55 protein-coding genes (1 of these 55 running past the window's edge) are annotated in these 55,958 nt (G+C 71.4%); 28 read left to right on the forward strand and 27 right to left on the reverse strand.

All coding sequences use genetic code 11. From position 1 onward, the window contains the following. Positions 1 to 64: 64 nt before the first annotated feature. From DEJ30_RS13610 to DEJ30_RS13620, 3 genes are all read left to right on the forward strand, one after another. On the forward strand, positions 65 to 1,471 hold the full coding sequence (locus tag DEJ30_RS13610) for an APC family permease (RefSeq protein WP_110862261.1): 1,407 nt from the start codon (positions 65 to 67) through the stop codon (positions 1,469 to 1,471). Further along, positions 1,468 to 2,397, forward strand: coding sequence for an acetamidase/formamidase family protein (locus tag DEJ30_RS13615; RefSeq protein WP_110862262.1), 930 nt, complete (start codon positions 1,468 to 1,470; stop codon positions 2,395 to 2,397). Before DEJ30_RS13610 ends, DEJ30_RS13615 begins: the two co-directional genes overlap by 4 nt. Before the next feature lie 79 nt (positions 2,398 to 2,476). Beyond that, the gene (locus DEJ30_RS13620) at positions 2,477 to 3,244 is read left to right on the forward strand and encodes an SGNH/GDSL hydrolase family protein (RefSeq protein ID WP_258369953.1); all 768 of its coding nucleotides are present in this window, start codon (positions 2,477 to 2,479) and stop codon (positions 3,242 to 3,244) included. Between the two features lie 6 nt (positions 3,245 to 3,250). On the opposite strand, the gene DEJ30_RS13625 is transcribed toward DEJ30_RS13620, so the two are convergent. From DEJ30_RS13625 to DEJ30_RS13635, 3 genes are all read right to left on the reverse strand, one after another. After that, positions 3,251 to 3,742 carry a GNAT family N-acetyltransferase gene (locus DEJ30_RS13625; RefSeq protein ID WP_110862263.1) on the reverse strand — a complete coding sequence of 164 codons (492 nt, stop codon included), beginning with the start codon at positions 3,740 to 3,742 and terminating at the stop codon, positions 3,251 to 3,253. A 4-nt stretch (positions 3,743 to 3,746) separates the two neighbouring features. Continuing rightward, positions 3,747 to 5,150, reverse strand: coding sequence for an LLM class flavin-dependent oxidoreductase (locus DEJ30_RS13630; RefSeq protein ID WP_220032959.1), 1,404 nt, complete (start codon positions 5,148 to 5,150; stop codon positions 3,747 to 3,749). Between the two features lie 137 nt (positions 5,151 to 5,287). Next, complete coding sequence (locus tag DEJ30_RS13635) at positions 5,288 to 5,656, reverse strand: VOC family protein (RefSeq protein ID WP_110862264.1); 369 nt, start codon at positions 5,654 to 5,656, stop codon at positions 5,288 to 5,290. 65 nt (positions 5,657 to 5,721) lie between these two features. Here DEJ30_RS13635 and DEJ30_RS13640 point away from each other — a divergent pair, with 65 nt between their 5' ends. Beyond that, a complete protein-coding gene (locus tag DEJ30_RS13640; protein ID WP_110862265.1) occupies positions 5,722 to 6,174 on the forward strand; it encodes a MarR family winged helix-turn-helix transcriptional regulator in 453 nt (150 codons plus the stop codon). Here the strand turns inward: DEJ30_RS13640 and DEJ30_RS13645 are convergent. Next, positions 6,162 to 6,731 carry a uridine kinase gene (locus DEJ30_RS13645; protein WP_110862266.1) on the reverse strand — a complete coding sequence of 190 codons (570 nt, stop codon included), beginning with the start codon at positions 6,729 to 6,731 and terminating at the stop codon, positions 6,162 to 6,164. The genes DEJ30_RS13640 and DEJ30_RS13645 overlap by 13 nt on opposite strands. Positions 6,732 to 6,784: 53 nt before the next feature. Here DEJ30_RS13645 and DEJ30_RS13650 point away from each other — a divergent pair, with 53 nt between their 5' ends. Next, complete coding sequence (locus DEJ30_RS13650; RefSeq protein ID WP_110862267.1) at positions 6,785 to 7,240, forward strand: GNAT family N-acetyltransferase; 456 nt, start codon at positions 6,785 to 6,787, stop codon at positions 7,238 to 7,240. On the opposite strand, the gene DEJ30_RS13655 is transcribed toward DEJ30_RS13650, so the two are convergent. Further along, complete coding sequence (locus DEJ30_RS13655; protein ID WP_146238592.1) at positions 7,194 to 7,454, reverse strand: hypothetical protein; 261 nt, start codon at positions 7,452 to 7,454, stop codon at positions 7,194 to 7,196. The genes DEJ30_RS13650 and DEJ30_RS13655 overlap by 47 nt on opposite strands. Positions 7,455 to 7,478: 24 nt before the next feature. Between DEJ30_RS13655 and DEJ30_RS17900 the strand changes: the two genes are divergently transcribed. Beyond that, positions 7,479 to 7,685, forward strand: coding sequence for a hypothetical protein (locus DEJ30_RS17900; protein WP_146238593.1), 207 nt, complete (start codon positions 7,479 to 7,481; stop codon positions 7,683 to 7,685). A gap of 3 nt (positions 7,686 to 7,688) precedes the next feature. Here the strand turns inward: DEJ30_RS17900 and DEJ30_RS13660 are convergent, their stop codons facing one another. Beyond that, the gene (locus tag DEJ30_RS13660) at positions 7,689 to 8,165 is read right to left on the reverse strand and encodes a GNAT family N-acetyltransferase (RefSeq protein WP_110862343.1); all 477 of its coding nucleotides are present in this window, start codon (positions 8,163 to 8,165) and stop codon (positions 7,689 to 7,691) included. A gap of 99 nt (positions 8,166 to 8,264) precedes the next feature. Between DEJ30_RS13660 and DEJ30_RS17905 the strand changes: the two genes are divergently transcribed. Then, positions 8,265 to 8,975 carry a hypothetical protein gene (locus DEJ30_RS17905; protein WP_146238594.1) on the forward strand — a complete coding sequence of 237 codons (711 nt, stop codon included), beginning with the start codon at positions 8,265 to 8,267 and terminating at the stop codon, positions 8,973 to 8,975. 84 nt (positions 8,976 to 9,059) lie between these two features. On the opposite strand, the gene sufU is transcribed toward DEJ30_RS17905, so the two are convergent. The 6 genes from sufU to DEJ30_RS13700 form a co-directional block, all read right to left on the reverse strand. Continuing rightward, positions 9,060 to 9,509: a Fe-S cluster assembly sulfur transfer protein SufU gene (gene sufU, locus DEJ30_RS13675; RefSeq protein WP_071405057.1), complete on the reverse strand. Its 450-nt coding sequence runs from the start codon at positions 9,507 to 9,509 to the stop codon at positions 9,060 to 9,062. Continuing rightward, entirely contained in the window at positions 9,506 to 10,798 is a 1,293-nt protein-coding gene (locus tag DEJ30_RS13680; RefSeq protein ID WP_110862271.1) for an aminotransferase class V-fold PLP-dependent enzyme, read from the reverse strand. Before DEJ30_RS13680 ends, sufU begins: the two co-directional genes overlap by 4 nt. 135 nt (positions 10,799 to 10,933) lie before the next feature. After that, positions 10,934 to 11,146, reverse strand: coding sequence for an antitoxin (locus DEJ30_RS13685; RefSeq protein WP_110862272.1), 213 nt, complete (start codon positions 11,144 to 11,146; stop codon positions 10,934 to 10,936). Positions 11,147 to 11,241: 95 nt separating this feature from the next. Then, the gene (locus tag DEJ30_RS13690; protein WP_110862273.1) at positions 11,242 to 12,525 is read right to left on the reverse strand and encodes a chloride channel protein; all 1,284 of its coding nucleotides are present in this window, start codon (positions 12,523 to 12,525) and stop codon (positions 11,242 to 11,244) included. Positions 12,526 to 12,625: 100 nt separating this feature from the next. Next, complete coding sequence (locus tag DEJ30_RS13695) at positions 12,626 to 14,737, reverse strand: alpha-galactosidase (protein ID WP_110862274.1); 2,112 nt, start codon at positions 14,735 to 14,737, stop codon at positions 12,626 to 12,628. 96 nt (positions 14,738 to 14,833) lie between these two features. Continuing rightward, the gene (locus tag DEJ30_RS13700) at positions 14,834 to 15,817 is read right to left on the reverse strand and encodes a magnesium and cobalt transport protein CorA (RefSeq protein WP_110862275.1); all 984 of its coding nucleotides are present in this window, start codon (positions 15,815 to 15,817) and stop codon (positions 14,834 to 14,836) included. Between the two features lie 153 nt (positions 15,818 to 15,970). Between DEJ30_RS13700 and DEJ30_RS13705 the strand changes: the two genes are divergently transcribed. Then, complete coding sequence (locus tag DEJ30_RS13705) at positions 15,971 to 16,780, forward strand: tryptophan-rich sensory protein (protein ID WP_110862276.1); 810 nt, start codon at positions 15,971 to 15,973, stop codon at positions 16,778 to 16,780. Between the two features lie 119 nt (positions 16,781 to 16,899). Here DEJ30_RS13705 and ald read toward each other — a convergent pair whose 3' ends face one another. The 3 genes from ald to DEJ30_RS13720 form a co-directional block, all read right to left on the reverse strand. Further along, positions 16,900 to 18,009, reverse strand: a complete 1,110-nt coding sequence (gene ald / locus DEJ30_RS13710) for an alanine dehydrogenase (RefSeq protein WP_110862344.1) — start codon at positions 18,007 to 18,009, stop codon at positions 16,900 to 16,902. 141 nt (positions 18,010 to 18,150) lie between these two features. Next, positions 18,151 to 19,110 carry an AraC family transcriptional regulator gene (locus tag DEJ30_RS13715; protein WP_110862277.1) on the reverse strand — a complete coding sequence of 320 codons (960 nt, stop codon included), beginning with the start codon at positions 19,108 to 19,110 and terminating at the stop codon, positions 18,151 to 18,153. 48 nt (positions 19,111 to 19,158) lie between these two features. Continuing rightward, a complete protein-coding gene (locus DEJ30_RS13720) occupies positions 19,159 to 20,121 on the reverse strand; it encodes a sugar-binding transcriptional regulator (RefSeq protein ID WP_027466231.1) in 963 nt (320 codons plus the stop codon). Between the two features lie 192 nt (positions 20,122 to 20,313). Here DEJ30_RS13720 and DEJ30_RS13725 point away from each other — a divergent pair, with 192 nt between their 5' ends. Next, positions 20,314 to 22,062: a glycerol-3-phosphate dehydrogenase/oxidase gene (locus tag DEJ30_RS13725; RefSeq protein WP_110862279.1), complete on the forward strand. Its 1,749-nt coding sequence runs from the start codon at positions 20,314 to 20,316 to the stop codon at positions 22,060 to 22,062. Between the two features lie 112 nt (positions 22,063 to 22,174). On the opposite strand, the gene DEJ30_RS13730 is transcribed toward DEJ30_RS13725, so the two are convergent. Both DEJ30_RS13730 and ykgO read right to left on the reverse strand, forming a co-directional pair. After that, positions 22,175 to 22,831 (reverse strand): histidine phosphatase family protein, encoded by a 657-nt coding sequence (locus DEJ30_RS13730; RefSeq protein WP_110862280.1) that lies wholly within the window; start codon positions 22,829 to 22,831, stop codon positions 22,175 to 22,177. A gap of 28 nt (positions 22,832 to 22,859) precedes the next feature. After that, positions 22,860 to 22,982, reverse strand: coding sequence for a type B 50S ribosomal protein L36 (gene ykgO / locus DEJ30_RS13735; protein ID WP_071247691.1), 123 nt, complete (start codon positions 22,980 to 22,982; stop codon positions 22,860 to 22,862). Between the two features lie 45 nt (positions 22,983 to 23,027). Between ykgO and DEJ30_RS13740 the strand changes: the two genes are divergently transcribed. Then, complete coding sequence (locus tag DEJ30_RS13740) at positions 23,028 to 24,056, forward strand: GTP-binding protein (protein ID WP_110862281.1); 1,029 nt, start codon at positions 23,028 to 23,030, stop codon at positions 24,054 to 24,056. Positions 24,057 to 24,213: 157 nt separating this feature from the next. Further along, positions 24,214 to 24,738 carry a DinB family protein gene (locus tag DEJ30_RS13745; RefSeq protein ID WP_110862282.1) on the forward strand — a complete coding sequence of 175 codons (525 nt, stop codon included), beginning with the start codon at positions 24,214 to 24,216 and terminating at the stop codon, positions 24,736 to 24,738. 342 nt (positions 24,739 to 25,080) lie between these two features. Here DEJ30_RS13745 and DEJ30_RS13750 read toward each other — a convergent pair whose 3' ends face one another. After that, complete coding sequence (locus DEJ30_RS13750) at positions 25,081 to 26,043, reverse strand: sugar-binding transcriptional regulator (protein ID WP_110862283.1); 963 nt, start codon at positions 26,041 to 26,043, stop codon at positions 25,081 to 25,083. A gap of 115 nt (positions 26,044 to 26,158) precedes the next feature. Between DEJ30_RS13750 and DEJ30_RS13755 the strand changes: the two genes are divergently transcribed. From DEJ30_RS13755 to DEJ30_RS13770, 4 genes are all read left to right on the forward strand, one after another. After that, positions 26,159 to 26,641 carry a ribose-5-phosphate isomerase gene (locus tag DEJ30_RS13755; protein WP_110862284.1) on the forward strand — a complete coding sequence of 161 codons (483 nt, stop codon included), beginning with the start codon at positions 26,159 to 26,161 and terminating at the stop codon, positions 26,639 to 26,641. 80 nt (positions 26,642 to 26,721) lie between these two features. Then, positions 26,722 to 27,798, forward strand: a complete 1,077-nt coding sequence (locus tag DEJ30_RS13760; protein WP_146238595.1) for an outer membrane lipoprotein carrier protein LolA — start codon at positions 26,722 to 26,724, stop codon at positions 27,796 to 27,798. Then, positions 27,795 to 28,772, forward strand: coding sequence for an ABC transporter ATP-binding protein (locus DEJ30_RS13765; protein WP_110862286.1), 978 nt, complete (start codon positions 27,795 to 27,797; stop codon positions 28,770 to 28,772). The genes DEJ30_RS13760 and DEJ30_RS13765 overlap by 4 nt, the downstream gene beginning before the upstream one ends. Beyond that, a complete protein-coding gene (locus DEJ30_RS13770; protein ID WP_110862287.1) occupies positions 28,759 to 29,619 on the forward strand; it encodes an ABC transporter permease in 861 nt (286 codons plus the stop codon). The genes DEJ30_RS13765 and DEJ30_RS13770 overlap by 14 nt, the downstream gene beginning before the upstream one ends. 52 nt (positions 29,620 to 29,671) lie before the next feature. Here DEJ30_RS13770 and DEJ30_RS13775 read toward each other — a convergent pair whose 3' ends face one another. From DEJ30_RS13775 to DEJ30_RS13790, 4 genes are all read right to left on the reverse strand, one after another. Next, complete coding sequence (locus DEJ30_RS13775; protein ID WP_051596869.1) at positions 29,672 to 30,733, reverse strand: NADP-dependent oxidoreductase; 1,062 nt, start codon at positions 30,731 to 30,733, stop codon at positions 29,672 to 29,674. Positions 30,734 to 30,910: 177 nt separating this feature from the next. Continuing rightward, the gene (locus tag DEJ30_RS13780; protein WP_110862288.1) at positions 30,911 to 31,843 is read right to left on the reverse strand and encodes a metallophosphoesterase; all 933 of its coding nucleotides are present in this window, start codon (positions 31,841 to 31,843) and stop codon (positions 30,911 to 30,913) included. 25 nt (positions 31,844 to 31,868) lie between these two features. Further along, positions 31,869 to 32,210 carry an L-rhamnose mutarotase gene (locus tag DEJ30_RS13785; RefSeq protein WP_110862289.1) on the reverse strand — a complete coding sequence of 114 codons (342 nt, stop codon included), beginning with the start codon at positions 32,208 to 32,210 and terminating at the stop codon, positions 31,869 to 31,871. Further along, entirely contained in the window at positions 32,207 to 33,562 is a 1,356-nt protein-coding gene (locus DEJ30_RS13790) for an MFS transporter (protein ID WP_220032960.1), read from the reverse strand. The genes DEJ30_RS13785 and DEJ30_RS13790 overlap by 4 nt, the downstream gene beginning before the upstream one ends. A 247-nt stretch (positions 33,563 to 33,809) precedes the next feature. Here DEJ30_RS13790 and DEJ30_RS13795 point away from each other — a divergent pair, with 247 nt between their 5' ends. The 11 genes from DEJ30_RS13795 (at position 33,810) to DEJ30_RS13845 (ending at position 49,469) form a co-directional block, all read left to right on the forward strand. Continuing rightward, positions 33,810 to 34,820 carry a LacI family DNA-binding transcriptional regulator gene (locus DEJ30_RS13795; RefSeq protein WP_110862290.1) on the forward strand — a complete coding sequence of 337 codons (1,011 nt, stop codon included), beginning with the start codon at positions 33,810 to 33,812 and terminating at the stop codon, positions 34,818 to 34,820. Positions 34,821 to 34,863: 43 nt separating this feature from the next. Then, the gene (locus DEJ30_RS13800) at positions 34,864 to 35,970 is read left to right on the forward strand and encodes a LacI family DNA-binding transcriptional regulator (protein ID WP_110862291.1); all 1,107 of its coding nucleotides are present in this window, start codon (positions 34,864 to 34,866) and stop codon (positions 35,968 to 35,970) included. A 406-nt stretch (positions 35,971 to 36,376) separates the two neighbouring features. Then, entirely contained in the window at positions 36,377 to 37,696 is a 1,320-nt protein-coding gene (locus DEJ30_RS13805; protein ID WP_110862292.1) for an ABC transporter substrate-binding protein, read from the forward strand. A 5-nt stretch (positions 37,697 to 37,701) separates the two neighbouring features. Beyond that, positions 37,702 to 38,634: a carbohydrate ABC transporter permease gene (locus DEJ30_RS13810; RefSeq protein WP_232536511.1), complete on the forward strand. Its 933-nt coding sequence runs from the start codon at positions 37,702 to 37,704 to the stop codon at positions 38,632 to 38,634. 101 nt (positions 38,635 to 38,735) lie between these two features. After that, positions 38,736 to 39,542, forward strand: coding sequence for a carbohydrate ABC transporter permease (locus tag DEJ30_RS13815; protein WP_258366682.1), 807 nt, complete (start codon positions 38,736 to 38,738; stop codon positions 39,540 to 39,542). A gap of 118 nt (positions 39,543 to 39,660) precedes the next feature. Further along, positions 39,661 to 41,979 carry a family 78 glycoside hydrolase catalytic domain gene (locus DEJ30_RS13820; protein ID WP_110862294.1) on the forward strand — a complete coding sequence of 773 codons (2,319 nt, stop codon included), beginning with the start codon at positions 39,661 to 39,663 and terminating at the stop codon, positions 41,977 to 41,979. Positions 41,980 to 42,147: 168 nt separating this feature from the next. Continuing rightward, the gene (gene rhaI / locus DEJ30_RS13825) at positions 42,148 to 43,320 is read left to right on the forward strand and encodes an L-rhamnose isomerase (RefSeq protein ID WP_110862295.1); all 1,173 of its coding nucleotides are present in this window, start codon (positions 42,148 to 42,150) and stop codon (positions 43,318 to 43,320) included. Positions 43,321 to 43,360: 40 nt separating this feature from the next. Then, on the forward strand, positions 43,361 to 45,409 hold the full coding sequence (locus DEJ30_RS13830; protein ID WP_110862296.1) for a bifunctional aldolase/short-chain dehydrogenase: 2,049 nt from the start codon (positions 43,361 to 43,363) through the stop codon (positions 45,407 to 45,409). Positions 45,410 to 45,429: 20 nt separating this feature from the next. Further along, a complete protein-coding gene (locus DEJ30_RS13835; protein ID WP_110862297.1) occupies positions 45,430 to 46,917 on the forward strand; it encodes a rhamnulokinase family protein in 1,488 nt (495 codons plus the stop codon). Next, complete coding sequence (locus tag DEJ30_RS13840; protein WP_181420143.1) at positions 46,914 to 48,239, forward strand: alpha-hydroxy acid oxidase; 1,326 nt, start codon at positions 46,914 to 46,916, stop codon at positions 48,237 to 48,239. Before DEJ30_RS13835 ends, DEJ30_RS13840 begins: the two co-directional genes overlap by 4 nt. A 291-nt stretch (positions 48,240 to 48,530) precedes the next feature. After that, a complete protein-coding gene (locus DEJ30_RS13845; protein ID WP_110862298.1) occupies positions 48,531 to 49,469 on the forward strand; it encodes a glycoside hydrolase family 16 protein in 939 nt (312 codons plus the stop codon). A 115-nt stretch (positions 49,470 to 49,584) separates the two neighbouring features. Here DEJ30_RS13845 and DEJ30_RS13850 read toward each other — a convergent pair whose 3' ends face one another. Next, entirely contained in the window at positions 49,585 to 49,947 is a 363-nt protein-coding gene (locus DEJ30_RS13850) for a hypothetical protein (protein WP_110862299.1), read from the reverse strand. 271 nt (positions 49,948 to 50,218) lie between these two features. On the opposite strand from DEJ30_RS13850, the gene DEJ30_RS13855 reads away from it, so the two are divergent. Together DEJ30_RS13855 and DEJ30_RS13860 are read left to right on the forward strand one after the other, a co-directional pair. Beyond that, positions 50,219 to 51,760 carry an MFS transporter gene (locus DEJ30_RS13855; RefSeq protein ID WP_309146773.1) on the forward strand — a complete coding sequence of 514 codons (1,542 nt, stop codon included), beginning with the start codon at positions 50,219 to 50,221 and terminating at the stop codon, positions 51,758 to 51,760. Further along, a complete protein-coding gene (locus DEJ30_RS13860) occupies positions 51,753 to 52,733 on the forward strand; it encodes an alpha/beta hydrolase (RefSeq protein WP_110862301.1) in 981 nt (326 codons plus the stop codon). The genes DEJ30_RS13855 and DEJ30_RS13860 overlap by 8 nt, the downstream gene beginning before the upstream one ends. Before the next feature lie 71 nt (positions 52,734 to 52,804). Here the strand turns inward: DEJ30_RS13860 and DEJ30_RS13865 are convergent, their stop codons facing one another. The 4 genes from DEJ30_RS13865 to DEJ30_RS13880 all read right to left on the reverse strand — a co-directional run. Further along, positions 52,805 to 53,440 carry a hypothetical protein gene (locus DEJ30_RS13865; protein WP_110862302.1) on the reverse strand — a complete coding sequence of 212 codons (636 nt, stop codon included), beginning with the start codon at positions 53,438 to 53,440 and terminating at the stop codon, positions 52,805 to 52,807. A gap of 492 nt (positions 53,441 to 53,932) precedes the next feature. Next, positions 53,933 to 54,238: a hypothetical protein gene (locus DEJ30_RS13870; RefSeq protein ID WP_110862303.1), complete on the reverse strand. Its 306-nt coding sequence runs from the start codon at positions 54,236 to 54,238 to the stop codon at positions 53,933 to 53,935. Positions 54,239 to 54,307: 69 nt separating this feature from the next. Next, complete coding sequence (locus tag DEJ30_RS13875) at positions 54,308 to 54,841, reverse strand: hypothetical protein (protein WP_110862304.1); 534 nt, start codon at positions 54,839 to 54,841, stop codon at positions 54,308 to 54,310. 38 nt (positions 54,842 to 54,879) lie between these two features. After that, positions 54,880 to 55,958, reverse strand: the end of a protein-coding gene (locus DEJ30_RS13880; RefSeq protein ID WP_146238596.1) for a bifunctional lysylphosphatidylglycerol flippase/synthetase MprF. It continues 1,420 nt past the right edge of the window; 1,079 of the gene's 2,499 nt are visible here — the last part of the coding sequence; the start codon falls outside the window, past its right edge — the gene reads right to left on this strand; it ends in the stop codon at positions 54,880 to 54,882.

Here is a 55,958-nt window from a genome sequence, read left to right on the forward strand (position 1 = left end):
AGATGTGTATAAGAGACAGGCACCGCCCCCTGCACCCGTCCCTCCACCCGAAACGGAACCCGACATGTCGCAGCAGCACAGCGAGCTCTCCGCACAGCAGCAGCTCGAGGCCTACGGCTACAAGCAGGAGCTCAAGCGCTCCGTCTCCACCACCGACCTGCTCATCTACGGCCTGGTCTTCATGGTCCCGATCGCCCCGTGGGCGATCTTCGGGACCGTCTACAACGCCTCCAGCGGCATGGTGCCGCTGGTGTACCTCGTCGGCCTCGTCGCGATGATCTTCACCGCCCTGGCCTACGCGCAGATGGCGAAGTCGATCCCCCTCGCCGGCAGCGTGTTCTCGTACGTCGGCCGCGGCATCCACCCCACCGCCGGGTTCTTCGCCGGCTGGGCGATCCTGCTCGACTACCTGCTCGTCCCGACGCTGCTCTACGTGTTCGCCGCGGAGAGCATGGTCGGCATCTTCCCGGGCACGCCCCGCTGGCTGTGGGCGCTCGTGTTCGTCGCGATCAACACCGTCATCAACCTGGCGGGGGTGTCCTCGCTCAAGCTCGCGAACCGCATCTTCCTGCTCATCGAGCTCGTCTTCGTCGCGATCTTCGTCGTCATCGCGATCGTCGCACTGACCGGCGGCACGATCCCCGACGCGTCCTTCGGCACCGAGCAGATCTGGGACCCGGCCAAGGTGTCGGCGCCGCTCATCGCCTCGGCCCTGTCGATCGCGGTGCTGAGCTTCCTGGGCTTCGACGGCATCTCGACGCTGTCCGAGGAGTCCACCGGCCGTCGTGGCGGAGCCGGCACGGCGATGATCCTGGCGCTCGTCATCGTGGCGTTCCTGTTCATCCTGCAGACCTGGCTCGCATCCGCCCTGGCCGCGGGGCGGGACTCGTTCTCGGACAGCGAGGCCGGCAACGCCTTCTTCACCATCGTCGAGCAGGCCTCGTCGAGCGGCTGGGCGACCGCGTTCTTCGCCGTCAACGTGCTCGCCGTCGGCATCGCGAACGCCATGGCCGCACAGGCCGCGACGAGCCGTCTGCTCTTCTCGATGAGCCGCGACCGTCAGCTGCCCGCGTTCCTGCACAAGCTCAACGGGCGCCAGGTGCCGCAGAACGCGATCATCGTCGTCTCGGTGCTCTCCGCGATCCTGGTGCTGTTCTTCGTCGGGCAGATCGACACGATCTCGTCGCTCGTGAACTTCGGCGCGCTGTTCGGCTTCATGCTCCTGCACGTGTCCGTCTTCGTGCACCACGTCGTCAAGGGGAAGTCGCGCAACTGGCTGCTGCACCTGGTCGTGCCGCTGGTCGGGTTCCTGATCATCGGGTACGTCCTGCTGAACGCCGCGGTCGAGGCGAAGGTCGGCGGGGTCATCTGGCTGATCGTCGGCGCGGCCGTGTTCCTGTACTACCGACGCACCGGCCGTTCCACCGAGGTCGGCTCCGAAGCAGAACCGACGACGGAGGACGCACGATGACCCCGGACCACTTCCTGCCGAACACCCTCGGCCGCCCCGGGTTCTCGGCCGACCGGGAGCCCGTGCTGCGGGTCCGCCCCGGCACCGGCGAGACCATCGGCTTCGAGACCACCGACGCCGTCTACGCCGAACTCGACCAGCACCACGACATGGCGCAGCTGCAGGCGCCGATCAACCCGGTGACCGGCCCGGTGTTCGTCGAGGGGGCAGAACCCGGCGACACCCTCGTGGTGACCATTCACGCCATCGAGCTGACCACGCACGGCTGGTCGGTGTCCCTGCCCGGCTCCGGGGCCCTGCAGCACGTGATGGGCGACCGGGTCTTCGCCCGCCGCTGCCCGATCTCGGACGGCACGGTGCAGGTGTCCGAGCGGCACCGGTTCCCCGTCCGGCCGATGATCGGGTGCATCGGGACGGCCCCTGCCGAGGGTGAGAACTCGACGATCATGCCGGCCTACCCGGAGGGCGGCAACATGGACGTCACCGAGGCCCGCCCCGGCTCGAGCGTGTCCCTGCCCGTCCGGGTCCCCGGTGCGCTGCTGTCGATCGGCGACATCCACGCACTCATGGCCGAGGGCGAGTCGTCGTTCGTCGCCATCGAGGCCCAGGGCACCGCGATCGTCTCCGTCGACCTGGTGAAGGGCGGCCCGGTGCTCCGCGCACCCCGCATCGAGACCGCCGACGACTGGCTGTTCGTCGGCCTCGGCGACCCCGTGCAGGAGAGCGTCCGGCGCGGGTACGAGGACGCCTTCGCGTTCCTCGTCGACGAGCACGGCTGGACCGCCGAGGACGCCTACGCGGTGCTCAGCGCAGTCGGTGACTCGAAGCTCGGCGGGCCGACCGGCTCCACCGCCCCGGACCCGCTGCACCCCTTCGCCGCCGTCGGCGCGGTCACCCTGCACCGGGTGCCGAAGGCGGTGCTGTGAGGGTTCGCTGGGGGTGACGAGCCCTTCGTGAGCACGGAGTGCCGGGAACCTGCACAGGCGTGTGCACGATGATGGGCGCATGCACGACACCATCCGCTACGTCGCGATCGGCGACAGCTTCTCGGAGGGCATCGGCGACGCCGGACCCGCTCCGTTCCCCGGCTGGACCGGACGACTCGCGAGCGCGATGGCGGGAGCCTCGGACGCCGACGTCTCGTACGCGAACCTCGCGGTGCGCGGCCGACTGCTCGCCGGGGTCCTCGACGGCCAGCTCGGGGCCGCACTCGCGCTCGACCCGGCGCCGACCCTGATCACCTTCTGCGCCGGCGGGAACGACCTGCTGCGCCCGCGCTTCGACGTGGACGCGCTCATCGGGCAGGTCGAGGCAGCCGCCGACCGCGTCGAGGCCACCGGGGCACGCCTGGCGCTCCTCAGCCCGGCCGACCCGAGCGCCCGCCTGCCCCTCGGCTCCCTCATCAACCGCCGCGGTGACGCCTGGGCCGAAGCGCTCGGCACGCTCGCCCGACGCCGCGGCCTGCCGTTCGTCGACGTCTCGCGCGACCCGCACCTCGGCCGTGCAGAGTTCTGGTCGGACGACCGGCTGCACATGAACGCCACCGGGCACCAGCGCGTCGCGGACCTGGCGCTGCACGCGGTCCTCGACGGCCCCGCGCCGGTCGAGCCCGCGGACGCCGGTGCCGCCCGGGCCCGCCTGGGCGAGGAACTCCGCTACTACCGCGAGTACGTCCTGCCGTGGGTGCAGCGTCGGATCACCCGCACGTCGTCGGGCGACGGGCGCTCGGCGACCCACCCCACGTGGACGCCGGTGCGCAGGCAGGACGCGTAGCCAGCGTCAGCCCGCGACGTACACGCGGGTGGTGACCCCGCTCAGCGCGTGCGCGAACTCGTCGCCCGTCGCCACGAAGCCGCCCGCCTCGTACAGCCGCACCGCCCGGTCGTTGTCGCCGAGCACGTGCAGCACGACGCGTGGGTGCCCGGCAGCACGGGCATCGTGCACCGCCTCGGACAGCAGCGACCGTCCGACCCCGCGGGCCTGCACCCCTGGGCGCACCGCGAGCAACGACAGGTAGGCGGCGTCCGCCGGGTCCGTCGACCGCCCGGTGCCGGGCGCCGTCACGAGCACGAAGCCGTCGACCGCACCGTCCGGGCCGGGAGCCACCAACCAGGCGACGTGCTCCGCGGCGAACTTCTGCCGCGCACGCTCCCGCACCGCCGGGTCCTCGGCGGCGCCGTCACGGGCGGCCACGGCCGCGGCCCACAGGTCGATGCAGGTGTCGGTCTCGTCCGGGGTCGCAGGACGCACGACCACGGACGACTCGATCACCCGATCAGCCTACGACCGCCCGGCTCCCGATCCTGAACGACGCCCCACGGTGCTCGTCGGGCAGCCGGTCCCCGCGGCCGTGCAGCTTCTGGCGGAGCGACCCCGACCCGTACTCCTCCGGGTAGGCCCCACGGGCACGGAGCTCCGGGATCACGAACTCGATGACGTCCTCCCACGTGCCCGGGGTCACCGCGTACGCCAGGTTGAAGCCGTCGACGTCGGTCAGCTCCTGGATCTCCTGCAGCCGGTCGGCGATGGTCGCTCCCCCGCCGACCGCCACCGGGCCGAGTCCACCGATCGCCGTCTGCCGCGCCAGGTCACGGATCGTCCACTTCGACCCGTCCTCCCCCGTCGCCGCCGCGATGTTCGCCGCCGCCGACTGGATCGCGTTCGACTCGACGTCACCGAGGGGCTGGTCCGGGTCCCACTGCGACAGGTCGACCCCCATCCAGCCGGAGTTGAGCACCAGCGCACCGAGCTCCGACGCGTACGACAGGTAGTCCTCGTACTTCGCCTGGGCCAGCTCGTCGGTGGCGTCCGTGATCACGGTGAGCAGCGTGTAGACGCGGGCGGCGTACCGGTCGCGACCAGCTGCCTCCAGGGCGTCCCGGACCTTCGCGACGGTCGACGCGAGCTGCTCGACGGTCGGTGCGCCCACGAAGACCGCTTCCGCGTTCTCCGCGGCGAAGCGGATGCCGCGCGGCGACGCGCCCGCCTGGTAGATGACGGGCGTGCGCTGCACGGACGGCTCGGACAGGTGGATGCCCGGCACGTCGAAGTGCGTGCCGTGGTGCTCGATCGGGTGCACCTTCGCCGGGTCCGTGAAGACCCCCGCTTCGCGGTCGGCGACGACGGCGTCGTCCTCCCACGAGCCCTCCCACAGCTTGTAGAGGACCTCGAGGTACTCGTCCGCCACGTCGTACCGGTCGTCGTGTGACAGCTGGTCGGTCTGGCCCATGTTCCGCGCGGCACTCGGCAGGTACCCGGTGACGACGTTCCAGCCGACCCGGCCCTTGGTCAGGTGGTCGAGCGTCGACATGCGTCGGGCGAACGGGTACGGGTGCTCGTACGCGGTGCCCGCCGTGATGCCGAAGCCCAGGTGCTCCGTCACCGACGCCATCGCCGACACGAGCAGGATCGGGTCGTTCACGGGCACCTGCGACCCGGTGCGGAGCGCAGCCTCGTTCGAGCCGCCGTACACGTCGTACGTGCCCAGGACGTCGGCGATGAAGATGCCGTCGAACGCACCCCGCTCGAGCGTCTTCGCCAGGTCCGTCCAGTAGGTCAGATCGCGGTAGTCCCGCGACCGGTCACGCGGGTGCCGCCACAGCCCGGAGGACTGGTGCGCGACGCAGTTCATGTCGAACGCGTTGAAGCGGATCTGCCGGTGCTCGCTGCTGGTGGTCACGGGTCGAGACGCTACGTCGGACACCCCGGACCGTCACGGATCGTGACGAAGCGTGACGGTCGGCTCCGGCATCGGCCTGGAGGCCCGCCCCGCGCCCGGCGCGCCGCCCGCGCCGGGCGCGTGGCTCGTTCCAGGGCTCAGGCGCGGTCGTGGAGCGTGACGTGGTAACCGTCGGGGTCGGCGAACGTGAACGTCCGACCGAAGGGACCGTCGATCGGCGCCGAGACGATGCGGTGCCCGTCGGCGACCAGCGCGTCGTGGATCGCCTGCACGTCCGTCGCGTGCAGCCAGATCGCGACGCCGAGGCCGGGCTGCGCCACCGCGTCGAGGTCCGTGCCGGGTACCAGGTCGCGCAGGGCGAAGGCGATCGGCGTGGTCTCGAACACGACGGCGTGCGGCGGGCCGGCCTGCGAGCGGACGAGGCCGAGGTACCGCTCGTAGAACGCCTGTGAGGCATCGAGGTCGCGGGTCTGCAGTGAGATGAAGTCGGGGCCGGTGACGGGCATTGGTGCACTCCTTGATCTTTGTGTCAGTTTTCTGACACACCGCAAACCTATGTCAGACTACTGACATGCGTCAAGACGACACCGGCATCGACCTCGAGACGTCGATCGGCTACCTGCTCAAGGAGACCGCCAGCGCCCTCCGTGCGTCGATGGAGGCCGTGCTGCGCCCGCTCGGCATGACGGTGACGCACTACTCCTGCCTCGAACTGCTCGCACAGCGCCCCGGCCTGTCGAACTCCGAACTCGCGCGGGGCACCTTCGTCACCCGGCAGTCGATGAACGTGTTGCTGCAGACCCTGGAGCGGGACGGTTTCGTCACCCGCGCCACCGAGCCGTCGGTCGGCAAGGCGCTCCCCACGCAGCTCACCGACAGCGGGCGTCGGAGCCTGGCGCAGGCGAGTGCGGCGATCCGCGGTGTCGAACAGCGGATGCTCGCCGATCTGACCACCGACCAGCAGACCGAGGCCCGCCAGATCCTGCGGAGCATGGTCGCATCGCTCCGTAGTCAGGAGACGTAACGCGCCGACGCAGCGTCCTTCGGCGCGTACCGCTCCTCGAAGTCACGCTCGTTGGGGACCCACACGTCTCGCCAGAGCGCATCATGCCTGCGCCCGAGCCCGCGATCACGAGCCATGCCACGACGTGCCGCCGAGTCGAGGTCGACATCACACCAGATGGTGACGTCGAGGTGCGGGAGCGCGTCGGGGTGGAAGAGTCCGATCAGGTCGACGATCAGGACGTCCGTCCGCGGCAGCGGCTCAGCCGGTCCGAGGGCTCGAACCGACCAGTCGAACCGCTGGAACGTGCTCGCCCGAGCAGCCCTGTGCGGTTGGAGCACCGACGACACCAGACGGGGACGATCGACGCCGTCCCAGTCGACGGAGCGCTGATGGGACCGAACGGGGTCGAGGAAGTCGTCGCCGCGGATACGGACCGCGCCCGGGAGCCCCTCGACAAGCTTGCGTGTCAGCGTGGACTTGCCGGATCCGCAGTACCCGGAGACACCGACGACGATCGGTGCACGAGCCGAGGCACGGCGGGACGCGACAAGGTCGATGACGCCGTCGCGGTCCATCGGGCAAGCGTACGAGGTCGATGACGGTGCGCCGGCGTTCGTAGGCTGGGCGGATGGACGTCGCTCTGCGGGACAGCACCCCCGAGGACCTCGAGTGGCTCGTCGAGCTCCGGGCCGTGGTGCTGCGCGACGACCTGACGCGGCTCGGGGTGTTCGACGAGCTGCGCGTCCGACAGCGCCTCCGCGACGCGTTCCGGCCGCGACTGACCCGCATCGTCGTGATCGACGGCCGCGACGTCGGATCGATCACCGTGCGGTTCGAGGACGACGTCCGCTGGGTCGAGCACTTCTACCTCACGCCCGACGTCCAGGGACGTGGCGTCGGGTCGACCGTGCTGCGCGCCGTCCTCGACGAGCCCCACGACGGCCCGACGCGGCTCAACGTGCTGGTGGGCAGCCCCGCCCGTCGACTCTACGAACGACACGGCTTCGTGCTCGACACCGATGACGGCGTCGACGTCTTCATGACGCTGCGCGCGGCCGATCGAGCACCCCACGAAGTGCACTGAGCTGCTCGTCGACGACGTCGGCCATCCGGCGCTCGGCCGGTCCGGTGACCCAGGCCTCGAGGGCCAGGTGGAACAGCATCACGCACGTCTCGGCGATCACCGCCGCCTCGGACGGATCGAGCCCGCGAACGACGAAGGCTTCGCGCGCCGCGTCCGTCAGGTCGGCACGCTTCCGGGCGTCGCGCTCCCGGAGTGACGGCTCGGACAGCACCACCCGCCGCACCGCACCGACCTCGTCGTGACGCCCCTCGAACCGCTCGTCGGCGACCTGCCGGAGGCCGTGCACGACGATGTCGAGCGGGTTGATCCCGGCCGGCGCTACGAACTCCTCGGTCTCGACGACCAGGCCGTCGCGCTCGCGAAGTCCCGCTGGGCACGGGCGCAGGAACGCGACGAGCGCATCGCCGTCGGCGACGCGCTCCGCGAGATCGGCGTCATCGCCTGATCGCTACTCCGTAGCGAGCGACTTCGCGTACCAGCGGTCGGAGTACGGGTCGTCGCTGAACGGCGGGACCCGGACGAAGCCGAGCCGTTCGTAGAGCGCACAGGCCTCGGCGAGGTCGGCCCGCGTGTCCAGCCGCAACGACGTGATACCGCGTCCGCGGCAGACGTCCTCGACGTGGCGCAGGAGCCCCGAACCGACGCCTCGGCCTCGGTGCTCCGGCAGCGTGAACACCTTCGTCAGCTCGCCGACGGCGCCCACGAAGCGCACGCCGGCGCAACCGACCACGGCTCCCCCGTCGGCGGCGACGAGGAACACCCCCGAGTCCCCATGCAGGTCGTCGTACGGCTCCTCGTCGAGTGCCCGGTCGACCTCGGCCGACGTCGCCGCCCGCCCGTACCACCGCGACGCGACCTCCGTCAGGTAGTCCCGCACGATCACGTCGGATCCCGCCGAGCCGGGATGCGCTGTCTCGACGATCATGTGGTCCATCCTCGTGCTCGTGCTCGTGACCGCCATCAGTCCGCGCCGACGTCCGTCAGGATCGCCGGGACGACGACACTGCAAGGTGAAGGGAGAATCATGACCACGCTCCGCACCACCATCCTCACCGTCGGCATCGCCACGCTCCTCATCGGGGCGGCTGGCTGCGCGACAGCGTCCGGGCCGAGCGCTCCGAGCGCCACGCAGACGAGTGCGACGGCCGCCACCACGCCGACGGCGACTCCGAGATCGACCCCGACCCCGACCCCGACCCCGACTTCATCCAGCCCGAGCGGCCCCTCGAGCTGGGTCTTCGGCGACGCGTCCTTCGGTCCCGTCCAGCTCGGTGCCACGGACGCCAGCACGGTGCTGCCGGCTGCCGGCTTCTCGCGGCAGCCGTCGAGCGGCTGCCCGACGTTCTGGGAGTGGCAGTCCGCCGACCTGTCCACCCCCAGCGGGTCCGGGTACCGGATCCTGGTCACGTCCGACGACTCCGGACGCGGCGTGCGCTACATCAGCGTTGCGGGACAGGCAACCGACCCCGGAGCGTTCTCGTCGCCCGTGCTGACGTCCACGGGCATCGCGCTCGGTTCCACCGCAGACGACGTGCGCGCTGCGTACCCCGGGCTCGAGAAGACGATCGACACGTGGGAGCCACCGATCGGCGGCTACCGCGAGTACGTGGCACCGACCACGGATGGCCACTGGCTGCACTTCGACACCACGGGTGGCGCTTCCGGCGCTGAGGACATCGTGACGACGATCGTCATCAACGACACGAAGGCGGCAACGCAGGACGTCTGCCGCTGACCGCGCTGCGGACGGGAGGCGCGGGGCGGGCCCGCAACGGGCCTCCCGACTGTCCGGTGCTCGCGATCGCGAGCCGCACACGGGTCAGCGGGACGCGGTCGCCTCGCGCGCGGCGGCTTCCGCCGCGACCCAGGCGAGCATGCCGCACTTGACGCGCATGACGAACTTGGAGACGCCGTGGAAGGCGACGAGGTCCTCGAGGACGTCCTCGTCGGGCTCGCCGACGCCGCGCGAGCGCATCATGGTGCGGAACTCCTCGGTCAGCGCGAGGAACTCGGGTACGGTGCGGCCGACCGCCATGTCGGTGAGGACGGACGCCGAGGCCATCGAGATCGAGCAGCCGTCGCCCTGCCAGGCGAGCCCGGCGATGCGGTCGGTGCCGGGTTCGAGCCGCAGGCTGACCGTGATCTCGTCGCCGCACGTGGGGTTCCGCTCGAAGTGCGAGGCATCCGCGTCGGGCATCGCGCCGTCGCCGTGACGCGCCTTCGCGTGGTCGAGGATGACCTGCTGGTACAGGCTGTCGAGGGCGTTCACGCGGTGGCTCCGAAGTAGTCGCGGACCTCGGCGACGGCTGCGAGGAACCGGTCGACGTCGTGCTCGGTCGTGTAGACGTACGTGCTCGCACGGCTCGTGGCGACGAGACCGAGGCGGCGGTGCAGGGGCTGGGCGCAGTGGTGGCCGGAACGCACCGCGATGCCCTGCGCGTCGAGGTACTGCGAGACGTCGTGGGCGTGCACCCCGTCGACGTCGAACGACACCAGACCGGAGCGTGGGACGCCGGCGGGCGGGCCGACCACCCGGATGCCGGGCACTGCGGCGAGACCGTCGAGCATCCGGCGGGCCAGGTGTTCCTCGTGGGCGCGGACGCGTTCCATGCCGATGCCCTGCAGGTACCGGACGGCCTCGGCGAGGGCGACGGTCTGCGACACCGGCTGCGTGCCGGCCTCGAACCGCTCGGGCGCCGGCATGAACTCGGAGCCCTCCATCGTCACGGTGGTGATCATCGAGCCACCGGTCCGGAACGGCGGCAGGGCGTCGAGCAGCTCGGCACGGCCCCAGAGCACGCCGATGCCGTTCGGGCCGAGCATCTTGTGCCCGGAGAACGCGGCGAAGTCGACCCCGAGCTGCTGCACGTCGAGGGGACGGTGCGGTGCGGACTGGCAGGCGTCGAGCACGACGAGGGCGCCGCGGGCGTGGGCGAGGCCGACGACCTGCTCGACGGGGGCGATCATCCCGGTGACGTTCGAGACGTGCGAGAACGCGACGACCTTCGTGCGGTCCGTGATCAGCGCCGCGGCGTCGTCGGCGGTCCAGGTGCCGTCGTCGGCGACCGGGATCCAGCGCAGGGTGGCACCGGTGAGCGCGGCGAGCTCCTGCCACGGCACGAGGTTGGCGTGGTGTTCGGCCTCGGTCACGAGGATCTCGTCACCGACGCCCAGGCGGAAGCGCTCGGCTTGGGCACCGCCGCGGCCACGGCTGGCGTTGGCCATGCCGTAGGCGACGAGGTTGAGCGCGTCGGTGGCGTTCGCGGTCCACACGACCTCGGTCGGAGCAGCGGCTCCGATGAAGCCGGCGACGGTGGCGCGGGCGTCCTCGTAGGCGTCGGTGCTGAGCGCCGCGAGCGTGTGGGCCCCGCGGTGGACGGCGGCGTTGTCGTGTTCGAGGAACCGGCGCTCGGCGTCGAGGACCTGGCGCGGGCGTTCAGCCGTCGCCCCGGAGTCCAGGTACGCCAACGGCTGCCCGTTCACGTCCTGCGCGAGGATCGGGAAGTCCCGCTTGATCGCCTCGACCTCGGTCTCGGTGAGCGGCTGGTTCGGCGCCACGACTGTCACGTCTCGTCCTCCTGGTGCTGCTGTCCGGAGCAACCCGTCCATGGTGTCCGTTGTTCCCGACCACGTCCAGTCGGCACCGCGACGGCCCAGGACCACGCCGGGTCCTGGGCCGTTGCACGTCGGTCGCTACTCGTTGCCGAGCTTCTTGTCCGCAGCGTCGCGGGCACCGTCGATCTTGTCGTCGTACTTGCCGCCCGTGGCCTTCTTGACCGCGTCGGCCACGCCGCCGAGCACCTTGTCGCTGACGCCCTCGGCCTTCTCGCTCTGCAGGGCGTCCCGGACCTTTCCGTCCTTCAGGAACTCCTGGGCCTTCTTCGTGATGTCGTCGAACCCCGCCATCGGCTGCTCCTCGTCTCGGTGCGGAGCCCGTCGCTCCGTCCTGGCGCCGACAGTAGGCCGCCGGGCAGCCGTCCGTACCGGGATGTTCGGGGTCTTCACACCATCTGTGCGCTGCGACGGCGGGCGAGCACGTACCCGACGGCGACCGCGCCGGACACCGCGAGCAGCGAGGGCACGAGGATGTCGGTGCCCTGCTGGGTGAACTCGACGACGAGCACCAGGGCGGTGAACGGTGCCCGCATGGTGGTGGCGAGGAAGGCCGCCGCACCGACGAACGCGAAGGCCGCCAGGCTCGGACCGTCGGCCGGCCACAGCAGCAGCCATGCTCCGCCCAGGCCACCGCCGATCGCCGACCCGATCGCGATCGAGGGCGTCAGGGTGCCGCCGACCGCACCCGCGCCGATGGTGGCCGAGGTGGTCACGGTCCGCAGGACGCCGAGCAGCAGCAGGAGCACGATCGGCGACAGGCTGGCGAACGAGGCGTCGTCGAGCGTGCTGTTCATCGCGACGAGGCCGAGGGCCCGGCCGTTGCCGAGGATCTCCGGGAACGGGATCGCGATGAGCCCGACCATCGCGAAGACCACGGGCAGCACGACGAGCAGGTGCCAGCCCTTCGGGGCGATGCCCTGCAGCCGGTTGGTCAGCTTGACGAACCCGACCCCGGCGAGCCCCAGCACCGGCCCCACGACGACCGCCCAGACGAGCAGCGACGGCGACAGGTGCATCGCGGGCACGTGGTACAGCACCTCGTCCGGGATCACGAGCCGGGCGGTGATGGCGGCGACGGCACTCGTGGCGAAGGCGGGCAGGGCGGTCGCGAAGCTGATCTCGCCGAGCAGGACCTCGACCGCGAACAGCGCACCGCCGAGGGGCACGTCGTAGACGGCGGCGAGGCCGGCCGCGGCCCCGCAGGCGACGAGGATCTTCGTCTCGCGTGCGGTCAGCCCAGCACGACGGGTGACGAGTTGGGCCAGCCAGGCCCCGACCTCACGCGGCGCGACCTCTTTGCCGATGGAGGCGCCGAGCCCCACGGCCAGGATCTGGACACCGGCGTTCGCGAGCGTCGCCAGGGCCGGCATCCGCTTGCCGTCGACGGCCGCGGTGACCGAGACGATCGAGCGCCCCCACCGACGGAGCGCCCACCAGGCGAACCCGGTCAGGACGCCGGCCGCCGTGAGCGCGAGGAACCGGTTCAGCCCGGACGATGCGTCGGCCGCCTCGAGGTGCCCGCCGAACCCGTAGCCGAAGGCGACGAACTGGATGAGCTGGAGCGCGAGCCAGACCGCGATGCCGGCGATGCCGCCGGAGACGCCCACCAGGGCGGTGACGACGGCGAGCTTGAGGGCCCAGACCGGGGTCGCGTGTCCGGAGTGCGGCATGACCGGAAGCCTAACGGGCTGCACGCACCCGATGACGGACGGCGACGGGGCCGCCGGACGCGGGGCGGGCCTCCAGGCCGGGCACCCCGACCACCCGTCGTCAGACGGCCGTCACCCGGAACGGCACCACGCAGTCGGCCGGCATGAGCGGCGGCTGCAGGCCGACGGTGCCGAGCACCCGTCCGCTGAACACCCGCGGGCCGGACCACCAGTCCGGTCGCACCAGGTCGTGGCCGTCGCCGATGACCACGGGGTCGACGCGGTACGCCGTGTCGGGGTCGAGGTCGCGGAAGGTGACCCGGCCGGTGCCGGAGACCTCGGAGCGGCCGATGCTGGCGAGGAAGAAGACGGCCTGCTGCCGGTCCGGCGCGACCGTGCCGTACACGAGCCGCGCGTCGTCGACCTCGTCCGACCGCACCAGGTCACCGCCGTGCAGGAGCGGGCGGAGGTCGCGGTAGAGCGCGATCCACTCGGTGAGCGCGGCGGACTCGTCGGCGGTCGCGCCGGCCAGGTCCCACTCGATGCCGAGGTGGCCGACCAGGGCGGTGCCGGCACGGAAGGCGAGGTCGTGGACGCGGCCGGTCGTGTGGTTCCGGCCGCTCGCGATGTGCGAGCCGAGCAGCTCCGGCGGCAGGAGCTGCTGCGTCCACCGGTGCATCTGCTGGCGCTCGAGCGGGTCGATGTCGTCGGACACCCACACCCGCGCGGTGTGCTCGATGACGCCGAGGTCGACCCGACCACCACCCGACGAGCACGACTCGATCTCCAGCGACGGGAACCGCTCGCCGAGCGTCGCCATCAACCGGTACGCGGCGAGGGTCTGCTCGTGGACCGCTGCGCCGCCGCCCGGGAACCCCGCCTCGACGAGGTCGCGGTTGTGGTCCCACTTCACGGCGTCGACCGCGTACTCGCCGATGATCGAAGTCATCCGCTCGAGCACGTGGTCGAAGGCCTCGGGGATCGCCAGGTTGAGCACCTGCTGGTCGCGGGACCGGGCGGGCAGCCGGCCGTCGGCCTGCAGGATCCACTCCGGGTGGGCGCGGGCGAGGTCGCTGTCCTCGTTCACCATCTCGGGTTCGAACCACAGGCCGAACTCCATGCCGAGCGCACGGACGCGATCGACCAGGGGGCCGAGTCCGTCCGGCCAGACGTCCTCGTCGACGTACCAGTCACCGAGGCCGGCGTGGTCGTCGCGGCGGCCACGGAACCAGCCGTCGTCGAGCACGTACCGTTCGACGCCGAGGGCTGCGGCACGCTCGGCGAGGTCGACGAGGCGGGCCAGGTCGTGGTCGAAGTACACGGCCTCCCACACGTTGATCGTCATCGGGCGGGGCGTCGTCGGGTGCTGCGGGCGGCTGCGGAGCCAGCGGTGGAACCGTCGGGCCTGGTCGTCGAGGCCGTCACCGTGGGCGAAGTACACCCAAGGCCCCTCGTACGTGGCACCGGTGGCGAGCCGGACCTCGCCGGGCAGCAGGAGTTCACCGCCGCCGATGACCTGGCGGCCGGTGGCGAGCCGTTCGGCGTGGTGCCGGTGGTTCCCGCTCCAGGCGGTGTGGACGCCCCAGACCTGGCCGTGCGCGAAGCCGAAGCCCGGCTCCCCCACCGTCAGCACGGTCGCGGCGTCGGTGCCGGTGCGGCCCTTCCGCCCCTCGCGCTGGTGGGTCCCCACGACGAGTTCGCGGCGCTGCGGGGTCCGCTCCTTGCCCCAGCGCCCGGCGAAGTCCAGGATCTCGCGCGCCCCCGACGGGATCGGCATCGCGAGCGTCAGGTCGTCGACGGTGTAGACGCCGTCGGCGGTGTTCGTCACGCTCGCGCGGGCCCGCACGAGCCCGGAGCCGAGCATCTCGATGGTCACCCGGACGGCGAGCCCGGCGACGGTGTCCTCGGCATCGGCGGTGACCGCGGAGTCGGTGACCGCGAGCGACGTCACCGTGAACGCCGGCGACCAGTCGGCCCCGTCACGGTGCCCGGCGAGTCCCGGACGACCACTCCAGCCCCGGTGCGGCTCGGGCAGCACTGACAGGCGCACCGGGTCGTCCATCTCGTTCGGTGCGACGGGCACGACGTCGGCGTCGGCGAGGGCCGTCAGCGCGTCGGTGTCGAGCGGTCCGAGTGCCGCTCCCCAGTGCACGACGGCGGGGAGCGCGTCGTCGCGGCAGTCCAGGACGAGCGAGACGCCACCGGCGGTCAGGTGGACGAGTTCGTGCGGCATGCGGGCTCCAGTCGGCGTCGTTGCACGTCAGAGCTTTCCGGTCCGGAGCCGTCCGCTGCAAATCCGGCGGCGGCGCGGCTCCGGTTGCGGCGCGGCTCAGAACCAGCGTTTGACCTTGAACACCACGTACAGGATCGCGGCGAACAGGACCATCGCGACGATCGACAGCGGGTACCCCCACGTCCAGCCGAGTTCGGGCATGTGCGTGAAGTTCATCCCGTAGATCGCGGCGATGAGCGTCGGCGCGAACAGGATCGCCGCCCACCCGGAGATCTTCTTCGTGTCGTCGTTCTGCTTCTGCGCCGCCAGGGTGGAGTCGACGGTCAGGGCGTTCTGCAGCAGCTGCCGGAACGTGTCGAGGCGCTCCACCACCCGGATCGCGTGGTCGAGGACGTCGCGGAACCGCCGCTGCATCTCGATCGGCAGGTGGTACTTCTCGGCACCGCGGTGCAGGTTCTCGATGATGTGGATGAGGGGTCGGGCGGCGCGCTGGAAGTCGACGACCTCGCCGAACAGCTCGTACACGCGCCGGGACACCCCGGCCTCGCCCGAGAACAGCTGGTCCTCGATCTGGTTGATGTCCTCTTCGAGGCCGTCGATCACCGGCACGTAGCCGTCGACGATGGAGTCCATGAGCGCCCAGAGCTGCGCCTGCGGGCCGACGGTCACCAGCCCGGGCTTGCCGCTCAACCGCTGCAGCGCCCGGGGAACGGTCTGCTTGCCACGGGGGTCGGCCTTCACGACGGCGAGGAAGAAGGTCTCACCGACGAAGGCGTGCACCTCGCCGAACGCCACCTCTTCCTGCTGGTCGTTGTACAGCGCCGGCTTGAGCACCACGAACAGCGTCGAGCCGTAGCGCTCGAGCTTCGGTCGCTGGTGCCCCTCGGCGGAGTCCTCGACGGCGAGTTCGTGCAGGCCGAGGGCGACCGCGACGTCGCCGAGTTCCTGGGCGTCGGGCTGGTGCAGGACGATGCACGCGCTGGCGCCCTGCTCGTCGAGCATCCGGAAGGTGTCGTCGAGGGACGGACTCGCGATCGGGGCGATCCGGTCGATGTAGACGGTGTTCAGTTCGACGCTCACGCGACCACCGTACGCAGGGTGGCCGGTCTCCGGCCTGGAGGCCCGTGGCACGCCCGCCATGCGCCCAGCGTCCTGCCTGAACGCGCGCTGCACGACCGTCGGCGCGGGCCGCCTACCGTGCAGGTCATCAGCATGCTGACGAAAGGGACTGTCATGAAGAGGATCTGGAAGCGCATCGCGGTGGCCGTGAGCGCGGTCGTCGCCGTCATCGGCGCGTACGTCGGGTCGGGCGCTGCCGGTGGGACGCCCATCCAGGACGCCGCCGGTGGCGCACTGTCGGCGTCCTCCACCGCGATCGCCCCGGACGGCCCGGCCTTCTCGATCTGGAGTGTCGTCTACGCCGGGCTCATCGGCTACGCGGTGCTGCAGCTCTTCCGCACCGCGAACGACGAGCGGCACGAGCGCCTGGTGGTGCCGGCGGTGCTGTCCCTGCTGCTCAACGCCGCGTGGATCCTGTCGGTGCAGTTCGGGTTCCTGTGGGCGAGCGAGCCGATCATCGTCGCACTGCTCGTCGTGCTGATCTGGACGTTCACGATCCTGCGCCGGACCCCGTCCCGCGGGGTCGTCGAGGCGATCCTGACCGACGGCACGTTCGGGCTGTACCTCGGGTGGGTCTGCGTCGCGACGGCCGCCAACACCGCTGCGGTGCTGACGGCGGCGGGCTTCCGGGGCTTCGGACTCGGGCAGGACCCGTGGGGCGTGGTCGTCGCCGCGGTGGCCGGGCTCGTCGGGGTCCTCATCGCGCTGTGGGGTCGTGGACGCCTGGCGCCGATGGCCTCGGTCGCATGGGGTCTTGCGTGGGTCGCGGTCGCCCGGTTCGAGGGGCCGCTCGTCTCCGTGCCGACGGCGGTCGCGGCCATGGTGGCTGCGGCGGCCGTGGTCGTCGTGACGGTGGTGGTGCGTGCCCGCGTCGGCTGGGTCGGCGGGCGTGCCGGTCGGGCGGCGGCACCCGTGGCGGCCTGACACGGGTCCTCCTGCGCGTCGTTTCGCGCTGAGCGACACCTCACGCGGCCGTTGGCCCGTGAGGTGTCGCTCAGCGCGAAGACTCGTGCGGCAGACTCGTGCGGCAGACGCCCGCGGCCTCAGCGCGGAGACTCGGCGGACGCCACCAGCCCGTGGGCGGCGGCCACCGCGGCGTTCGTGACCCGGCCGGCGTGCACGTTCAGGCCGGCGGCGAGCGCGGGGTCGGCCTCGAGCGCGGCCTCCCAGCCACAGTCGGCGATCGCGACGGCGTAGGGCAGCGTGGCGTTCGTCAGCGAGATCGTGCTCGTGCGCGGGACGGCGCCGGGCATGTTCGCCACGCAGTAGTACACGGTGTCGTGCACGGCGAACGTGGGGTCGTCGTGGGTGGTCGGGTGGGAGCCCTCGAAGCAGCCGCCCTGGTCGATCGCGATGTCGACGAGGACCGATCCGGGCCGCATGTCGGCGACCATCGCGTCGGTGACGAGCTTCGGCGCGGACGCCCCGGGGATCAGGACCGAACCGATCACCAGGTCGGCGTCGCGCAGTGCCTCGGCGATGGCGTGCGCCGACGAGCGCAGGGTCGTAAGGCGGCCGTCGAACCGGGCGTCCAGGGCCCGGAGCCGCGGCAGGCTGATGTCGAACACCGTGACGTCGGCACCCATGCCGAGCGCCATCGTGGCGGCGTGCTCTCCCGCGACGCCGCCGCCGATGACGACCACCCGGCCCTTCGGCGTGCCGGGGACGCCGCCGAGCAGCAGCCCGCGCCCACCGTTCGTGCGCATCAGGTGGAACGCGCCGACCTGGGCGGACAGTCGCCCGGCGACCTCGGACATCGGCGACAGCAGGGGCAGCGAGCGGTCCGGCAGCTGCACGGTCTCGTAGGCGATCGCCGTCGCGCCCGAGTCGATGAGCGCGTCGGTCAGCGGTCGGTCGGCGGCGAGGTGCAGGTAGGTGAAGAGCATCTGGCCCGGCCGGATCATCGGGTACTCCGACGCGACCGGCTCCTTCACCTTGAGGATCAGCTCGGCGCGCTCCCAGACCTCGGCCGCGGTGTCGACGATCGTGGCCCCGGCGGTGCGGTACTCGTCGTCGGTGAACGCCGAACCGGACCCGGCACCGGCCTGCACCAGCACCTGGTGGCCGTGCGACCCGAGCTCGGCGACGCCGGCCGGAGTGGCGGCGACGCGGTACTCGTTGTTCTTGATCTCGGTGGGGACGCCGATGCGCATGCTGACTCCTTCGTGGGCGGTGCGTTCGTCCCCACCATTGAGCACCGGATTCGCCCACAGCAGCACCGAGCCGAACATCCCGACAACCGCAGCGCGATCCGTGTCACGGTATTCGGCGGAACGGCCCCCAGTGTCGGTCGGTCAGCGCCCGCGCAGCGACTCGCTCGGCAGTTCGCCGAAGCGGCTGCGGTAGGTCGCCGAGAAGCGCCCGAGGTGCCCGAAGCCCCACGTCCGGGCGACCTCGGCCACCGTCGTCTCGTCGAGGCCGCTGCCGACCAGGTCGGTCCGCGCACCGTCGAGTCGCACGCCGCGCAGGAGTTCCCCCGGCGTCTGGTCGAGGTGCCGGCGGAGGGACTGCTGCAGCCCGCGCGGGCTGAGTCCCGCCGCCGCAGCGATGTCCGGGGTACCGATCGCTTCGCGCGCGTGCTCGTGCACGAACTCGAGCGCCCGACGCAGGCGGTCGTGCTCGGGGCCGCTGCCGGACACCGTCGCACGCCACTTGCTGCGCTGCGGGAACGCCCGGATCGCCGCGGTGGCGAACGCCTCGGCAATGTCGTGCTGCACGCTCGGGCTCATCGACCGGTCGACGTCGAGCCACGTGGCGGAGTACTTCCGCACCACCGAACGCCACAGCGCGATGCCGTCGGCCGTCGGACGGCGCATGGGCTCGAAGGCGAAGTCGTCGTCGCCGGCGACCGCCCGGACGAAGTCGCGGTCCAGGTGCACCAGGTTCAGGGCGATGTCCCGGTGGTGCAGGGCGTAGGGCTCGGCGAAGGGCAGCACGACCGGCACCCCGGCCTCGAGCTCGTGGGTCTCGCCGCCCGAGGTGATCCGGCTCGAACCGCTCCGCATCCAGGCGACCAGGAACTCGTCGTCGACCTGGCTCTCGCTCCGCAGGTCGACCATGAACCGCGACGACCGCAGCGACATCCGTTCGTCACCGACGCCGGCGAAGTCCCAGTAGGCGTTCTCGTGGGTGCGACGGACCAGTGGTGCACGGAAGTCGTAGTCGCCCGTGAAGAACGCGAGCGCCTGGTCGACGTCGCTGCCGACCATCCGTCGGAAGTACCGCTCACCGGGCTGTTCGAGAGAAAGCACCATGCTCGAGAACCTACGACGGACCACCGACAAACTGCGTCAGGTCCTGACTCAGGGCTGCAGGATCGCCTGCCCCACGCTCTCGTCCAGGATCAGGTCCGTGATGAGCCCGGCGGCCAGCGCGCCCCGCAGCGACGCCGCCTTCGACCGCCCGGCGACGACGCAGACCCGCCGCGGCGCACGCTTGATCGTGTCGAGGTCCGGAGCGCCGGCCCGTGCGTTCACCCCGATGTCCTTCCACGAGCCGTCGGCCCGGTAGAACACCGTCGAGACGTCGCCGACGACCCCCGCCTGCGTGAGCTCGTCGCGGTCCTCGGGGTCGAGGTACCCGCCGGAGTACACGTGCGAGGGCACCGGGGCCTGCGGGGCACCGACGCCGAACACCACGAGGTCCATCCGCTCGTGCAGGTCGAGCACACGGCGGATCGAGCGCTCGCGGAACAGGGCCTCCTTCGTCGCGGGGTCGTCGAAGAACGCCGGCACCGGGAACTGCTGCACGAACGCCCCGTAGGCCTCGCCGAACCGGCGCAGGATCTCGGACGCGTAGACGATGCCGGTGGTGCGGGTGTTCGCGGCGCCGTTGATCTGCACGATCGTCGAGCCGTGGGTGGTCTTCGGCACCAGGTAGCGGCTGACCGCGCTCACCGTCGAGCCCCACGAGATCCCGATCACCATGTTCGACTCGACGTACTGCGTCAGGATCCGGGCGGCGGACAGGGCGACCCGCTCGAGCCGGTCGACGTCGCTCGTGTGGTCCGGCACCGGGACGACGTGCGCGTGCACCCCGAAGCGGGAGCGGATGCTCCGGCTCAGCGCAGCGGCCTGGTCCAGGGGAGAACGGATCTGGATGTCGACGAGCCCGGTGTCCCTGGCGTACTTCAGCAGCCGCGACACCGACGAGCGCGAGGTGCCGAGCTCGTCGGCGATCGCGTCCATCGTCAGGTCCTGCAGGTAGTACAGGTGGGCGGCGCGCAGCGCCTGCTGCGTGCGCATGGGCTGAGCCGCATCGCTCATGGTGCTCCGATCTGTCGAACGCAACCATGCACGGACGTGCAGGGCCTCTGCAACCCCTGCCGCGCCTCCCGACCGCCGTCTCGGGCCTGGACGACACGTGTGCTGCACGTTCGTGCACGCGAGTTGCCCGCCCTGTCGAACGAGCGCACGATCGATCCTGACCCCACGAACAGACGAAGGAAGCGACGAACCATGTCGAAGAAGACACAGCCCCGGAACACGGTGACCGCCCTCACCGAGCGCCCGAACGCGCAGGTCCTCGTCGTCGGCGGCGGCATCAACGGCATCGCGACGTTCCGCGACCTGGCGCTCCAGGGCGTCGACGTCGCCCTGGTCGAGCGTGGCGACTACGCCTCCGGCGCCTCCGCGGCCTCGAGCCACATGATCCACGGCGGCATCCGCTACCTGGAGAACGGCGAGTTCCGACTGGTGCGCGAGAGCGTGCAGGAGCGCAACGGCCTGATCCGCATCGCCCCGCACTACGTCAAGCCGTTGCAGACGACCATGCCGATCTTCTCGACGTTCTCCGGCATCATGAACGCCCCGCTGCGCATGCTGACGCACAAGCAGCGCTCCACCAAGGAGCGCGGCGCGATGCTCATCAAGATCGGCATGACGATCTACGACTCCTTCTCGCGCGACGGCGGCTCCGTCCCGAAGCACGTCTTCCGGACCAAGAAGGCCGCGCTCGAGGACATGCCGGCCCTCAACAAGGACCTGAAGTACACGGGCACCTACTACGACGCGAGCGTGCACGAGCCCGAGCGCCTGGCCCTCGACGTCCTGAAGGACGGCCTGACCGCCGGCACCGGGACCGGCTCCGCCGCGACCGCACGCGCCACCAACTACGTCGAGGCAGCCGGCACCCGCGACGGCGGCGTCCTGCTGCGCGACCGCGAGACCGGCGGCGAGTTCGTCTTCACCGCCGACGTCGTGATCAACGCCTCCGGCCCCTGGACCGACCTGACGAACGAGGCGTTCGGCGGCGAGACGAAGTTCATGGGCGGCACGAAGGGCTCGCACATCGTCGTGCACAACGACGAGCTGCTCGAGGCCACCAAGGGCCGCGAGCTGTTCTTCGAGAACGACGACGGCCGCATCGTCCTCATCTACCCGCTCAAGGGCCGCGTGCTCATCGGCACCACCGACATCGACGCCGACCCCGCGAAGCCGGTCACGACGACCGACGAGGAGATCGACTACTTCTTCGGGCTCGTGAAGCACGTGTTCCCGCAGATCGACGTCACCCGCGACCACATCGTCTACAGCTACTCCGGCATCCGTCCGCTCCCCCGCCACGAGGACACCGCCCCCGGCTTCGTGTCCCGTGACTACCGGATCGTGGACACCCAGATCGCCGGGCTGCCGAAGTCGACCGTGCTGTCGCTCGTCGGTGGCAAGTGGACGACCTTCCGTGCCCTTGCTGCACACCTGTCCACCGAGGCGACGACCAAGCTCGGCATGCGCCGCAAGGTCGACACCACCGGCATGCCGATCGGCGGTGGCAAGGAGTTCCCGACCACCGACGCCCAGCGCGCCCTGTGGATCAAGTCGCACCGCGACGGCCTGGACGAGTCCCTGGTCGAGGGGCTGCTCGAGCGCTACGGCACCCGTGCCGCCGAGGTCGTGGACGTCCTGACCGACGGCCCGGTCGAGCCACTCGAGTCCGACCCGTCGCTCACCCGCGCCGAGGTCGCGTACTTCGCCCGCCACGAGCAGGCCGTCCACCTGGTCGACGTCGTCCTGCGCCGCACCAACCTGGCGTTCGTCGGCGGGGTCACGATCGACCTGCTCGACGAGCTGGCCGACGTGCTCGCCGAGGCGCTCGGCTGGACGACCGAGGAGCGCGCGGACGAGGTCCAGGGCACGCTCGACGTGCTGCGTGAGTCGCACGGCGTGATCGTGCCGCTGACGTCCGCATCGGCGTCGCAGCTCGCGTAGTCGACGCGACCGACCACGGACGGGAGGCGCGGTGCCGGCTGGCACCGCGCCTCCCGTCCGTTCGTGGTCGCGTTCGCGAGCGGCTGGTCGCGTCGGCGACCCGCTGGTCGCGTCAGAAACGCTCGCCGGTGGGGTCGAGCGCCGTGCGGTCGATGAGCTGGTCGCCGCCGACCGGCTCGCCTTCCCAGTCGACCAGGCGCCAGCCGTCGGCGAACGAGCCCTCGAGCTCGACGATGCCGGTGTTCTCCAGGTGCCGCTTCGTGCCGAAGTGGTCCGGGGTGTTCTGCGCAGCTGCGCTCGCCCACGTGCGGATCGCAGCACCGTGGCTGACGGCAGCGGCGACCGCGACCCCGGTGGCCTCGATCTGCCGGACGGCGTCGTCGTAGCGCTCGAAGAACTCGGTGCCGCTCTCGGCACCGGGCATCCGGGTCGTCCGGTCGCCGCCGGACCAGCCGTGCACCGTGGAGATGTAGGTCTGCACGGACACCTCGTCGTTCTTGCCCTGGGTGTCGCCCGCCTCGATCTCGCGCAGGCCCGGCAGCACCACGGGCTCGAGGCCGAGCGAGGTCGCGAGGGGCGCCGCGGTGATCTGCGTGCGGACCATCGACGACACGAACAGTCGCTCGATCCCCCGGTCGGCGAGCGCTGCGGGCAGGGCGTCGGCCTGCTGCTGCCCGAGCTCGGTCAGCCCCGGTCCGGGCACCACGGCATCGAGGATGCCGTGCACGTTCGCGGGGGTCTGGCCGTGGCGGATGAGCAGCAGTCGCATCCCGCCACCCTACGGACCGCCGCCGACGTCAGCCCTGCCGGGTGTTCCAGCGGGGGTTCTTCTTGTTGATGACGTAGACGCGGCCCCGACGTCGGACCACCTGCGAGCCGGGGATCTGCTTCAGGGCCTTGAGGGAGTTGCGGACCTTCACGACGAGCCTCCTTGTTGAGAACGGTTTTCAGTTACAGTAGCGGACATGCGTGCTGCTGCCATCACCCTCGTCACCGCCCTGCACCAGGTCGACGCCGACCGCGTCGCCGCCCGGATCTCGGACGGGCACCGGATGCGCGTCGCCGGGAGTGCCTTCGCCACCGCCCGCGCCGTGGCCGACCGCGCCGACCAGCTCGACCGGGTCTGCGGGCCCGACGCGGGCCACGGGCTCGTCGTCACCCTGCACCCGGGGGCCGACGCCCGAGCGGTCGGCATGCTGCTCGCCAACGCGGCACGGTCCGAGACCGGCGACGACCGGGTGCTCCGGCACGTCGTCGGGGTGCTGCGGGCCGACGACGTCGCGCACCTGCTGTGGTCGGACGTCGACGACGCCTTCGTGGCCGCGGACCGGATGGCCGCACTCGTCGAGTACGCGACGGTGATCGCCCTCGACCGCATCGAACCGCTGTCGGGCCGTCGGCGTCGGGCGCTCGTGTCACTGCTGCACCGGATGGCGCCCCAGGCCGTGATCGTCGCCCTGCCCGCGATCCGCAGCGCCGCCGACCTGCCGGCCTCGAACGGTGGAGCCGCGCGGGTGCTCGCCACCGGTGCGGGCTGGATGCGGGCGCTGTCGAGCGGTGCGGACACCGGGCGCGAGGCCCGCGACGCCCTGGTCTCGATGCGCTACCGGGAGCCGCTGCCGTTCCACCCCGGACGACTGTCGTCCGTCATCGCCGAGGACCTGTCCGCCGGGGTGAACGGCCGCGTGCTGCGGTCGCGGGGGTTCTTCCGCCTGGCGTCCCGGCCGGACCACGTCGGCTCGTGGTCGAGCTTCGGGTCGATGCTCGCGCTCGACCCCACCGCGAACGCGTCGTGGGACGCCGACGCCCCGATCGGGCAGGCGCTGTGGTTCGTCGGCGAGCAGCTCGACGTCCGGGCGATCGAGCGGGCGCTCGACGGGGCGCTGCTCACGCCGTCGGAGCTGCTCGCCGGGCCGGACGTGTGGCGCGGCTGGCCGGACCCGTTCCCGGTGTGGCCCGCGGTGGACCCGGCGACGGAGCACCGGCACGAGTGAGCGTGCGGGTGCGGCGCGGGCGGGTGCGGCGGTGCGGTGCGTGCGCATGTTGCGACAGAACGCGAGTCGAACGACGCGTGGATCGTCGCAGTGTGCCGCCGATCCGCACCGGTCCGGCGAACCCGGAAGCTGAGTAACGAGGCCGTACCATCGGCCCATGGCGATCGAACCCGAGACGAAGAACTGGACGTGGGTCATCGAGTCCGTGTGTCCCGAGTGCGGCTACGACGGCAGTGCGGTGACCGTCCGCGACGTGCCGGGCATCATCGACGAGAACACGGCCGGCTGGCCCGCGATCCTCGGACGCGACGACGTGCGGGACCGCCCCGACGACCACACGTGGTCCCCGCTCGAGTACGGCGCCCACGTGCGGGACGTGCACCGGAAGATGGCGGAGCGCCTCGAGCTGATGCTCACCGAGGACGCCCCCACGTTCCCGAACTGGGACCAGGACGCCACCGCCGTCGAGGACCGCTACGGCGAGCAGGACCCCGCGGTCGTCGCCGAGGAACTGCGGGAGTCGGCCGACCGCGCGGCCCGGGCCTTCGCGGCGGTGCCCGACGAGGTGCTCGAGCGCACCGGGCTCCGGTCCGACGGCAGCGCCTTCACCGTCGCGACGCTCGCCACCTACTACGCGCACGACCCGGTGCACCACCTGTGGGACGTGCGGCGCACGCCCTAGACGTGGGGACCACCGGCCTGGAGGCGCGATGCGGCCCCGCCCCGCGCCTCCAGGCCGCCTGCGGTCGCCCCCTGACCCGGGCGTACCTGCGGAAACCGGGCGTACCTGCCGAAACCGGGCGTACCTGCCGAAACCGGGCGTACCTGCCGAAACCGGGCGTACCTGCCGAAACCGGGCGTACCTGCCGAAACCGGGCGTACCTGCCGAAACCGGGCGTACCTGCCGAAACCGGGCGTACCTGCCGAAACCGGGCGTACCTGCCACGAAGAAACGACCAGGTATGCCCGAATCCACCCTCCATCTCACGTGTGATGGGAAGGATCGGGCGCGGCGCCGGCTCGCTCAGGCGAGTGCGTCGAGCACGGCGCGCGCCGTCGCGGCGTCCGTCACCAGCTCGTTGACCAGCCCGCCCCGCACCGCAGCCACGATGCTCGTCGCCTTGGCGCCGCCCACGGCGACCCCGACCGCGTGCGGCACGGTCGACAGGATCTCGCGCGAGGTCCGCACCATCCGGTCACTCCCGGGGAACTCGATCGCCGATCCGTCCGCGGCGTAGAAGTTCAGGCAGACGTCGCCTGCCGCACGGTCGAACGCGACGTCCTCGACCGGGATGCCCCGGGCCAGGGCGTCCCGGGTGTGGGTCGGCGCCCCGATGCCGAGGATCGCGCCCTTCGCCCGGCTCCACAGCCCGACGACGTGCTGGAACGCCGGGTCCTGGTCGAGGGTGGACCGCATCACCGGGGACGGCAGCGCCTGGGCGAACAGGAATGCCGGGATCGCGCCGGAGTGCTCCGCGGCCGTCCGGGTGATCTCGTTCGTCTGGAACCACGGCATCGGGTCGGCCTGCCCGCCCACGGTCGGGACGAGCTGCACACCGGGCATGGTCGGCATGCCGGACCGTGCGACGTCGTACACGGTGCGGCCGGACGACATCAGGACGGCGTCGCCGGGGACGAGTCCCATGCCCTCGACCGCGGCGGCCAGCGGTGCGGCCAGGTCGGCGCCGAGCGTGGCGGCGTGGGTGACCGCGGCCAGGTGCACCGCGCGGAGCCCGAGCACGACCTGCAGCCGTTCGGCGAGCGCCACGGTCTCGTCCTGGAACGGGTCGACGACCTCGATGCGGACGAGTCCGGCCTTGCGGGCTTCGGCGACGAGCCGTGAGACGGTCGGGCGCGAGACGCCGAGGCGCGAGGCGATCTCGACCTGCGTGGCGTCCTCGAGGTAGTACATCCGCGCCGCCTGGTAGACGGTGTCCAGCGGGAACCGGGTGCGGGCTCCGTCCGGGGTGGGGGTCTCGGCCGACATGGTGCGATGCTACCGCCACGCGCACCGCAGAAATTGTGTGCTGGACAGATGTCCACGGCCGTCGCAGACTGGTTCGGGAGCGCCCGGAACCTCGGGGCGCGGGAGGAGCACAGACATGACGTACCGTCTCGTGATCGGGTCCGACGACGCCGGGTTCGACTACAAGGAGATCATCAAGGCCGACCTGCTCGCCGACGACCGGGTGTCCGACGTGCGGGACGTCGGCGTCGACGCGGACGGCCACACCGCCTACCCGCACGTCGCCGTCGACGCCGCACGGCTGGTGGCGAACGGCGAGGCCGACCGGGCGATCCTGATCTGCGGCACCGGACTGGGCGTGGCGATCAGCGCCAACAAGGTGCCGGGCATCCGTGCCGTCACCGCGCACGACTCATACAGCGTGGAGCGCTCGATCCTGTCGAACGACGCCCAGGTCCTCTGCATGGGGCAGCGCGTCGTCGGCATCGAGCTCGCGCGTCGTCTGGCGAAGGAGTGGCTCGGCTACACCTTCGACACCTCCAGCGCGAGTGCCGAGAAGGTCAACGCGATCTGTGCGTACGACGGCAGCGCTCCCGCGGGCGTCGACGCACGGGGTTAGGCCGCCGCGCAACGCCCAGCTGCCTGTCGGGGGCCGGACGTACCGTACCCACGACTCCAATGCTCCACGAGGGGAACCCGATGAAGAAGTCAGCCTGGCTGCCAGCCGTCATCGCACCGGTCGTCGTCGCCGGCGCCGTTGCCGCCCCGATGATCGCGAACGCCGCGAACGACCCGATCGCGGGGACGAACCCCAGCGCCGCGGCCGTCATCGCCAGCATCGCGAAGTCGTCGGACGCCCAGTACTCGGGCAAGCTCTCGCAGACGAGCGCGCTGGGCCTCCCCGAACTGCCCACCGGGTCCGGCGGCTCCTCGCTCGAGGGCGACGCCTCCGACGTGCTCGGGCTGCTCACCGCGTCGCACACCGCCCGGGTCTACGTCGACGGCCCCGACAAGCAGCGCGTCCAGCTGACGCAGCAGCTCGCCGAGCAGGACGTCGTCCGCAACGGCTCGGACGTCTGGACCTGGGACTCGAAGGAGCGCTCGGCCACGCACGTGACCCTGCCGAGCGACACCGCGACGGACCTGCAGGACGGCACGACCACACCGGCCGACATCGCCCGGCAGGCCATCGACGCGATCACCCCGACCACCACCGTGTCGAAGCCGACCGGGGTCAGCGTCGCCGGACACGACGCCTGGCAGATCACCCTGACGCCGAAGTCGTCCGACACCCTCGTCGGAGCCGTGCGGTTGGCCGTCGACCAGCAGACCGGACTCCCGCTCCGCGCGAGCGTCCAGGCCGCAGGCGCGGACGACCCCGCGGTGCAGGTCGGGTTCACGAGCCTCGACTACGGCGCCCCGGCGGCCCGGCTCTTCGACTTCACCCCGCCGTCGAACGCAAAGGTCACCGAGAAGGACCTGTCCGACGCCGGATCGCACGCGAAGGGCGAGCACGGCGACCGCCGTGGCACCGCGAGCGGTGACGAGCCGACCTTCACCGGCACAGGCTGGAGCACCATCGCCGAGCTCCCCGCCGGCACCTTCGACCGGTCCGGGCTCGAGGGCGAGGCCTCCGGCCTGCTCGACCAGCTGACCAAGCCCGTCGACGGCGGCCGTGCCGTGCAGACGTCGCTCGTCTCGGTCTACCTGACCGACGACGGCCGCGTGCTCGCGGGTGCCGTGCCGGTCGCCTCCCTGGTCGACGCCGCGAAGTGAGCGCGGACGACCACGAGGTGAGCACGGCCGGGCAGGGACCCGACCTGGCGATCCGCACCACGGGCCTCCAGAAGGTGTTCCGCAAGCAGCGTGCGGTCGACGGGATCGACCTGGCGGTGCCGCGCGGCGCGGTGTTCGGGTTCCTCGGGCCGAACGGTTCCGGCAAGACCACCACGATCCGGATGCTGCTCGGGCTCTCGAGCGCGAGCGGCGGCACCATCGAGCTGCTCGGCGAACCGATGCCGAAGGCGCTGCACGACGTCCTGCCCCGCGTCGGCGCGCTCGTCGAGGGACCGGCCTTCTACCCGTACCTGTCCGGTCGGGCCAACCTGCAGCGCTTCGACGCCGCCGACCCCACGTCGGACCCGCGTACCCGCAAGGCCCGCGTGGCCGGAGCCCTCGACCGCGTCGGGTTGACCCACGCGGCCGACAAGAAGGCGCACGCGTACTCCCTCGGCATGAAGCAGCGGCTCGGCCTCGCGAACGCCCTGCTGTCACCGCGTGACCTGCTGGTGCTCGACGAGCCGACCAACGGCCTCGACCCGCAGGGGACCCGCGAGGTCCGCAACCTCATCCGCTCCCTGGCCGACGACGGCACCACGGTGTTCGTGTCGAGCCACCTGCTGGCCGAGATCGAACAGGTCTGCACGCACGCAGCCGTGATGCGGACGGGCAAGATCGTCGCGCAGGGCCCCCTCGACGAGCTGCGCGCAGCCGGGGCCCGGACCGTGACCGTGCGGACGCCCGACATCGGGCAGGCCGCTACCGTCCTCACCCGGCTCGGGCTCACCCCGCGGCACGACGGCGGGGCCGACGTGCTGGTGGCCGACCTGCCGAACGCGCTGCTGCCGGAGACGATCACCGCGGAACTCGTGCGCGCCGACGTCCGGGTGCGCGGCCTGACGGTGGGCGGCGGCACCCTCGAGGACCTGTTCGTCGCACTCACCGGAGAGGGATTCGATGTCGCAGCCTGACGCGGCCGTGCGCGACCTGCCCGTCCGACGCCGGCAGCGCCCGTTCGCACTGCTCGGTTCCGAACTCGCGCTGGTGTTCCGGCGTCGCCGCACCTGGGCGATGCTCGGGGCACTCGCGCTCGTGCCGATCCTGATCGCGGTCGCCGTGAAGCTCACCACCGACGGCGACGACGGCGGGCCGGCGTTCCTCGGCGACATCACCAACAACGGTCTGTTCGTGGCGTTCACGGCACTGACCGTGTCGATCCCGCTGTTCCTGCCGCTGACGGTCGGCGTGGTCGCCGGTGACACCGTCGCGGGCGAGGCCAGCCACGGCACGATCCGCTACCTGCTCGTCGCACCGACGGGCCGCGTGCGGTTCGTCCTGGTCAAGTTCGCCGGTGCCGTCGCGTTCTGCCTGGCCGCCACCCTGCTGGTGGTGCTGGTCGGTGCGGCGATCGGTGCCGTGCTGTTCCCGATCGGCCCCGTCACGCTGCTGTCCGGCACCCAGGTGGGCGGCTGGTCGTACGCCGGCCGCGCCCTGCTGCTCGCGCTGTACGTCGCCATGTCGATGCTCGGGCTCGTGGCGATCGGCATGTTCACCTCGACGCTGACGAACGTGCCGGTCGGCGCGATGGCCGCGACGGTCGTGCTCGCCGGGGCGTCGCAGGTGCTCGACCAGCTCCCCCAGCTCGACTGGCTGCACCCGTTCCTGTTCTCGCACCAGTGGCTCGGGTTCGGCGACCTGCTTCGCGACCCGATCTCGTTCGACTCGTTCGGGTCGAACGCGGTGCTGCAGCTCGGGTACGTGGTGGTGTTCGGCGCGCTGGCGTACAGCCGATTCGCCTCGAAGGACATCCTGAGCTGACGCGGCAGGGGCCCGACACGAAGGTGTCGGGCCCCTGCAACGATCAGCTCGCTCAGCTCGCGGGCGACGCCGATCCGCCGGCCATCGTCTCCGTGTCGGTCCCCCGCGCATCGGCGTACCGGTCGCGCAGGTCACGTGCCTTCTCGGAGCGGTACCAGTCGAGCCGCGCCCCGGTCTCCACCGTCTGCATCCCGATCACGACCTTGCCGCGGGACTTCATCTCCGCCAGGTCCTCGTACGCCTCGACGATGTACTCGAACGGGTAGAAGCCCGAGATCAGGACCTGCACCCGACGGTCCTGCACGGCCTTCGCCAGCAGGGTGAGCAGCTCGCGGGTCTCCTCGTCCTCGGCGGGCGCACGGAGGAACCGGACCTCGATGTCACGGCGCTCCTCCGACGACACGAACCGCTCCTGGCCGACGCCGAGACGTTCGGCCAGCAGCTCGGCATTGCTCTCACCGTGGTTGTCGATGAACGCGGTGATCGGCCGGCCGTCGGCGATGTCGCGGATGCGGTCCTCCTCGCCTTCGCCGTAGGCGACGGGCAGCGTGCCGATCTGTCGCAGGTAGTCGTGGTTGCGGGGGCTGCCGAGGGCGATCACGGTCGCGCCGGCGTCGTGCGCCAGCTGGCACTCGATGTGTCCGACGCCACCCGCTGCGGCCGAGATGACGACGGTGTCCTGCGGTCCGAGCCGGAGCGACCGGACGACCGACACCGCGGTGCAGCCCGCCAGGTACAGGCCGCCGGCGACCTCCCACCCGACGTGCTCCGGCTTCTTGATGACGGCGCCGCGCGGCACCGCGATCCAGGTGGCGTGGGCGCCGCCGGTCGGCGCGTGCCCCATCACCTCGTCCCCGATGCGGAGGTCCTTCACACCGTCGCCCCGCGCACGCACGATGCCGGCGAAGTCGACGCCCTGGTGTGCGGGGAACTCGAGGTCGACGTGGTCGCGGAGCTTGCCCTCGCGCAGGAACCGCTCGATGTGGTTCAGTCCCGCGGCCACGATCTCGACGACGATCTCGCCCGGTCCGGCCTCGGGCTTCTGCTGGGGGACGAGCTCGACGACGTCGAAGTCGCCGTACCGGTCGTACTGCACTGCACTGCCGACTCGCATGGGTGCTCCTTCGCTCCAGGTGTGCGTCCGTGCTACTCGGTGTTCCCGCACGCAACCCGAAGACGTGGGGTACCGCGGCTGTGGACGGGACCAGACGGCGGACTGGAGGCCCGTGGCGACGCCGCCACGGGCCTCCAGTCCGCCGTCACGCACGTCCGCCGCGCGTGGGGACCGGGCTCAGTGCTTGCCGGCGGCCGCGATGACGGCGCGGACCGTCTCGGGGTCGAGGCGGAACGCCCGCGGGTCGGCGTCGCCCCGGGGCACGCGGACCGGTGTCGACCAGACGGAGCCGTCCGCGGCGAGGTCGACGACGAGTGCGCCGCTGTCGACGACGGCTGATTCCTCGTCGTACGGGCCGACGACGTCGGTGTCGTTCGCGACACCGGGTGCGACGAGGACCGGGACGCCGGCGAGCGACCCGGCGAAGTGGTGGTGGTAGTGGCCGGCGAGGACGACCCGCACGTCGGAACCGCGGATCACGTCGGCAAGGGCCTCGGGGTTCTGCAGGCGGAGGGCCTCGTGCAGCTCGGTCGGGGCGGGCAGCGGTGGGTGGTGCAGGACGACGACGGTGCCGTGCGGGGCATCGGCTGTGCCACTGCAGGCGCCTTCGGCCAGGGCCGCGCGCAGGTGCTCGAGCGCCGTGTCGCTGAGCTCGCCGTACCCGGCACCCGGCACGCTCGTGTCGACGGTCACGATCCGACGCCCGTCGACGACCGACTGCCCGGAGACCGGGACCGTCGGCGGCAGGTACTCCATCGTGTGCATCAGCGCCGTGCCGCCCTGGCCCAGGACGTGCCCGTTCGTCAGGACCTGACGGAAGCCCTCGCGCAGGTCGTGGTTGCCGGGAACCGCGACGAAGGCCGCTCCGTGCCGCTCCGCCCAGCCGCCGACGCGGTCCCGCACGGTCGCGTAGGACTCGGGGCTGCCGTCCTCGGAGACGTCGCCGGACACGACCACCAGCCCGATGCCGGGCACGCCGTCGACGTGGGCGAGCAGGCGTTCGAGCGCGGCCGTGGTGTCGACCGCGCCCTGGTGCAGGGCGCCGTCGCCGGTCAAGTGGGTGTCGGAGAGGTGGAGGATGCGGAGGGTCCCGGCTGCTGGCGGCTGCATGCGTCCACGGTAGCCACGGCCCCCGTCACTCCGGTGCTGCCGCCAGCTGGTCCTCGAGGTTGAAGACCTCGGGCAGCACCCGCGCGGTCTGGTCGGCGCGCCCGGTGGCCCCGGCGAAGAGGTCCTGCATGTGCGCCTCCCACGCCGTGGCCACCTCGGACGCCGCGAGTGCCGCATCGGCATCGGCCACCGAGTCGGTCTCGTAGTACCCGATGAGCAGCCCGTCGTCGTCGAGGAACAGCGAGTAGTTCCGCCGTCCCGCCGCCGCGATCGCCCGGAGCATCGCCGGCCACACGGCGGCGTGCCGCTCGCGGTAGGCGTCGAGCAGCTCGACCTGCACCTGCAGCCGGAAGCAGACGCGGGTCACCGTCCGGCCTGTTCGCGGCGACGCTGCTCGGCGTCGTGGACGGTGCGCTCGTCGGCGGTGCGGACCGTCCCGGTGACCGTCGTGACGGTGCCGTAGCGCTCGGCCTCGATCGCCTCGAGGGTCTTGCCCCGGGTGCGCGGTGCCCAGATCGTGCCGACCAGGAACGACAGCGCGAGGAGCCCGAGGATCAGGCCGCCGAGGGCCCGCAGCCCGATGTCCGACAGCAGCAGCGGGAACCAGATGCTCAGCAGTCCGACCATGACGCGGGCGGCCAGGAACAGCACGCCCTGGGCGCTGGCGCGGTACCGGGTGGCGAAGAGTTCGCTCGTCCACAGGCCGTAGAACGCCTGTGCGCCGATGCCCGACGAGACGCCCCACGCCACGGCGAAGAACAGCAGGGTGCCGAGGTTGGCGGGCGCGTAGATGAGGACTGCCCACGCGATGATCGCCAGCACGGCCCCGGCGGCGTAGAGCGCGCGGCGGCTGACCCGGTCGGCGTACCGCATGAAGCCGAAGTACGTCGCGGCCACGGTGCAGCCCCAGACCAGGATCTGCAACCCGTACTGCTCGGTGACGCTCGTGACCCCGGTCGCCGCGTACACCCGGGGCTGGAAGATGCCGGCCTGCCCGGCGACGGTGTTCCAGAGGGCGTAGACGCCGAACAGGAACAGCATCGCGGTCAGGTTCTTCCGGCGGCTGAACAGCTGCGTGATCCCGTGGAAGAAGTTCGCCGTGCCGGTGGCCGCGCGCTCGTCCTTCCAGATCGCCGACTCGGGCAGCCCGCGACGGAGCCACCACACGATCGCGGCGACGACGAACAGGTGGGCGAAGATGAGCCGGCTGCCGAGCAGGCCGAGCGGTGCCGCGGCGATCGCCAGGGCGAACCCGACCATCGGCCCGATCGACCACGCGAGCTGTGCCGTGCCGACGTGGGCCGCACGCTTGTCCGCGGGGGCCTGCTCGGCGATGTAGGTCCAGCTCGCCGGCACGCCCGCACCGACGGCGATGCCGGTCAGGATGAAGCCGACCAGGAGCATGCCGTAGCTGCCGGCGAACACCGCGAGCAGGATGCCGAGCATGTAGAGGAGCAGGTCGTACGTGTAGACGAACTTCCGGCCGTACCGGTCGCACAGCGGTCCGCCGACGATCGCGCCGACGGCGGCACCGAAGGCGTTCGCCGACAGGCTCGCGAGCAGGCCGACCTCGAGGTCGCCGATCCGGAACTCGGCCTGCCAGAGGCTCAGGCTCGTGGCGATCGCGATGATCGACCCCGACTCGATGTAGTTCGACATGGCCACCGAGACGGTGGCCTTCCAGCCCGTGGTGTTCCGGGCTCCGATGCGGACCGCCATTGGTCCTCCGTTCGCGTGTTCGTCGGTGAATCGTTTCAACGGGACGACGAGGACGATAGCGCTCCGGTGTGCGCGCTGGCAAGAGCGGGTTCGCCGGGCCGGTCCTCGCACCGTGCGGGGGCAGTCGACGCGACCACCCCACGGACGGGAGGCCCGGCACCGGCCCGCCCCGCGCCTCCCGTCCGCGTTTTCCACAGATCACGGCGCGGGCCGACCGCGCGGACCGCGCCGATGCCAGGATGGCCACATGGCGGTCAGTGTGCGAGAGGTGGCAGCGCTCGCGGGCGTGTCCCTCGGCACGGTGTCGAACGTGCTGAACCGCCCCGACAAGGTCGCTCCCGGCACGGTGGAACGCGTGCAGTCGGCGATCGCGACGCTCGGGTTCGTCCGCAACGACTCCGCACGGCAGCTCCGGGCCGGACGCAGCTCCACCGTCGGGCTCATCGTGCTCGACGGCGGCAACCCGTTCTTCACCGACGTCGCCCGGGGCGCCGAGGACGCCGCGATGGACAACGGCCTCGCGGTGCTGATCGGCAACTCCGACGAGTCGACCGACCGCGAACGCACCTACGTCGACCTGTTCGAGGAACGCCGTGTCGCCGGACTCCTGATCTCCCCCGCCGGTGACGACCTGTCCCGGCTCGCGCGGCTGCGCGACCAGGGCACCGCCGTGGTGCTGGTGGACCGTCGCGCCGACGACGAGCACTTCGCCTCGGTCTCGGTCGACGACATCGCCGGCGGCCGCATCGCGGTCGAGCACCTCGCAGCGATCGGCCGCACCCACATCGCCTTCGTCGGCGGGCCGTTCGGCATCCGCCAGGTCGCCGACCGGCACGCCGGGGCACTCGCCGCCGCACAGGCCGCGGGCATCCGGCTCGAAGCCCTGCCGACCACCTCGCTGTCCGTGCTCGAAGGGCGCCGCATCGGCGAAGCGATCCAGGCCCGCCCGGCCACCGAACGCCCGGACGCCGTCTTCGCCGCCAACGACCTGCTCGCCGTCGGGCTCGAACAGGCCTTCATCATGCGCGGCACCATCGCGGTGCCCGAGCAGATCGCCATCGTCGGCTACGACGACATCGCGTTCGCCGAGTCCGCCGTGGTCCCGCTGACGTCGGTGCGGCAACCCGCGCAGGACCTCGGTCGCCGCGCGATCGAACTCCTGACGAAGCAGGTCGAGCAGGGGCAGGACATCGACCTCGAGCACGTGGAGTTCACACCGGAGCTCGTGGTGCGGCAGTCCTCCGTCGCCGACGCCTAGGGCGAGGTCCGGACACGGCTCCCCCGCCGCCTACGATCGGAGCATGGTGCATGTCCCCCGGCGCGACGGTCCGCCGAGCGTGCACCACGTCGCAGCCCGGGCCGGGGTGTCGCTCGCCACGGTCTCGAACGTCCTGAACCACCCCGAGCGGGTCGCCGACGCGACCGCCGCACGCGTGCGGGACGCGATCGACGCGCTCGGGTACACACCGAACCGCAACGCCCGGGCGCTGGTGTCCGGCAGCACGCGCGCGATCGGCCTGGTGGTGATGTCGCTGCGGAACTCCCTGTTCAGCGACATGGTCAACGGCGCACAGCTGGCCGCGCGGGAACGCGGCTTCACCCTGCTGATCGCCAGCAGCGAGGACGACCTGCAGGCACAGGGCGAACACCTCGCCTACCTCGAGAGCGCCCGGGTGTCGGGGATCCTGCTCGCCTCGATGACGGAGTCCCGCGACCAGGTCGAGGTCGCGCGGCGCCACGGCCGACCCGTCGTGTACGTCAACCACGAGCCGACCGAACTCGACGCGTGCGCGGTGGTCGTGGACAACGAGCAGGCCGGGTTCCTGGCGACCGAGCACCTGATCGAGCGCGGCTGCCGACGCATCGGGTTCGTGAGCGCCCGTCCGGACCTGCAGCCCGTCGACCGGCGACGGGCCGGCGTGCTGCGGGCCGTCGCGGCACACCCGGGGGTCGAGCTCGTCGACGTCGACGCCGGGGACATCGACCCTCCGGGTGGCACCGACGCGGGGCTCCGCATCGCCCGGATGCCCGCGGACGAACGCCCCGACGGGGTGCTCGGAGTGACCGACCTGCTCGCGATGGCCGTCGTCTCCGAGCTCCGAGCCGCCGGGATCCGTGTCCCCGAGGACATCCCCGTGTCGGGCTGCGACCACAACTCCGTGGCGTGGGGCGGTGCGGTGCCGCTGACCTCGGTGACGATGCACGGCTCGAAGATGGGTGCGGCCGCGGTGGAGCTGCTGCTCGAGGAACTCACCGACCCGATGCACATGCACCGGACCGTCGTGCTCGGCAGCGAGCTGGTGCCGCGCGAGAGCACGCTCGGTCGCGAGGGCGCGGCCGCAGCAGCCGCCGCAGCCGTCGTCGCGGGCACGATCACGTCGAGCGACCCAAGGCGCACCGAGGCCTGACCACGTCAGCCGAGACTCGGCCAGGCGGACAGGACTCGCCCTCGCACGGCCGCATCGTGCCCGCGGAGCCGAGACTCGGCCTGCGGACCCGACCCGGCACCGGACGGGAGGCGCGGGGCGGCGCCGACACGGGCCTCCCGGCCGGCGGGCGGCGCGACCACCGCACGGTGCAGCGCCGCGCGTCGGCGGACGAATGGACAAGCGAGCGACCACCCCGTACACCGCACCGCACCCGCTCCGCGGGATCGCGTAACGAAATCGGCACAGTGATTGACACGCTTCAATCCGCGTGGTTCCATCCTGATTGAAACGTTCTAAAACGCAGTAACCGGACCCCGCGACGGCGCGGGATCCGGGTCCGTTTCACCCGGGGTACCCAGCCCCGGGCCTTACGAGGAGGTAAGGAATGTCAGTTCGTTCCATGACCAAGCGCGCGATCGCCATCGGCGGCGCGACGGTCCTGATCGGCGGGCTCGCAGCGTGCTCGTCCGGCGGCTCCGCCGACGAAGGCGGCGGCAAGGTCGAGATCACCTACCAGGCCGACAACGCGCCGGCCACCGCGGCCACCGCGAAGCCGCTCATCGAGGCCTTCGAGAAGGCCAACCCCGACATCACCGTCAAGTTCGACACCCGACCCCAGGGCACCGACGGCGACAACCTGATCAAGACCCGACTGTCGACCGGCGAGGCCGCCGACGTCTTCAACTACAACTCCGGCTCGCTCATGCAGGCCCTCAACCCGGACAACACCCTGGTGGACCTGTCCGACGAGAAGTGGGCGGGCGACGTCGACCCGCAGTTCACCAAGGTCGTCAGCACCGACAAGGGCATGTACGGCGCCCCGTTCGGCACGAGCTTCGGCGGTGCGGTGCTCTACAACACGAAGGTCTACGACGACCTCGGTCTCGAGGTCCCGACCACCTGGGACGAGTTCATCAGCAACAGCGAGGAGATCAAGGACGCCGGCGACGTCGCCCCGATCATCCAGACCTACGGCGACACCTGGACCAGCCAGCTGTTCGTCCTCGGCGACTTCGCGAACATCACCGCACAGGACGAGAAGTGGGCGGACGACTACACCGCCAACAAGGAGTCCTACGCCGACGAACCCGCACTCGCCGGGTTCGAGCACCTCGCCGAGGGCAAGGACAAGGACCTGTACAACGAGGACTACGCCTCGGCCACGCAGGCGAACGGCCTGAAGATGCTGGCCGACGGCACCGGCGCGCAGTACCCGATGCTCACGAACGCGATCTCGGCGATCCAGCAGGACTCCCCCGACGCGGTCGAGGACATCGGCGCGTTCGCCCTGCCCGCCGAGGACGCCGCGGACACGAACCTGACGATCTGGGAGCCGAACGGCCTGTACATCCCGAAGACCACCACGGGCGACAAGCTGGCGGCGGCGAAGAAGTTCATCGCCTTCGCGAACTCGTCCGAGGGCTGCCAGGTGCAGAACGACACCGGCACCCCCGGTGGCCCGTACGTCATCTCGACCTGCTCGCTGCCGGACGACGTACCCCCGATGATCGACGACCTGCAGAAGTACCTGGACGACGGCAAGGCGAGCCCGGCGCTCGAGTTCCTGTCCCCGATCAAGGGCCCGAACCTCGAGAAGATCTGCGTGCAGGTCGGCTCGGGCATCACCACCGCGGCCAAGGGTGCTGACCAGTACGACGACGACGTCGTGCAGCAGGCACAGCAGCTCGGCATCAAGGGCTGGTGACCGGCGTGACCGCGACCCTCACGACGGCGGTGGCCCCGCCGCAGACCCGCAAGGCCGGTCGGCCCGGACCAGCGCGCAAGCGGATGCGCTCGTTCTACCCCGCGTGGTTCTTCATCCCGGCGATCGCGCTGTACGTCGTGTTCTTCGCGGTCCCGACCTTCGCCGGGTTCTACTTCTCGCTCACCCGCTGGACGCTGTTCGACCAGACCTTCATCGGCTTCGACAACTTCGTCCGGTTCTTCCAGGACCCGCAGCTCGTCTCCGGGTTCGTGCACACCTTCCAGTACGGCTTCGTGACGAGCGCGGCGAAGGTGGTCCTCGGACTGGCCCTCGCCCTGCTCCTCACGTCGCCCGTGCTGGGGCGCGGCTACCTGCGGGCGGTCGTGTTCTTCCCGGTGCTCGTGTCGACCATCGGCATCGGCATCACGTTCAAGGCGCTGATGGACCCGTTCCACGGGATCATCAACGGTGTGCTGGGTTCGGTCGGCCTGCCCACCCCCGGGTGGCTGACCGACCCGGCGCTCGCGCTGTGGAGCGTCGCCGCGGTGGACGTCTGGAAGGGCGTCGGCATCGCGACGCTCATCTTCATCGCCGGCATCGTGGCGATCCCGCAGGAGTACTTCGAGGCGGCACGGGTCGACGGCGCGAGCGCGTGGTCGATCTTCCGGAACATCACGTTGCCGCTGTCCCGCCCCGCGATGGGCACCGTCATCATCCTGTCGCTCATCGGCGGCCTGCGGTCATTCGACCTGATCTGGGCGATGACCGGCGGCGGGCCGGGGTTCACGAGCGACGTGATCGCGAGCGTGATCTACAAGCAATACCAGGCCGGTTTCTACGGCCTGTCCACCGCCGGCAACGTGGTCTTGTTCGTCGTCGTTACGGCGATCATGGTGCCCGTCTCATGGCTCCTCAACCGCAAGGAGGCGGACCTGTGACCGCCGTCACCACCCCCGGAACCGGTCACGCGTCGGCGTCCGGCAGCCGCCGCCCCACACCGGCGAGCCGGAACCGCCACCCCGGGCGCGCCCGCAGGTGGATCATCGGCTCGATCGCCATCGTCGTCAGCTTCGTCGTGTTCCTGGTGCCGTTCGTCTTCGTCCTGCTCCAGGCGGCGAAGAACCCGGCCGAGGCGAACCAGCTCGGCTTCAGCCTGCCGACCGACTGGCAGCTGTGGCAGAACCTGCAGGCGGTGTTCCAGAGCGGCGACGGAGGCATCCTCCGCGCGTTCTGGAACAGTGCCCTGCTCACCGTCGGCAGCGTGACCGTGATGGTGGTGTTCTCCGCGATGGTCGGGTACGTCCTGCAGCGGCGACCGAGCCGGTGGAACGGCCTGATCAACTTCTTCGTGCTGGCGGGGCTCATCGTGCCGCCGGCGATCGTGCCGACCATCTGGGTGCTGCAGGGGCTCAACCTGTTCAAGACCATGGGCGGGATGATCCTGATCGAGGCGACGTTCGGCCTGTCCTTCTGCATCCTGCTGTTCCGGGCGTTCGTCGCGACGATCCCGAAGGAACTCGACGAGGCCGCCGTGCTCGACGGCGCCGGCCCGATCCGCCTGTTCTTCGGGGTGGTGCTGCCGCTGCTCAAGCCGGTGATCATCACGGTCGTGCTCGTGCAGTCGGTGACGGTGTTCAACGACTTCACCAACCCGCTGTACTTCCTGCCGGGGTCCGAGAACGCGACGGTGCAGCAGACGCTCTACGCGTTCCAGAGCCAGTCGGTCAGCCAGCTGAACCTGCTGTTCACCGACGTGCTGCTCATCACGATCCCGCCGCTGATCCTCTACGTCTTCTTCAACCGTCAGATCGTCGCCGGCATGACCAGCGGCGCCGTCAAGGGCTGACCGCCCACCCCGGTCTGGAGGCGCGACGCGCCTCCGCCACACCGCCCGCCCGGGCGCACGGCCGGGCCAACGACCCCGCACCGGTCGACGACGACCGGTCGCGTGAAAGGACCATCACATGACCACCTGGACCGCACCGTTCATCGCGGCCGACAGCGACCTCGGCAGCGCCCCGATCCTGCGTCGGGAGTTCACCCTCGACGACGGGCACGGCGCCGTCACAGCCGCCACGCTCGACGTCAGCGCACTCGGCGTCGTCGAGGCCTGGCTCGGCGGACAGCGCGTCTCCGACCACCTGCTCGAACCGGGGTGGACGAGCTACGAGTGGCGCATCCGCGTCGTGTCCCACGACGTCACGCCACACCTCGTCGACGCGGCACCGGGCGATCCCGCGGTGCTCGCGCTCATCGTCGGCAACGGTTGGGCCGCCGGACGCCTGGCCTGGGGCGGCGGTGGCGGCTGGTACACGGACGAGCGCGCCGGGTTCGCCGAACTCCGGATCACCTTCACCGACGGGCACGAGCAGCGCGTGACGACCGACACCGACTGGCAGGCCCTGTCGAGTGCGATCACCGCGGACCAGCTCTACGACGGGCAGGACATCGACGCCCGACTCCGCGACGGCTCGTTCCTGACGCCCGGCGAGGTCACCGTGCCCAGCGTCGACGGCCACCAGGGCCGCACGAGCACGGTGCACACGGTCGACATCGGCGAGCGCGAACTCGTCGCCGACACGGTGCCGCCGGTGCGTCCGCTCGCCGAGATCGCCCCGGTCGAGATCTGGACGAGCCCGTCGGGAGCGACCCTGGTCGACTTCGGCGTGAACCTGGTCGGCTGGGTCCGGGTCACCGCGACCGGCCCGGCCGGCACGGTGCTCACCCTGCAGCACGCCGAGGTGCTCGAGCACGACGAGCTCGGCACCCGCCCCTTGCGCACCGCGAAGGCGACGGACCACTTCACCCTGCGCGGTGACGACGAGCCCGAGACGTTCGAGCCCCGCTTCACGTTCCACGGGTTCCGCTACGCGCAGGTCGACGGGTTCCCGGGCACGCACGACGAGCTCCGCGCCGCGGTCACCGCCGTGCAGGTCGGCTCGGACCTCACCCGCACCGGCACCTTCGAATCGAGCCACGAACTGCTGAACACCTTCCACGACAACGTCGTCCGGGGCATGCAGGGCAACTTCCTGAGCGTGCCGACGGACTGCCCGCAGCGCGACGAGCGACTCGGCTGGACGGGCGACATCGCCGCGTTCGCGCCGACGGCCTCGTACCTGTTCGACACGCGGACCTTCCTGGCCGACTGGCTGCGCGACGTCTGGCTCGAGCAGCAGCACGCCGACGGGGTCATCCCGTTCGTGGTGCCGGACGTGCTGAAGTACTCCCCCGCCGAGGACTTCGGCAAGCCCGACGCGACCGCCGTCTGGTCGGACGCCGGCGTCTGGGTGCCGTGGACCCTGTACCAGGCGTACGGCGACACCGCGGTGCTCGAGGAGCAGTTCGACTCGATGGCCGCACACCTGCGCCGGGTCCGTGACCACCTGTCCCCGGAGGACCTGTGGGACACCGTGTTCCAGTTCGGCGACTGGCTCGACCCGGACGCCCCGCCCGAGGCCCCGGCCGACGCGAAGGCCGACAAGGGCGTCGTCGCGACGATCTGCGCCTACCGGTCCGCGACGATCGTGGCGGACGCGGCGGAGCTGTTGGGTGGTCACGAGGCGGAAGCGGCGGAGTTCCGGGAACTCGCCACGCGCCTCCAGGCCGGGTTCCGCACCCACTACCTGCAGGACGACGGGCGGATCCTGTCGGACGCGACCACGGTGTACACGCTGGCGATCGTGTTCGGGATCCTGTCCGAGCAGGAGCAGGCCGTGGCCGGCGAGCGTCTCGCCGAGCTGGTCGAGGCGTCCGGGTACCGGATCTCGACGGGCTTCGCGGGGACGCCCTTCATCACCGACGCGCTGACGCAGACGGGCCACCTGGAGGACGCCTACCGACTGCTGCTGCAGACCGAGTGCCCTTCGTGGCTGTACCCGGTGACGATGGGCGCGACGACGGTGTGGGAGCGCTGGGACTCGATGCTGCCGGACGGCACGATCAACCCGGGTGAGATGACCTCGTTCAACCACTACGCACTCGGTGCCGTGGCGGACTGGATGCACCGGGTGGTGGGTGGCCTGTCGCCGCTGTCACCGGGGTACTCGGCCGTCCTGATCGCGCCGCAGCCGGGCGGTGGACTGACGTGGGCGGAGACCTCGCTCGACACGGTGCACGGGCACGTCGCCGTGCGGTGGGAGCTCGTCGACGGGGAGTTGCGCGTCCGGGCGACCGTGCCCGAGGGCGTCTCGGCCCTGGTGCGCCTGCCGGGTGCCCCCGAGCAGCGCGTCGGCGCGGGCACGCACGACCTGCGCGCCCCCGCCGCGGTCCCCGCCGCGTAGGGGCCTGGCTCGCAAAACACCGGTGTTCGCGCGTCGAACCCCCGAACGCGCGTGTTCAACACGTGAACACCGGTGTTTTGCGGCACCACCCCACCCACCACGGTTGCGGCGGACCGCCGCGCGCCGTACTGTATGAAACGATTCAATCGCACACGAGGAAGTGACACGATGACATCGACCCCGAGCTTCGCCGGCATCGCCGACCAGCTGGCACGACAGCAGATCGAGCTGCCCAGCTGGGCCTTCGGCAACTCCGGCACCCGCTTCAAGGTGTTCAGCACGCCGGGCACTCCGCGCGACCCCTACGAGAAGATCGCCGACGCCGCCCAGGTGCAGAAGTACACCGGCCTGGCCCCCACCGTCGCGCTGCACATCCCGTGGGACCTGGTGGACGACTTCGCCGACCTCAAGCGCCACGCCGAGGAGCACGGGGTGTCGCTCGGCACCGTCAACTCGAACACGTTCCAGGACGACGACTACAAGTTCGGCGCCCTGACCCACGTCGACGAGACGATCCGGCAGAAGGCGATCGACCACCACCTGCGTTGCATCGACGTGATGGACGCCACCGGCAGCCGCGACCTGAAGATCTGGCTCGCCGAGGGCTCGAACTACCCCGGCCAGGAGGACATGCGCTCCCGCCAGGACCGCCTGCACGAGTCGCTCAGCACGATCTACGACCGCCTCGGCGCCGACCAGCGACTGGTGCTCGAGTACAAGTTCTTCGAGCCGTCGTTCTACCACACGGACGTTCCCGACTGGGGCACCAGCTACGTGCAGACGGCGGCACTCGGGCCGAAGGCGATGGTCTGCCTCGACACCGGGCACCACGCCCCCGGCACGAACATCGAGTTCATCGTGATGCAGCTCCTGCGTCTCGGCAAGCTCGGTTCCTTCGACTTCAACTCGCGCTTCTACGCCGACGACGACCTGATCGTGGGCGCCGCAGACCCGTTCCAGCTGTTCCGGATCCTGGTCGAGGTCATCCGCGGCGGCGGCTACGACAACCCCGACGTGGCGTTCATGCTCGACCAGTGCCACAACGTCGAGGACAAGATCCCCGGCCAGATCCGCTCGGTGCTCAACGTGCAGGAGATGACGGCTCGCGCGCTGCTCCTCGACCGCGTCGCACTGACCGCCGCGCAAGAGGCGCACGACGTCCTCGGCGCGAACGAGGTCTTCATGGACGCGTACCAGACCGACGTCCGGAAGGACCTGGCCGAGTGGCGCGAGTCCCGCGGACTGCCTGCGAACCCGATGCGCGCCTACCTGGAGTCCGGGTACCAGCAGTCGATCGCAGCGGACCGCGTCGGCGGCGTCCAGGCCGGCTGGGGCGCGTAGGAACATGACGAACACAGTGGAGGCACGGGTGGACCCCGCAATGCACGGCACCGACGCAGACACCACGATCCGGGCGCTGGTCGCGCGCTCGAACGCGCTCGGCTCGGATCCGCGGATCACGAACTACGCGGGCGGGAACACCTCCGCCAAGGGCACCGACACCGACCCGGTCACGGGCGAACCGGTCGAGCTGCTCTGGGTGAAGGGCTCCGGGGGCGACCTCGGCACCCTCACCCCGGCGGGCCTCGCGGTCCTGCGCGTCGACCGCGTCCGTGCCCTCCAGGACGTCTACCCCGGGGTGGAGCGCGAGGACGAGATGGTCGCCGCCTTCGACTACACGCTGCACGGCAAGGGCGGTGCCGCGCCGTCGATCGACACCGCGATGCACGCCCTCGTCGACGCCGCCCACGTCGACCACCTGCACCCCGACGCCGGCATCGCGATCGCCACGGCGGCGGACGGTCCGGCCCTGACCGAGCGGATCTTCGGTGACAGGGTCGTCTGGGTGCCGTGGCGCCGACCCGGGTTCCAGCTCGGGCTCGACATCGCCGCCGTGCAGCGCGACCACCCGGACGCCGTCGGCACGATCCTGGGCGGCCACGGCATCACGGCCTGGGGTGACACGAGCGACGAAGCCGAAGCGAACTCCCGCTGGATCATCGACACCGCCGAGCAGTACCTCGCGGCCAACGGCACCGCCGACCCGTTCGGCCCGGTCCGTCCCGGGTACGAGGCCCTGCCCACCGAGGAACGCCGTGCACGCGCCGCCACCCTCGCCCCGACGATCCGCGGCATCGCCGGACACGACAAGCCCGTCGTCGGTCGGTTCACCGACACCGACGTCGTGCTCGACTTCCTGGCGAGCGAGCAGGCACCGCGCCTCGCAGCGCTGGGCACGAGCTGCCCGGACCACTTCCTGCGCACCAAGGTCAAGCCGCTCGTCCTCGACCTGCCCGCAACGGCGAGCGTCGACGAGCAGACCGCCCGCCTGCACGAACTGCACGAGCAGTACCGCGCGGACTACCAGGCGTACTACGACCGGCACCGGGCGCCGGACTCCCCCGCGATCCGCGGCGCCGACCCGCTCATCGTGCTGGTCCCCGGCGTCGGGATGTTCTCGTACGGCAAGGACGCCCAGACCGCCCGCGTCGCCGGCGAGTTCTACGTCAACGCCATCAACGTGATGCGCGGTGCCGAGTCCGTCAGCACCTACGCCCCCATCGACGAGGCCGAGAAGTTCCGGATCGAGTACTGGGCACTCGAAGAGGCGAAGCTGCGGCGGATGCCCGCGCCCAGGAAGCTCGCGACGCGCATCGCCCTGGTCACCGGGGCAGCGTCCGGCATCGGCAAGGCGATCGCGAAGCGCCTGGCGGCCGAGGGTGCCGCCGTCGTCATCGCCGACCTCGACCTGGCGAAGGCGCAGGAGACCGCCGCCGAGATCGGCGACGGCGACCGCGCGATCGGCGTGGCCGCGAACGTGACGGACGCCGCCGCGATCGACCGGGCGATCCAGCAGACCCTGCTGCACTTCGGCGGCCTCGACCTCGTCGTCAACAACGCGGGGCTGTCGCTGTCCAAGAGCCTGCTCGAGACCACCGAGCAGGACTGGGACCTGCAGCACGACGTGATGGCGAAGGGTTCGTTCCTGGTGTCGAAGGCCGCCGCGAAGGTCCTCATCGAGCAGGGCCTGGGCGGCGACATCGTCTACATCTCGTCGAAGAACTCGGTGTTCGCCGGGCCGAACAACATCGCCTACTCCGCCACGAAGGCCGACCAGGCCCACCAGGTGCGGCTGCTCGCGGCCGAGCTCGGTGAGCACGGCGTCCGCGTCAACGGCATCAACCCCGACGGGGTCGTGCGCGGCTCCGGCATCTTCGCGAGCGGCTGGGGTGCCAACCGCGCCAAGACGTACGGCATCGAGGAGCAGGACCTCGGCAGGTTCTACGCGCAGCGCACGATCCTGAAGCGCGAGGTCGTGCCCGAGAACGTCGCGAACGCCGTCTACGCCATCTGCACCGACGACTTCTCGCACACCACCGGTCTGCACGTGCCCGTCGACGCGGGCGTCGCCGCGGCCTTCCTGCGGTAGCGACGAGCAGGAGCACGAGCATGCACACCAGCGGCAGCGTCGCCGCGGTCGACCTCGGGGCCACCAGCGGCCGGGTGATCGTCGGCCACGTCGACCGGGACGGGGTCCGGATGGACCACGTCGCACGGTTCCCGAACGGCCCCGTCACCCTGCACGAGGGCGACGCCGACACCGGCCGCGACACCCTGCACTGGGACGTCGTCGAGCTGTACCGGCAGGTGACCGAGGGGCTGCGGCGTGCCTTCGCCGAGCACCCCGCGCTCGCCAGCGTCGGCATCGACTCGTGGGCGGTCGACTACGGCCTGCTCCGCGACGGCCGACTGCTCGGGCTGCCGTCGCACTACCGCGACGACCGGCACCAGGGCGGTGTCGTCCCCGTGCACGACCGGATGCACGCCGCCGAGCTGTACGCCCGGAACGGCCTGCAGCACCTGCCGTTCAACACCCTGTTCCAGTGGGCTGCCGACCCGTCGCTGCAACTCGCACAGCGTGCGCTGCTCGTGCCCGACCTGCTCGGGTACTGGCTGACGGGGGTCGAGGCGGCCGAACGCACGAACGCCTCGACGACCGGGGCACTGAACGCGACCACCCGTGGGTGGGACCCGGCGGTGCGGGCTGCTGCGGGCCTCCCGGCCGGGCTGCTGCCCACGCTGCGCGACCCGGGCGACCGACTCGGCCCCCTGTTGCCGTCCGTCGCCGAGCTCGTCGGCGGCCAGGCCGACGTGACGCTGGTCGGCTCGCACGACACGGCGAGCGCCGTCGTCGCGGTCCCCGCGACGGAGCCGGACTTCGCCTACATCTCGTCGGGCACGTGGTCGCTCGTCGGCGTCGAGCTCGACGCGCCCGTCCTGTCGGACGCGGCGCGACGCGCGAACTGCACGAACGAGGGCGGTGTCGACGGCCGCGTCCGGTTCCTGAAGAACGTGTCCGGACTGTGGTTGCTGTCGGAGAGCGTCCGCACCTGGGAGCGCGGTGGCGACCACGTCGACCTGGAGGCCCTGCTCGCCTCCGCCGCGGCCGTCACCGCCCCGGTCCCCGTCTTCGACCCCGCGGACGAGTCGTTCACCGCACCCGGTGACATGCCGGCGCGGATCGCAGCGTGGTGCGCGGCGCACGGGCTGAGCGCCCCCGCCTCGCGCGCGGAGTTCGTCCGGAGCATCCTCGAGTCGCTCGCGACGGCGTACGCCGAGACCCTGCGCACCATCGCCGACGTGACCGGCAAGGCCATCCGGGTCGTGCACGTCGTGGGCGGCGGCTCGCAGAACCGGCTGCTCTGCCAGCTGACCGCGGACCGGACCGGCCTGCCGGTCGTGGCGGGGCCGGTCGAGGCCACCGCGCTCGGCAACGTGCTGGTGCAGGCGCGCGCCGTCGGACTCGCGGGCCTCGGAGGGGCTTCACTGGAGGCACTCCGCAGCATCGTCGCACGGAGCGTCGAGCCCGTGCGGTACACCCCCTCGGCGTCGTCGCGCGCCGATCCCGATCGATCCCCCGTCAGGAGCCACGCATGACCACGACCGACGACCAGCACCGGATCGACCCCGCAACAGGCGCACCGGCACCCGCGACCGGCGCCGCGTCCGCCGCCCGCACGCGGGTCAAGCGGCAGCTGCCGACGGTGCGGGACCTCGCGCCGCTCATGCAGTTCAAGAAGCCTTCGCTGCCGGGTCGGCGTCAGCGCCTCGAACAGGCCTTGACGATCTGGGACCTGCGGGACATCGCCGCCCGTCGCACCCCGAAGGCCGCGTTCGACTACACCGAGGGCGCGGCCGAGGCGGAGATCTCCCTCGCCCGTGCCCGGCAGGCGTTCGAGGACATCGAGTTCACCCCGGCGATCCTGCGGGACGTGTCGAGGGTGGACACCTCGCGTCAGGTGCTCGGGGCGCCGGTGTCCTACCCGTTCGGCATCGCGCCGACGGGCTTCACGCGGATGATGCAGACCGAGGGCGAGCGGGCCGGTGCCCGGGCCGCCGGACGTGCCGGCATCCCGTTCTCGCTCTCCACCATGGGCACCACCGCGATCGAGGACGTCCGCGACGCCAACCCGCACGGGCGCAACTGGTTCCAGCTGTACATGTGGAAGGACCGCGAGAAGTCGATGGCGCTGGTCTCCCGCGCCCAGCAGGCCGGCTTCGACACCCTGCTCGTCACCGTGGACGTCCCCGTCGCGGGTGCGCGGCTGCGGGACAAGCGGAACGGGTTCTCGATCCCGCCACAGCTGAGTGCCCGGACCGTGGTGAACGCGATCCCGCGGCCGTGGTGGTGGTTCGACTTCCTGACCACCGAGCCGCTGGCGTTCGCGTCGCTCGACCGCTGGTCCGGCACCGTCGGCGAGCTGCTCGACCACATGTTCGACCCGACCGTCACCTACGAGGACCTCGCCTGGATCCGTGACCAGTGGCAGGGCAAGGTCGTCGTGAAGGGCGTGCAGTCGCTGGCCGACGCCAAGCGCCTGGCGGACCTGGGGGTCGACGGCATCACGCTGTCGAACCACGGCGGCCGGCAGCTGGACCGCGCCCCGGTGCCCTTCCACCTGCTGCCCTCCGTCGTCAAGGAGGTCGGGAAGGACACCGAGGTGCACCTCGACACGGGCATCATGTCCGGCGCCGACATCGTGGCTGCCGTGGCCCTCGGCGCGAAGTTCACGATGGTCGGCCGTGCCTACCTGTACGGGCTGATGGCCGGCGGCGAGGCCGGGGTGGACCGGATGATCCAGATCCTGTCCGAGCAGATCGAGCGGACCATGCGGCTGCTCGGGGTGGCCTCGCTCGATGAGCTCGAGCCGGGGCACGTGACGCAGCTGCAGCGGTTGCAGCCGATCCCCCGGGTCTGACCCGTCGGCTCGCCGCGCGTTGCACCGTGCACGTTCGACGGTCGGACACCGGGCGTTCGTCGGTCGATTTCCGTGACGCCCCCCGAACGGGTCACAAATGATGCAAGATGTCCGTGGACGTGTCAACGAAACCCTCGGCATCCGGCCGGCTGATGCGTCCGTCCCTCCCCGCATCCTGCGCCCGAGCATCCACGAGGAGCCCGACATCTCGACCCGAAGCACGTGCACGCCCTCGCGCGGCACGACCCCACGGAACACGTCCACGCCCCTGACCACCCGAGGGGGCACCCGATGATCCGCCACCGCGCGATCCTCGCGATCGCGACCGCCGGCGCCCTGGTCCTCGGCGTCCCCACCGCCGCCTCCGCCCGCACCTGGTGGGGCTGGGACGGCGAACGCCGCTGGCACAACGCCCCGGTGAACCCCACCCCGACGCCGGCCCCGGACGAGACGGAGACCCCGGCCCCCACCGACGAGTGGACCCCGGATGCTGAGTCCGAGCAGGACTCGGCGCCGATCGAGGACTCCGCCCCCGTCGCCGAGCCCGCGCCCGAGGCCGCGCCGGAGGCGGCACCCGAAGCGGATGGATCCCCCGCGGACCTCTCCGCGATCGCACCGGACGCCTCGTTCGTCGAGGACTTCACCAAGAACGCGGTCACCGGCCTGGTCTCGTCGCTCTACCCGCAGTCGTGGCAGGCCTACCCCGACGGCACCTCGGGCATCTACGCGCCGAGCAAGACCGTGTCGGTGCACGACGGCGTGATGGACGTCGCCCTCGGCACCGGTGCCGGAGCGGCCGGCACCTTCGGCTCCTCCGACGGCGCCTGGGACCACGTCGGTGGCTCGTTCTCGGTCCGCGCGAAGGCGACCGGCGGCGACGGCAACGGCGCGGCCTTCATGCTGTGGCCGACGTCGAACGTGTGGGCCGACGGCGAGATCGACTTCCCCGAGGGCAACTTCGAGGACAGCCCCTCGGTGTTCCACCACTCGATGACCCCGGGCAAGGAAGCCGAGCGCGTCCAGCTCGGCACCGGCGTCTCGTGGCGCGACTGGCACACCTACAAGGTCGACTGGGTCCCCGGTGAGTCCGTCACGTACAGCGTCGACGGCAAGGTCCTGGGCACCGTCACCCACGACGTGCCGACGACCCCGCACCGCTTCATGTTCCAGGTCGGCAACTGGGGCGAGAAGGGCAACCTGCTCATCGACTGGGTCTCGACGACCGAGTAGCGTCCGCAGCTCCACCCGAGACGGACGGGAGGCCCGGTGCCGGCTGGCACCGGGCCTCCCGTCCGTCTGCGTGGTCGCGTCTGCTTGCCGCAGCGCGCCCTGCGGAGCCTGTGGGCTAGTGCTTCTCGTCGACGAGGGCGATGAAACGGCTGCCGATGCCCTCGACCTCACGCCGAGTCAGGCCGGCGGTGAGCTCGGGCGCCTGGTACGGGGCGTGGTAGTCGCACATCAGGTAGTCCCACTCGGGCCACCACTTCTTCGGACGCGCCTCTTCGTCGAAGCCGCAGACCACGCACTCCAGGCGCGTCCAGACCTTCTTGGTGCCGGTGCGGTTGGCGCGGGACTGCACGAGCCAGGCGGGCGGGTCCTGCTCGATCGCGTCGAGCTCCGCTTCGCTCAGGCGCGACGGGATGCCGTGGCGGGTCGCCATCTCGAGGGGGATGTCGAGCCGGACGGCGGCTTCGCGGCGGGAGAGCATCCGTCCAGGGTAGGTCCTGCCACTTCCCACCTCGAACTGTGATGTCGGGGAACCGCCGCCGACCGCTGCCACGGCTGGCGAGACTGGCTCGGAGCTCGCCAACGGCGAGGAGTGGTCCCGGTAGCGAGAGGGCCTCCGACCGCCGACTTCCTTCGCGCGAGCAGTCCGGGTATGGTCTCGATCACTGAGGTAAAAGGCGCCGCGATCTGCGACGCACCCGCACGCGGCATCGAACGAGTCGCCACTTCTTCCCTCGAAGGAGTGCGCCATCGTGTCCCCCAGTCCCGCTCTCACCACCGGGCACGTGCCTGCCGGTGACTCGTCTCCTCGTCTGCGCGACGCCTGGATCGCCCTCGCCGGGCTGTCCGCGGTGTTCCTGTTCGAGATGCTCGACAACTCCGTGCTCAACGTCGCCCTGCCGACGATCGGCCGCGACCTGGGCTCGTCGACGACGGGACTGCAGTGGGTCTCGGGTGCCTACTCGGTCGCCTTCGGAGGGCTGATGCTGCTCCTCGGCGCCGTCGCCGACCGCATCGGACGCCGTCGGGTCATGCTCGCCGGGCTCGTCCTGCTGGCCCTGGCCAGCCTCGCCACGGCGGTGGTCACGTCGACCGAGCAACTGATCGCCGTGCGGGGAACGATGGGCGTCGCCGCGGCGATGACGACGCCCGGGTCGATGGCGCTGGCGTTCCGCCTCTTCGACGACGAAGGTCTCCGGGTGCGGGCGCTCACCGTCATCTCGACGGCCGGGCTCGTGGGGCTGGCCATCGGTCCGACCGTCGGCGGGTTCGTGCTCGCCGTCGCCCCGTGGCAGGTGCTGCTGCTGGCCGACGTGCCGATCGCGGTCCTCGCGCTCGTCGGCATCCGGTTCGGTGTCACCCGCGACGAGGCGGCAGGGCTCCGTCGCGATCCGGTCGACGTGGTCGGAGCGCTGCTCGGCACCGTGACCACGGCTGGAGCGCTCGTGGCGCCGACGATCCTGGTCGAGTCCGGAGCCGCCGGCTGGTGGGGGTGGGGCGTCCTCGCGCTCGCCGTCGCCTGCGGAGTGGGGTTCGTCGCCCGCGAGCGGACCGCGCGGCACCCGCTGATCGACCTGCACCTGCTCGCCCGACCACTCGTCTCGAGCGGCCTCGCGTTCAAGGCCGCGTCGGGTTTGGCCGTCGCCGGACTGTCGTACCTCGTGACCCTGCAGCTGCAGTTCGCCTGGGGGTGGTCGCCGGCCCTGGCCGCGGTCGGGACGCTGCCGCAGGTGGTCGTGTTGCTCGTCGGTGGCCGCTTCGTCGGGCCGTTCGTGCAACGGGTCGGCCTGGGCCGCGCCGCCTGGATGAGCGCCGTCTCGGTCGTCTCCGGTCTCGCGGTCTTCGGCGCCCTGAGCCGGTACGGGTACCCGTGGGTGCTCGTCGCGCTCGTGCTCGTCGCCGCCGGCATGCGGGTCGTCGTCGGCGTCGCCGGCGCGTCGGTCCTCACGGGCCTGCCCGCGGACCGCACCTCCGTCGGAGCGGCGCTCGTCGACACCTCGAGCGAGCTCGCGGGCGGTGCCGCCGTTGCCGCGGCGGGGACCATCGTCGCCGCCTTCGTCGCCGGGAGCATCACCACGACCACCTGGACCGCCGCCCGGATCGAGGGCTTCCAGGACGCCCTCACCGTCGCCGGCCTCGGCCTCGCCGCGGTCGCAGCACTGCTCGGCGTGCTCGGCATGCTCGGAGCCCGGCCCACCGTCGAACCGGAAGACGGAGCCCCGGCCGAACCTGCCGACACCACCCCTGCACACACCGACCGGACCACCATCACCGAGGAGACCTCCCGTGCCTGACACCATCGCCCTTCCCCGCCCGCCGTTCGATCCCGAGTTCGTGCCCTTCCTCACCGCCATGGACGCGCGAGGCCGCTTCCACCTCACGACCCAGATGCTGCCGCAGATGCGACAGCTGGACATGACGGAGGCGCAGCTCGACGAAGGGCTGCATGCTCGCGGCCTGGAACGGAGCAGCATCACGATCCCGGGGCACCGCGGCGCCCCGATCGATCTCGCCGTGATCCAACGCACCGGCCGTACCGGTACAGCTGCCCTGGCCTACGCGATCCACGGCGGCGGCATGGTGTTCGGCCACCACCTCGGCAACCTCGACTCCTACGACGAGTGGCTGCTGGTGCACGACGTCGTCCTGGTCAGCCCCGGCTACCGTCTGGCGCCGGAGCACCCGGACCCGTACCCGGTCGAGGACTGCTACGCCGGTCTCGTCTGGGCAGCCGAGCACGCCGACGAACTCGGCATCGACCCGGAGCGCATCGTCCTCGTCGGGCAGAGCGCCGGGGCCGGTCTCGCCGCCGGCACGGCCCTCCTCGCCCGCGACCGACAGGGGCCCTCCGTCATCGGCCAGGTGCTCGTGAGTCCCATGCTCGACGACCGCGACGCGACCCTGTCGGCTCGGCAGTTCGACGGTGTCGGGGTCGCCGACCGGGAGATGACACGGTTCGGCTGGGACGCCTACCTCGGTGACCGGCGTGGTGGCGAGGACGTGTCGATCTACGCTGCACCCGGGCGCGCGACCGACCTCACCGGGCTCCCGCCCGCGTACATCGACTGCGGCAGCACCGAGGTGTTCCGCGACGAGACCGTCGCCTACGCCAGCTCGCTGTGGGCGGCAGGAGTCCAGGCGGAACTGCACGTGTGGCCGGGGGCGTTCCACGGGTCGACGAGCATGATGCCGGACGCGACGCTGTCGCAGCGGGCCGTGCAGGCCCTGCGCGAGTTCACCGGGCGCCTCCTCGGCCCGGCCGTTTGACAGCGGCCCCGGCACGAGCGGATCGTGGCGCTCATGCCGGGACCGGGACCGGGACCGGGTCGCAGCATCAGCTAGATCCGATCCAGGCACACCACCGCGACGACGACCGGCCACGCCTCATCATCGAGCTGCACGGACCGTAGCCCCCGCGGCAGAGCTCGTCCGTCATCGGACGCGACGACGACTCCCTGCAGCCCGATGAGGTGCCCCGAACCGCGGCTGTAGTGCACGCGATCGCCGACGACGGGCATGACGATGGTGTCCGCCGCCAGCTCCTCTGCAGCGAGTTCGATGACCGGAGGCCAGGACTCCGTGAGCACCTCGACGGCTTGCCACTCGGACCCGCCGCGCTCGTCGAGCTCTGCATCGCGCAACTCGAGATCCACGATCCTCGCGACCGGCAGGGATTGCGGGCTGATCGTGCGCGCGACTCCACATTCGATCGGGACGCTCCTGCTGGCGAGGAAGAGCCCCTCGCGCGCCGTACCGAGCTGCGACGGGACCGGCTCAGCGCCGACCTTGCGGAGTCCGCCGTTCGCTGTCGAGCCGCCTGCGGTGTGCGTTCGCGTAGCACTCGCCTTCGCCGCACCGAGGAGTCGTGGCGCGACCTGAGCTGCTCTCGTCCGCATCGGATCATCGCTGAACTGCGCGCCGAGATCCTTCTTGAACGCGAGGGCGCGAGGCCGTCGCTTGTCGCGCTTTTCCATCGGGTCGCCTTCGGCTCGGCTTCGCGCAGCCTCGAGTCAGGCTGTTCCCGGACCGTACTGCCGGACAACCGGCGCACGCGATGGTTCCTCAGCGACATTGCGGTAACCAGCAACACGATTCGGAGTTCGCGCCGGCGCTGCCCCCGTTCGCTCCGGCCTCGGCCTGCTCAGCGTGCGGGCGCCGCTTCGTCGCGGCGGGCTCTTCACCGCAGGGCCCGGCGGAACCCCGTGAGCACGGCGCCGCAGTCCGTGCACTCCTACTCGCTCCACCCAACCTGGCCGCAGGTGTCGTAGGCCGCTGTCGACGCCACCGTGGACCCTGCACCACCCGTCGGGACGAAGTACGGCAACGAGACGCCCTGCCGGGTCACGGTCCCGCAACATGCGAGCACTGGCGACCTGACGCCCGATGGTCCACCCGGTACGGACGGGAGGCCCGGTGCCAGCTGGCACCGGGCCTCCCGTCCGCCCTGTGGTCGCGTCGACGACGCGTCAGCCTTCCCAGGGCCAGTACGTCTGGCAGGTCTCGGGGCCGCCGTTCGTCGACGCGCAGACCTGGGTCGGCCCCCAGAGCGCGAAGGCGACGAACGCGACCTGCAGCACCAACAGGCTCAGGCCGACGATGAACAGGGCACGGACACGGCGACGGTCGTCACGGACGCCGGTCAGCAGCGAACCGAACGCGGCCAGCAGCCCGCCTGCCGGGACCACGAGTCCGAGGACGACGGTCACGGTCATCAGGAGCGCGAACTCGCCTCGGGTGGTGCCGAAGCGTCGCCCAGCGTGCAGTGCAGTCACGGTGGTGAGCGTATCGGTCCGCGGGGCACGCGGATGCGCCCATTTCGGGCGGCGGTTGTCGACCGCGGTTCAACCGCCGCTGCGCTCACGACGACGCACCCGCAGGGTGCCGATCCCCTGGACGATGCAGACGACGCCGCTCGCGACGACGATGACCCCGGTCACGATCCGGCCGATGGAGACCCCTCCGAACAGCAGCGGGGCGACCGCGACACCGATGAAGACTGCGCCCATCACGATGACGACGACCGGGTTCTGCGCGACGAAGAACCGGCGCCCACCGTTCGCTTCGGCGATCGCGCGGTCCCGAGCACGAGGGACGGCGTCGGGCGACCGACCCGCGCGGCGATCTGCACGCCGTCGCCGGCTGCGCAGGACCAACCACACCGCGGCGCCGATGACGACGGCAGCTCCGATGGCGATCCACTCGACGATGCGGAAGGACCCGAAGACGATCACCAGGACGAACCCGACCGCGATGCCCACGAACATGTCCGTGGTCATCCGGTCGGTCCGGCCGTCGCCACTCGTGACGTACCCGGGGCGGCGTTCGTACGGATCGTGCTCGTCCACGGCCGGTCCGTCGGCCCGTTCGGTTCCCATGCTCCGAACGTACCGACGGCGCGGCGGGCCCGTCCGGGTCAGCCCACTCGTTCCGCCGGCGGCTCGGCCCGGACTCCGTGTGCCGGACGCCGCTCCCGCACGATCGCCACCGCCTGGCGCAGCGACAGCCCCGGCAGGTAGGTGCGGACGATCGCGACGCCGATCGTGGGCAGCGCCACCGGGTCCGGGTACGCCATCACCAGGGGGTGCAGGTCGGGCCCGAACTTCGCCTTGAAGCGCAGCAGGGAGCGGAACCCGTAGACGGGCTCGAGCGCACCGCCGACAACGTCGAGGACCGATTCGACGCTGCTCCGGCCGGCGCCCTGTGGTTCCGCCGAGGACGCGAGCGGGGCAGCGGACAGGCTGAGCCGCTCGGCACCGTCGGTGCGCATCCGGTCGACCGCACTCGCGACCAGGAACTCCATCACACCGTTCGGGGCGTCGGGCGCGCGGCGCATCACGTCGAGCGTCCACCCGACCACCTGCCCGGCACGGTACGCGGGCAGCCAGCTGGTGACGGCGAGCACGGTGTCGTCCTCGCTCAGGGCCACGAGCGTGCGGACGGCGGGGTCGCGCATCTCGTCGATGCCGCCGAGGGTGAACCCCATCTCGGGCAGTTCGCGCTCGGCGACCCACTCCTCCGAGATCGCCTCGATCTGGCGGGTGACCGATCCGGGCAGCGAGGCCCAGTCCGACCAGAGCGCAGTGGTGCCGGACCGTGCGGCCTTGTTGACGGCCGTGCGGACGTCCTGCTTGCGCTTGCCGGTCGTGGTCCAGGTGCGCGGGTCGAGGTCGGCGTCCTCGGCCACGGGAAGCGTCGTCCATCCGAGTCGTGCGAGTGCAGCACCGAGGATGGCGTCGATGCCGTAGAAGACGGGCGTCCAGCCGTGGTCGTCCGCGGCCCGCGCGAAGCCCTCCAGCGCCGCAAGCCGTGCGTCCTCGTGCCCGAAGGGGCCGCCGGTTGTCACGGCGACGCTGCCGGTGCGGTGGTAGGCGACGCCGGCGCGACCGTCCTCGGTGAACCAGTACTCGTTGCCGGGCCAGGTCGTCATCCACCCGAAGGTGTCGCCGCCGCCGGCGACCAGGAGCGCCCGAGCGGCCACCCGCGCGGCGTCCT

It is taken from the genome of Curtobacterium sp. MCPF17_003 (assembly GCF_003224385.1).
GTDB classification, from domain to species: domain Bacteria; phylum Actinomycetota; class Actinomycetes; order Actinomycetales; family Microbacteriaceae; genus Curtobacterium; species Curtobacterium flaccumfaciens.

Excerpts from the sequence above, each read along its gene's own strand:
- DEJ30_RS13610 (WP_110862261.1), top strand. The coding sequence starts at position 65 with ATGTCGCAGCAGCACAGCGAGCTCTCCGCACAGCAGCAGCTCGAGGCC.
- DEJ30_RS13615 (WP_110862262.1), top strand. The coding sequence starts at position 1,468 with ATGACCCCGGACCACTTCCTGCCGAACACCCTCGGCCGCCCCGGGTTC.
- DEJ30_RS13620 (WP_258369953.1), top strand. The coding sequence starts at position 2,477 with ATGCACGACACCATCCGCTACGTCGCGATCGGCGACAGCTTCTCGGAG.
- DEJ30_RS13635 (WP_110862264.1), bottom strand. The coding sequence starts at position 5,656 with ATGCCCGTCACCGGCCCCGACTTCATCTCACTGCAGACCCGCGACCTC.
- DEJ30_RS13640 (WP_110862265.1), top strand. The coding sequence starts at position 5,722 with ATGCGTCAAGACGACACCGGCATCGACCTCGAGACGTCGATCGGCTAC.
- DEJ30_RS13645 (WP_110862266.1), bottom strand. The coding sequence starts at position 6,731 with ATGGACCGCGACGGCGTCATCGACCTTGTCGCGTCCCGCCGTGCCTCG.
- DEJ30_RS13650 (WP_110862267.1), top strand. The coding sequence starts at position 6,785 with ATGGACGTCGCTCTGCGGGACAGCACCCCCGAGGACCTCGAGTGGCTC.
- DEJ30_RS13660 (WP_110862343.1), bottom strand. The coding sequence starts at position 8,165 with ATGATCGTCGAGACAGCGCATCCCGGCTCGGCGGGATCCGACGTGATC.
- DEJ30_RS17905 (WP_146238594.1), top strand. The coding sequence starts at position 8,265 with ATGACCACGCTCCGCACCACCATCCTCACCGTCGGCATCGCCACGCTC.
- DEJ30_RS13685 (WP_110862272.1), bottom strand. The coding sequence starts at position 11,146 with ATGGCGGGGTTCGACGACATCACGAAGAAGGCCCAGGAGTTCCTGAAG.
- DEJ30_RS13690 (WP_110862273.1), bottom strand. The coding sequence starts at position 12,525 with ATGCCGCACTCCGGACACGCGACCCCGGTCTGGGCCCTCAAGCTCGCC.
- DEJ30_RS13695 (WP_110862274.1), bottom strand. The coding sequence starts at position 14,737 with ATGCCGCACGAACTCGTCCACCTGACCGCCGGTGGCGTCTCGCTCGTC.
- DEJ30_RS13705 (WP_110862276.1), top strand. The coding sequence starts at position 15,971 with ATGAAGAGGATCTGGAAGCGCATCGCGGTGGCCGTGAGCGCGGTCGTC.
- ald (WP_110862344.1), bottom strand. The coding sequence starts at position 18,009 with ATGCGCATCGGCGTCCCCACCGAGATCAAGAACAACGAGTACCGCGTC.
- DEJ30_RS13715 (WP_110862277.1), bottom strand. The coding sequence starts at position 19,110 with ATGGTGCTTTCTCTCGAACAGCCCGGTGAGCGGTACTTCCGACGGATG.
- DEJ30_RS13720 (WP_027466231.1), bottom strand. The coding sequence starts at position 20,121 with ATGAGCGATGCGGCTCAGCCCATGCGCACGCAGCAGGCGCTGCGCGCC.
- DEJ30_RS13725 (WP_110862279.1), top strand. The coding sequence starts at position 20,314 with ATGTCGAAGAAGACACAGCCCCGGAACACGGTGACCGCCCTCACCGAG.
- DEJ30_RS13730 (WP_110862280.1), bottom strand. The coding sequence starts at position 22,831 with ATGCGACTGCTGCTCATCCGCCACGGCCAGACCCCCGCGAACGTGCAC.
- DEJ30_RS13740 (WP_110862281.1), top strand. The coding sequence starts at position 23,028 with ATGCGTGCTGCTGCCATCACCCTCGTCACCGCCCTGCACCAGGTCGAC.
- DEJ30_RS13745 (WP_110862282.1), top strand. The coding sequence starts at position 24,214 with ATGGCGATCGAACCCGAGACGAAGAACTGGACGTGGGTCATCGAGTCC.
- DEJ30_RS13750 (WP_110862283.1), bottom strand. The coding sequence starts at position 26,043 with ATGTCGGCCGAGACCCCCACCCCGGACGGAGCCCGCACCCGGTTCCCG.
- DEJ30_RS13755 (WP_110862284.1), top strand. The coding sequence starts at position 26,159 with ATGACGTACCGTCTCGTGATCGGGTCCGACGACGCCGGGTTCGACTAC.
- DEJ30_RS13760 (WP_146238595.1), top strand. The coding sequence starts at position 26,722 with ATGAAGAAGTCAGCCTGGCTGCCAGCCGTCATCGCACCGGTCGTCGTC.
- DEJ30_RS13770 (WP_110862287.1), top strand. The coding sequence starts at position 28,759 with ATGTCGCAGCCTGACGCGGCCGTGCGCGACCTGCCCGTCCGACGCCGG.
- DEJ30_RS13775 (WP_051596869.1), bottom strand. The coding sequence starts at position 30,733 with ATGCGAGTCGGCAGTGCAGTGCAGTACGACCGGTACGGCGACTTCGAC.
- DEJ30_RS13780 (WP_110862288.1), bottom strand. The coding sequence starts at position 31,843 with ATGCAGCCGCCAGCAGCCGGGACCCTCCGCATCCTCCACCTCTCCGAC.
- DEJ30_RS13790 (WP_220032960.1), bottom strand. The coding sequence starts at position 33,562 with ATGGCGGTCCGCATCGGAGCCCGGAACACCACGGGCTGGAAGGCCACC.
- DEJ30_RS13795 (WP_110862290.1), top strand. The coding sequence starts at position 33,810 with ATGGCGGTCAGTGTGCGAGAGGTGGCAGCGCTCGCGGGCGTGTCCCTC.
- DEJ30_RS13800 (WP_110862291.1), top strand. The coding sequence starts at position 34,864 with ATGGTGCATGTCCCCCGGCGCGACGGTCCGCCGAGCGTGCACCACGTC.
- DEJ30_RS13805 (WP_110862292.1), top strand. The coding sequence starts at position 36,377 with ATGTCAGTTCGTTCCATGACCAAGCGCGCGATCGCCATCGGCGGCGCG.
- DEJ30_RS13820 (WP_110862294.1), top strand. The coding sequence starts at position 39,661 with ATGACCACCTGGACCGCACCGTTCATCGCGGCCGACAGCGACCTCGGC.
- rhaI (WP_110862295.1), top strand. The coding sequence starts at position 42,148 with ATGACATCGACCCCGAGCTTCGCCGGCATCGCCGACCAGCTGGCACGA.
- DEJ30_RS13830 (WP_110862296.1), top strand. The coding sequence starts at position 43,361 with ATGCACGGCACCGACGCAGACACCACGATCCGGGCGCTGGTCGCGCGC.
- DEJ30_RS13835 (WP_110862297.1), top strand. The coding sequence starts at position 45,430 with ATGCACACCAGCGGCAGCGTCGCCGCGGTCGACCTCGGGGCCACCAGC.
- DEJ30_RS13840 (WP_181420143.1), top strand. The coding sequence starts at position 46,914 with ATGACCACGACCGACGACCAGCACCGGATCGACCCCGCAACAGGCGCA.
- DEJ30_RS13845 (WP_110862298.1), top strand. The coding sequence starts at position 48,531 with ATGATCCGCCACCGCGCGATCCTCGCGATCGCGACCGCCGGCGCCCTG.
- DEJ30_RS13850 (WP_110862299.1), bottom strand. The coding sequence starts at position 49,947 with ATGCTCTCCCGCCGCGAAGCCGCCGTCCGGCTCGACATCCCCCTCGAG.
- DEJ30_RS13865 (WP_110862302.1), bottom strand. The coding sequence starts at position 53,440 with ATGGAAAAGCGCGACAAGCGACGGCCTCGCGCCCTCGCGTTCAAGAAG.
- DEJ30_RS13875 (WP_110862304.1), bottom strand. The coding sequence starts at position 54,841 with ATGGGAACCGAACGGGCCGACGGACCGGCCGTGGACGAGCACGATCCG.